Source organism: Collinsella aerofaciens (genome assembly GCF_901212495.1).
In the GTDB taxonomy this organism is placed as follows: Bacteria; Actinomycetota; Coriobacteriia; order Coriobacteriales; family Coriobacteriaceae; genus Collinsella; species Collinsella aerofaciens_H.
Map to the genome: position 1 here is coordinate 1 of NZ_CAAKNY010000086.1, position 57,671 is coordinate 57,671.

Annotated in this window: 48 protein-coding genes and 1 tRNA gene (1 of these 49 running past the window's edge); 34 read left to right on the top strand and 15 right to left on the bottom strand. The window is 58.4% G+C overall.

Features of this window, described 5'->3' with window-relative positions:
- The 8 genes from SFLMC1_RS10745 to SFLMC1_RS10780 all read left to right on the top strand — a co-directional run.
- Positions 1-530, top strand: a 530-nt coding sequence (locus tag SFLMC1_RS10745; protein WP_154063944.1) for a transposase, incomplete at its 5' end; no start/stop codon positions are given.
- 269 nt (positions 531-799) lie between these two features.
- On the top strand, positions 800-1,738 hold the full coding sequence (locus SFLMC1_RS10750) for a phosphate ABC transporter substrate-binding protein (RefSeq protein WP_152073670.1): 939 nt from the start codon (positions 800-802) through the stop codon (positions 1,736-1,738).
- A gap of 25 nt (positions 1,739-1,763) precedes the next feature.
- Positions 1,764-2,672: a phosphate ABC transporter permease subunit PstC gene (gene pstC, locus SFLMC1_RS10755; protein ID WP_152073671.1), complete on the top strand. Its 909-nt coding sequence runs from the start codon at positions 1,764-1,766 to the stop codon at positions 2,670-2,672.
- On the top strand, positions 2,665-3,591 hold the full coding sequence (gene pstA / locus SFLMC1_RS10760) for a phosphate ABC transporter permease PstA (RefSeq protein ID WP_187323962.1): 927 nt from the start codon (positions 2,665-2,667) through the stop codon (positions 3,589-3,591). The genes pstC and pstA overlap by 8 nt, the downstream gene beginning before the upstream one ends.
- Positions 3,588-4,460, top strand: a complete 873-nt coding sequence (gene pstB, locus SFLMC1_RS10765) for a phosphate ABC transporter ATP-binding protein PstB (protein ID WP_187323963.1) — start codon at positions 3,588-3,590, stop codon at positions 4,458-4,460. Before pstA ends, pstB begins: the two co-directional genes overlap by 4 nt.
- Before the next feature lie 296 nt (positions 4,461-4,756).
- The gene (locus SFLMC1_RS10770) at positions 4,757-6,616 is read left to right on the top strand and encodes an ABC-F family ATP-binding cassette domain-containing protein (RefSeq protein ID WP_152073673.1); all 1,860 of its coding nucleotides are present in this window, start codon (positions 4,757-4,759) and stop codon (positions 6,614-6,616) included.
- 6 nt (positions 6,617-6,622) lie between these two features.
- Entirely contained in the window at positions 6,623-7,393 is a 771-nt protein-coding gene (locus tag SFLMC1_RS10775) for a Cof-type HAD-IIB family hydrolase (RefSeq protein ID WP_152073674.1), read from the top strand.
- Between the two features lie 183 nt (positions 7,394-7,576).
- Positions 7,577-7,954, top strand: a complete 378-nt coding sequence (locus SFLMC1_RS10780) for a metal-dependent transcriptional regulator (protein WP_152073675.1) — start codon at positions 7,577-7,579, stop codon at positions 7,952-7,954.
- A gap of 223 nt (positions 7,955-8,177) precedes the next feature.
- On the opposite strand, the gene SFLMC1_RS10785 is transcribed toward SFLMC1_RS10780, so the two are convergent.
- The 5 genes from SFLMC1_RS10785 to SFLMC1_RS10805 form a co-directional block, all read right to left on the bottom strand.
- On the bottom strand, positions 8,178-10,130 hold the full coding sequence (locus SFLMC1_RS10785; protein ID WP_187323964.1) for a heavy metal translocating P-type ATPase: 1,953 nt from the start codon (positions 10,128-10,130) through the stop codon (positions 8,178-8,180).
- Positions 10,131-10,230: 100 nt separating this feature from the next.
- Positions 10,231-10,449, bottom strand: a complete 219-nt coding sequence (locus SFLMC1_RS10790; RefSeq protein WP_152073676.1) for a cation transporter — start codon at positions 10,447-10,449, stop codon at positions 10,231-10,233.
- 63 nt (positions 10,450-10,512) lie between these two features.
- Positions 10,513-10,878, bottom strand: coding sequence for an ArsR/SmtB family transcription factor (locus SFLMC1_RS10795; RefSeq protein ID WP_152073677.1), 366 nt, complete (start codon positions 10,876-10,878; stop codon positions 10,513-10,515).
- Between the two features lie 389 nt (positions 10,879-11,267).
- Positions 11,268-12,389, bottom strand: coding sequence for a hypothetical protein (locus SFLMC1_RS10800; protein WP_152073678.1), 1,122 nt, complete (start codon positions 12,387-12,389; stop codon positions 11,268-11,270).
- Positions 12,390-13,030: 641 nt separating this feature from the next.
- Complete coding sequence (locus tag SFLMC1_RS10805; RefSeq protein ID WP_152073679.1) at positions 13,031-13,999, bottom strand: 3'-5' exonuclease; 969 nt, start codon at positions 13,997-13,999, stop codon at positions 13,031-13,033.
- 171 nt (positions 14,000-14,170) lie between these two features.
- Here SFLMC1_RS10805 and SFLMC1_RS10810 point away from each other — a divergent pair, with 171 nt between their 5' ends.
- Positions 14,171-15,259: a putative manganese transporter gene (locus SFLMC1_RS10810; protein ID WP_152073680.1), complete on the top strand. Its 1,089-nt coding sequence runs from the start codon at positions 14,171-14,173 to the stop codon at positions 15,257-15,259.
- A gap of 106 nt (positions 15,260-15,365) precedes the next feature.
- Here the strand turns inward: SFLMC1_RS10810 and SFLMC1_RS10815 are convergent, their stop codons facing one another.
- Entirely contained in the window at positions 15,366-15,848 is a 483-nt protein-coding gene (locus tag SFLMC1_RS10815) for a DUF188 domain-containing protein (RefSeq protein ID WP_152073681.1), read from the bottom strand.
- Complete coding sequence (locus SFLMC1_RS10820) at positions 15,849-16,451, bottom strand: HdeD family acid-resistance protein (RefSeq protein WP_152073682.1); 603 nt, start codon at positions 16,449-16,451, stop codon at positions 15,849-15,851. It lies immediately after the preceding gene.
- A 233-nt stretch (positions 16,452-16,684) separates the two neighbouring features.
- On the opposite strand from SFLMC1_RS10820, the gene SFLMC1_RS10825 reads away from it, so the two are divergent.
- From SFLMC1_RS10825 to SFLMC1_RS10835, 3 genes are all read left to right on the top strand, one after another.
- Positions 16,685-17,356: a nitroreductase family protein gene (locus tag SFLMC1_RS10825; RefSeq protein ID WP_152073683.1), complete on the top strand. Its 672-nt coding sequence runs from the start codon at positions 16,685-16,687 to the stop codon at positions 17,354-17,356.
- Between the two features lie 83 nt (positions 17,357-17,439).
- Positions 17,440-17,982, top strand: coding sequence for a histidine phosphatase family protein (locus SFLMC1_RS10830; protein WP_152073684.1), 543 nt, complete (start codon positions 17,440-17,442; stop codon positions 17,980-17,982).
- A gap of 18 nt (positions 17,983-18,000) precedes the next feature.
- Positions 18,001-18,636 carry a histidine phosphatase family protein gene (locus SFLMC1_RS10835; protein ID WP_152073685.1) on the top strand — a complete coding sequence of 212 codons (636 nt, stop codon included), beginning with the start codon at positions 18,001-18,003 and terminating at the stop codon, positions 18,634-18,636.
- 2 nt (positions 18,637-18,638) lie between these two features.
- Here SFLMC1_RS10835 and SFLMC1_RS10840 read toward each other — a convergent pair whose 3' ends face one another.
- Positions 18,639-19,322 (bottom strand): DUF1015 family protein, encoded by a 684-nt coding sequence (locus SFLMC1_RS10840; protein WP_152073686.1) that lies wholly within the window; start codon positions 19,320-19,322, stop codon positions 18,639-18,641.
- 39 nt (positions 19,323-19,361) lie between these two features.
- The gene (locus SFLMC1_RS10845) at positions 19,362-20,582 is read right to left on the bottom strand and encodes a M20 family metallopeptidase (protein ID WP_152073687.1); all 1,221 of its coding nucleotides are present in this window, start codon (positions 20,580-20,582) and stop codon (positions 19,362-19,364) included.
- Positions 20,583-20,736: 154 nt separating this feature from the next.
- On the opposite strand from SFLMC1_RS10845, the gene SFLMC1_RS10850 reads away from it, so the two are divergent.
- Positions 20,737-21,786 carry a hypothetical protein gene (locus tag SFLMC1_RS10850; RefSeq protein ID WP_152073688.1) on the top strand — a complete coding sequence of 350 codons (1,050 nt, stop codon included), beginning with the start codon at positions 20,737-20,739 and terminating at the stop codon, positions 21,784-21,786.
- A 348-nt stretch (positions 21,787-22,134) separates the two neighbouring features.
- On the opposite strand, the gene SFLMC1_RS10855 is transcribed toward SFLMC1_RS10850, so the two are convergent.
- Positions 22,135-23,298, bottom strand: a complete 1,164-nt coding sequence (locus tag SFLMC1_RS10855; RefSeq protein WP_152073689.1) for a phosphoglycerate dehydrogenase — start codon at positions 23,296-23,298, stop codon at positions 22,135-22,137.
- 72 nt (positions 23,299-23,370) lie between these two features.
- On the bottom strand, positions 23,371-24,495 hold the full coding sequence (serC, locus tag SFLMC1_RS10860; RefSeq protein ID WP_152073690.1) for a 3-phosphoserine/phosphohydroxythreonine transaminase: 1,125 nt from the start codon (positions 24,493-24,495) through the stop codon (positions 23,371-23,373).
- A gap of 401 nt (positions 24,496-24,896) precedes the next feature.
- Here serC and SFLMC1_RS10865 point away from each other — a divergent pair, with 401 nt between their 5' ends.
- The 11 genes from SFLMC1_RS10865 to SFLMC1_RS10915 all read left to right on the top strand — a co-directional run bounded on the left by SFLMC1_RS10865 (position 24,897) and on the right by SFLMC1_RS10915 (position 41,969).
- Positions 24,897-25,514, top strand: coding sequence for a DUF1819 family protein (locus tag SFLMC1_RS10865; RefSeq protein WP_261981441.1), 618 nt, complete (start codon positions 24,897-24,899; stop codon positions 25,512-25,514).
- A gap of 9 nt (positions 25,515-25,523) precedes the next feature.
- Positions 25,524-26,138 carry a DUF1788 domain-containing protein gene (locus tag SFLMC1_RS10870; RefSeq protein WP_152073692.1) on the top strand — a complete coding sequence of 205 codons (615 nt, stop codon included), beginning with the start codon at positions 25,524-25,526 and terminating at the stop codon, positions 26,136-26,138.
- 45 nt (positions 26,139-26,183) lie between these two features.
- The gene (gene brxC, locus SFLMC1_RS10875; protein ID WP_261981442.1) at positions 26,184-29,759 is read left to right on the top strand and encodes a BREX system P-loop protein BrxC; all 3,576 of its coding nucleotides are present in this window, start codon (positions 26,184-26,186) and stop codon (positions 29,757-29,759) included.
- Positions 29,760-29,768: 9 nt separating this feature from the next.
- Entirely contained in the window at positions 29,769-32,249 is a 2,481-nt protein-coding gene (pglX, locus tag SFLMC1_RS10880) for a BREX-1 system adenine-specific DNA-methyltransferase PglX (protein WP_152073694.1), read from the top strand.
- Between the two features lie 7 nt (positions 32,250-32,256).
- Positions 32,257-32,877 carry a HEPN domain-containing protein gene (locus SFLMC1_RS10885; RefSeq protein WP_152073695.1) on the top strand — a complete coding sequence of 207 codons (621 nt, stop codon included), beginning with the start codon at positions 32,257-32,259 and terminating at the stop codon, positions 32,875-32,877.
- Between the two features lie 140 nt (positions 32,878-33,017).
- Positions 33,018-33,986, top strand: a complete 969-nt coding sequence (locus tag SFLMC1_RS10890; protein ID WP_152073696.1) for a hypothetical protein — start codon at positions 33,018-33,020, stop codon at positions 33,984-33,986.
- Positions 33,987-34,018: 32 nt separating this feature from the next.
- Entirely contained in the window at positions 34,019-35,974 is a 1,956-nt protein-coding gene (locus SFLMC1_RS11465) for a winged helix-turn-helix domain-containing protein (RefSeq protein ID WP_152073697.1), read from the top strand.
- Between the two features lie 4 nt (positions 35,975-35,978).
- Positions 35,979-37,202 carry a hypothetical protein gene (locus SFLMC1_RS10900; RefSeq protein ID WP_152073698.1) on the top strand — a complete coding sequence of 408 codons (1,224 nt, stop codon included), beginning with the start codon at positions 35,979-35,981 and terminating at the stop codon, positions 37,200-37,202.
- A gap of 3 nt (positions 37,203-37,205) precedes the next feature.
- Positions 37,206-39,083 (top strand): DEAD/DEAH box helicase, encoded by a 1,878-nt coding sequence (locus SFLMC1_RS10905; protein WP_152073699.1) that lies wholly within the window; start codon positions 37,206-37,208, stop codon positions 39,081-39,083.
- Positions 39,084-39,098: 15 nt separating this feature from the next.
- Positions 39,099-41,720 (top strand): BREX-1 system phosphatase PglZ type A, encoded by a 2,622-nt coding sequence (gene pglZ, locus SFLMC1_RS10910; protein WP_152073700.1) that lies wholly within the window; start codon positions 39,099-39,101, stop codon positions 41,718-41,720.
- A gap of 27 nt (positions 41,721-41,747) precedes the next feature.
- Positions 41,748-41,969 (top strand): hypothetical protein, encoded by a 222-nt coding sequence (locus tag SFLMC1_RS10915; protein ID WP_152073701.1) that lies wholly within the window; start codon positions 41,748-41,750, stop codon positions 41,967-41,969.
- Positions 41,970-42,084: 115 nt separating this feature from the next.
- On the opposite strand, the gene SFLMC1_RS10920 is transcribed toward SFLMC1_RS10915, so the two are convergent.
- Positions 42,085-43,686 carry a potassium/proton antiporter gene (locus SFLMC1_RS10920; protein ID WP_152073702.1) on the bottom strand — a complete coding sequence of 534 codons (1,602 nt, stop codon included), beginning with the start codon at positions 43,684-43,686 and terminating at the stop codon, positions 42,085-42,087.
- A 325-nt stretch (positions 43,687-44,011) separates the two neighbouring features.
- Here SFLMC1_RS10920 and SFLMC1_RS10925 point away from each other — a divergent pair, with 325 nt between their 5' ends.
- On the top strand, positions 44,012-44,851 hold the full coding sequence (locus SFLMC1_RS10925; RefSeq protein WP_152073703.1) for a metallophosphoesterase family protein: 840 nt from the start codon (positions 44,012-44,014) through the stop codon (positions 44,849-44,851).
- 365 nt (positions 44,852-45,216) lie between these two features.
- Here SFLMC1_RS10925 and SFLMC1_RS10930 read toward each other — a convergent pair whose 3' ends face one another.
- Positions 45,217-46,791, bottom strand: a complete 1,575-nt coding sequence (locus tag SFLMC1_RS10930; protein ID WP_226814218.1) for a lipopolysaccharide biosynthesis protein — start codon at positions 46,789-46,791, stop codon at positions 45,217-45,219.
- Between the two features lie 378 nt (positions 46,792-47,169).
- Here SFLMC1_RS10930 and pckA point away from each other — a divergent pair, with 378 nt between their 5' ends.
- The 5 genes from pckA (at position 47,170) to SFLMC1_RS10955 (ending at position 51,879) form a co-directional block, all read left to right on the top strand.
- A complete protein-coding gene (gene pckA / locus SFLMC1_RS10935) occupies positions 47,170-48,840 on the top strand; it encodes a phosphoenolpyruvate carboxykinase (ATP) (RefSeq protein WP_187323965.1) in 1,671 nt (556 codons plus the stop codon).
- 227 nt (positions 48,841-49,067) lie between these two features.
- Positions 49,068-49,787, top strand: a complete 720-nt coding sequence (locus tag SFLMC1_RS10940) for a B3/4 domain-containing protein (protein WP_152073704.1) — start codon at positions 49,068-49,070, stop codon at positions 49,785-49,787.
- A 153-nt stretch (positions 49,788-49,940) separates the two neighbouring features.
- Positions 49,941-50,390, top strand: a complete 450-nt coding sequence (locus SFLMC1_RS10945) for a MarR family winged helix-turn-helix transcriptional regulator (RefSeq protein WP_152073705.1) — start codon at positions 49,941-49,943, stop codon at positions 50,388-50,390.
- A 119-nt stretch (positions 50,391-50,509) separates the two neighbouring features.
- Entirely contained in the window at positions 50,510-51,364 is an 855-nt protein-coding gene (locus SFLMC1_RS10950; RefSeq protein ID WP_152073706.1) for a DegV family protein, read from the top strand.
- A gap of 194 nt (positions 51,365-51,558) precedes the next feature.
- Entirely contained in the window at positions 51,559-51,879 is a 321-nt protein-coding gene (locus tag SFLMC1_RS10955; protein ID WP_152073707.1) for an MGMT family protein, read from the top strand.
- Positions 51,880-52,264: 385 nt separating this feature from the next.
- On the opposite strand, the gene trpS is transcribed toward SFLMC1_RS10955, so the two are convergent.
- Together trpS and SFLMC1_RS10965 are read right to left on the bottom strand one after the other, a co-directional pair.
- Complete coding sequence (trpS, locus tag SFLMC1_RS10960; protein WP_152073708.1) at positions 52,265-53,314, bottom strand: tryptophan--tRNA ligase; 1,050 nt, start codon at positions 53,312-53,314, stop codon at positions 52,265-52,267.
- Between the two features lie 158 nt (positions 53,315-53,472).
- Positions 53,473-54,672, bottom strand: a complete 1,200-nt coding sequence (locus tag SFLMC1_RS10965; protein ID WP_152073709.1) for a glycosyltransferase family 4 protein — start codon at positions 54,670-54,672, stop codon at positions 53,473-53,475.
- A 535-nt stretch (positions 54,673-55,207) separates the two neighbouring features.
- Here SFLMC1_RS10965 and SFLMC1_RS10970 point away from each other — a divergent pair.
- The 4 genes from SFLMC1_RS10970 to SFLMC1_RS10985 all read left to right on the top strand — a co-directional run.
- Complete coding sequence (locus SFLMC1_RS10970) at positions 55,208-56,146, top strand: radical SAM protein (protein ID WP_152073710.1); 939 nt, start codon at positions 55,208-55,210, stop codon at positions 56,144-56,146.
- Between the two features lie 212 nt (positions 56,147-56,358).
- Positions 56,359-56,431: transfer RNA gene (locus tag SFLMC1_RS10975), tRNA-Ala, on the top strand.
- 63 nt (positions 56,432-56,494) lie between these two features.
- Positions 56,495-56,953 carry a hypothetical protein gene (locus SFLMC1_RS10980; protein ID WP_152073711.1) on the top strand — a complete coding sequence of 153 codons (459 nt, stop codon included), beginning with the start codon at positions 56,495-56,497 and terminating at the stop codon, positions 56,951-56,953.
- Positions 56,954-57,034: 81 nt separating this feature from the next.
- Positions 57,035-57,671: the 5' portion of a nicotinate phosphoribosyltransferase gene (locus tag SFLMC1_RS10985; RefSeq protein WP_152073712.1), read on the top strand. It continues 869 nt past the right edge of the window; 637 of the gene's 1,506 nt are visible here — the first part of the coding sequence; its start codon is at positions 57,035-57,037; its stop codon lies off the right edge, out of view.

Consider the following 57,671-nt stretch of genomic DNA (forward strand, 5'->3'; position numbering starts at 1 on the left):
CCGCCGGGGAGGCCGCGGCCGCCTCCACCGCGCCCCCGCCGGCGCTCGTCGAGGCCGAGAACAGGCAGGTCAGGTTCCTGGCCGCCCGGATATCGGAGGCCCTCGACGAGGCCGGGGCCCTCGAGGCCGAGACGGCGGCGCTGCTCGAGGGCGACGAGACCTACGCGTGCCTGCTCACCGTGCCCGGCATCGGCCCGAGGACCGCGGCGCAGCTCGCGGTGTCGGTCGACATCGGGAGGTTCCCGGACCACGACCACCTGGCCTCGTACTGCGGCATAGCCCCGAGGGTGAGGAGCTCCGGCACGTCGGTGAGGTCGGTCAGGGCGTCCAGGCGCGGCGACGCGAGGCTCAAGTCCCTGCTGATCTTCTCGTGCAACAGCCTGGTGAGGTCCTCGGGGCGCTACGGCGAGTACTACCGGGCCTGCAGGGCGCGGGGCATGGGGCACGGGCGGGCGCTCAAGGCCGTCGCTAGGAAGCGGCTCAGGGCGATATACGCCGTGATGCGCGACCGGGTGCCCTACCGGGAGTAGCCCCGACGGTTGACAAAACTATAGGAACACCCAACGACTAGTCGTTTAAGAGCGTCCCCAATGACTACTTTCCTCTGGTGTAAAAGGTGCGCCATGTTCGGCGCTGGATTGTTATCCGTTTGTAAAGGCTGGGTAGAGCTTGCGGTAAGGGTCTATCAAATACCCGTAAGAAACCGCAGTTGGCGCGGGCGCTGCCCGATCGGGGCCGTATCTTTCCTAACAGCAAAGCGGGCAGGGCGCCCGCGAGTCGCATGTATGAAAGGAAGATCATGCTCGATCAGGCTTATTCTCGTCGTCAGTTCCTCGGCCTCGCTGGTGGTCTTGCCAGCATCGTCGGCCTCGGTCTCGTTGGTTGCGGCGGCTCCGGCGCATCCGACGCCGCCGACAAGGGTAGCGCCGCTGCTGCCAAGTCCGTCTCCGGCGAGGTGACCTACGACGGTGCCTCCTCGTTCCAGGCTCTCGTCGAGGCCGCTGCCGAGAAGTTCATGGATGCCAACCCCGACGTCTCCATCTCCGGTTCGGGCAACGGTTCGGGCAAGGGCCTGACCGCTGTCGCCGCCGGCACCGTCACCATCGGTAACTCCGACGTCTTCGCCGAGAGCAAGCTCGAGGCCGATCAGGTCAAGAACCTCGTCGACCACGAGGTCGCCGTCGTGGGCATGGGCCCCGTCGTCTCCAAGAACGTCAAGGTCGACGACCTGTCCCTCGAACAGCTCAAGGGCATCTTCTCCGGCCAGATCACCAACTGGAAGGAGGTCGGCGGCGACGACGCCACCATCGTCGTCCTCAACCGCAAGGCTGGCTCCGGCACCCGCGCCACCTTCGAGGCTGCCGTCTTTGGCGACGAGGCCGTCGACTTTAAGGGCGACGCCGAGCTCGATAAGTCCGGCGACGTCCAGACTCAGATCGCCAGCACCGACAACGCCATCTCCTACCTCGACTTCTCGCACTTCGATGACTCCAAGTTCAACGCCGTCAAGGTCGAGGGCGTCGAGCCCAAGAGCAAGAACGTCACCGACAACTCCTTCAAGATTTGGGCTACCGAGCACATGTACTGCTCTAAGGACGCCGATGAGGCTACCAAGGCCTTCCTGAAGTTCATGCTCTCCGACGACGTCCAGGGCAAGCTCGTCGAGGAGCAGGGCTTCATCCCCGTCTCTGCCATGAAGGTCGTCAAGGACGCCAGCGGCAAGGTCTCCGCTAAATAAGTAATCGCCCCCGGAAAGGTTTGCAATGGCAAAACAGCTGCCAAAGCGCGACCTTGAGAACGTGGGCCTGGGCGTCACGGGCGCGTGCGTCGCGCTCGTGACGCTTGTCGTTGCCGCGCTCATCTTTATGGTCGCCCAAAAGGGCCTCTCGGCTTTTGTCAAGGACGGCGTCTCGGTCGTCGAGTTTTTTACCGGCACCAAGTGGGACCTGGCCAACACGGCTGATAACGGCCTGCCTTATACCGGTGCCCTGCCCCTGATCATCACCTCGTTTTCGGTCATGGTGCTCTCCACGCTCATCGCGCTGCCCATCGCCATCGGCTCTGCCATCTTTGCGGTCGAGATCCAACCCAAATTTGGTTCCAAGATCTTTCAGCCGCTTATTGAGCTTTTGACCGGTATTCCCTCGGTCGTCTTTGGCCTGATCGGTTTCCATGTGGTCGTCGGCCTTATGAAGAGCGTTTTCCACGTGAGCACGGGCCTGGGCATCCTGCCCGGCGCCATCGTGCTGGCCGTTATGATCCTGCCGACGATGACCACGCTTTCTGTCGACGGCCTGCGCGCCGTGCCCGATAGCTACCGTCAGGGTTCGCTCGCGCTGGGCTACACTCGCTGGCAGACCATCTGGCACGTGGTGCTCAAGTCCGCCATGCCGTCGCTCATGACCGCAGTTATCCTTGGCATGACCCGCGCCTTTGGCGAGACGCTCGCCGTGCGCATGGTCATCGGCGGTATCGAGGCCATGCCGACGTCGCTACTGTCGCCGGCGTCCACCATCACCACCACGCTCACCACGTCCATGGCGGTCTATGCCGAGGGCTCGGCCCAGGACGACGTCCTGTGGGCACTCGGTCTGCTACTGATGGGCATGAGCCTCATCTTCATCCTGATCATCCATCTCATTGGCCGCAAGGGGGCGAAGGCTCGTGGCTAGCACGCGCATCCACATCGACGAGGCGAGACTCGGGCGTGTCCAAAAGCAGGACCGCATCGCCACGGGCGTGCTGACGGCGATCGTTGCCATCGTCATGCTCATCGTCGTCTCCATGGTGGCCTATATCCTGTTCGAGGGCATCTCGACACTGTTTAAGCCGGGCTTCCTCACGGAGCCGTCGCGCGCCAACGGCACCCAGGGTGGCGTGCTCTATCAACTGTTCGATTCGTTCTACCTGCTGCTGATCACCCTGGTCATCTCGGTGCCCATCAGCCTGGGCGGCGCAGTCTTCCTGGTTGAGTACGCACCCGACGGACCCGTCCGCGACATTGCCTCCACCGCCATCGAGACGCTGTCTTCGCTGCCTTCCATCGTCGTCGGCATGTTCGGCTTTCTGGTGTTCTCGGTGCAGCTGGGCTGGAAGTACTCCATCATCTCCGGCGCCGTCGCGCTCACCATGTTCAACATCCCCATCTTGGTGCGCGTGATTCAGCAGGCGCTCGAGGACGTGCCGCAGGCCCAGCGCGATGCGTGCCTGGCCATGGGCCTCACCCGCTGGGAGGCAACGCTGCACATCTTGATTCCCGAGGCCATGCCCGCCATCGTGACCGGCATCGTGCTTTCGGCCGGCCGTGTCTTTGGCGAGGCCGCAGCATTGCTCTTTACCTCGGGCATGAGCTCGCCAGTTCGCCTGAATTTCTTGAGCTTTAACCTGTCGAGCCCCACTTGCGCCTGGAACGTGTTTCGCCCCGGTGAGTCGCTCGCCGTGCATATCTACAAGATTTACGGCGAGGGCAGCCCCGAGGCCCAGCAGATCGTTTGGGGCACCGCCGCACTGCTGATGGTCTGCGTGCTGCTGTTTAACGTAATTGCCCGCATCGTGGGCAAGCAACTGGCAAGGAAGATGACGGCCGAATGAGCGAGATGAATGCAACGCCCGCAACCGAGGCGGCCACGTCCGAGACCCAGGACTTTCTGTCGAGTGTGGGGGAGAGCGAAAAGCGCGTTCGCGTGAGCGGCAAGGCCGTGAGCGACGAGGTCGTGATCTCCACCAAGGACGTCAACGTGTACTATGGCGACCACCATGCGCTGCACAATACGTCGCTCGACTTCCACAAAGGTGAGATCACGGCGCTCATCGGGCCTTCGGGCTGCGGCAAGTCGACCTTCTTGCGTAGCCTCAACCTGATGAATCGCGAGATTCGCGGTTGCCGCGTGGAGGGTGAGATCAACTACCGCGGGCGCAACGTGAACACCAAGACCGAGAACACGTACGAGCTGCGCCGTTCCATTGGCATGGTATTCCAGCAGCCTAATCCGTTCCGCAAGTCCATTCGCGACAACATCACGTTTGCGCCTAAGCGCCACGGCATCACCGACCATGACGAGCTCGACCGCATGGTCGAGGAGAGTCTGCGCGGCGCGGCGCTGTGGGACGAGGTCAAGGACAAGCTCGACAAGAGCGCCTATGCGCTTTCAGGCGGTCAGCAGCAGCGCCTGTGCATCGCGCGCACGCTGGCGCTCAATCCCGACGTGATTCTGTTCGACGAGCCCTGCTCGGCGCTCGACCCCATCTCGACGCTGGCGATCGAGGATCTTATGTCGTCGATTGTGGCTGAGCGCGCCATCGTCATCGTGACGCACAACATGGAACAGGCGTCGCGCGTGTCCAACCGCACGGCGTTCTTCTACATGGGCGATATGGTCGAGTACGACGAGACTGACGAGATTTTCCAACGGCCCAAGGATCAGCGGCTGAATGATTACCTCACCGGCATGTTCTCCTAGTCCGGGACATGCTTGAGGCCCGCGGCGGCCACGGTCGCCACGGGACTGATTGGAGAGGCGGGTCATCTCTTGCGGGAGATGGCCCGCCTTTTTGCGTCGTGTGCGGCCGTCGACCTGCCAAAAAGGGACAGGTTTATTTTGGCAGGTTTAACGTTTTACCATAGTACGCACTTGGGTGTTCCGGCGTTTGACCAGATAAAACCTGCCAAAATAAACCTGTCCCTTTTTAGTAGGTTTTCGGGTGGGGCTCGCTGCTATCATGGACAACGTTGAATTTCTACGAAGGAGCAGGGCATATGGCGATTCTTTTGGGATGCGATTCCGTCAGCCTAGAGTTTCCCACCAAGCATATTTTCGACAGCGTAACGCTCGGTGTGGCCGAGGGCGACCGTATTGGCATCGTCGGTAAAAACGGCGACGGCAAGTCGACGCTGCTGAGCGTGCTCGCGGGCACGCTGGAGCCCGACGACGGCCGCGTGACGCATCGCCGCGGCACCACGATCGGATTGCTCGGTCAAAAAGACCAGCTTGTCGACACCGATACCGTGCATCATGCCGTTGTGGGCGACACGCCCGAGTACGAGTGGGCCTCGAGCCCCCGCACGCGCCAGATTCTGGCCGGCCTCATGAGCGATGTGCCCTGGGAGGGCAAGGTGAGCGAGCTTTCGGGTGGCCAGCGCCGCCGCGTGGACCTCGCGCGCCTGCTGATTGGCGACTACGACGTGCTCATGCTCGACGAGCCCACCAACCACCTGGACATGCGCACCATCAACTGGCTCGCGCGTCACTTAAAGGCCCGTTGGCAGCGCGGTCAGGGCGCGATGCTCGTGGTCACGCACGATCGCTGGTTCTTGGACGAGGTCTGCACCAGCATGTGGGAGGTCCACGACGGCCAGGTCGATCCCTTCGAGGGCGGCTACTCGGCATACATCCTGCAGCGTGTGGAGCGCGACCGCATGGTCGCCGTTACCGAGGAGCGCCGTCGCAACATGGCGCGCAAGGAGCTCGCGTGGCTGAGCCGTGGCGCCCAGGCTCGTTCCACCAAGCCCAAGTTTCGCGTGGATGCCGCCCGCGAGCTGATCGCCGACGTGCCGCCCGTGCGCGACGAGCTGGAGCTCAAGCGCCTCGCCGTGAGCCGCCTGGGCAAGCAGGTCATCGACGTGATCGACGTTGACGCCGGCTATGCGGATGCCGGCGGCGTGCCCAAGCAGGTGCTGACTGATGTGACCTGGCTCATTGGTGCGGGCGACCGCTATGGTCTTTTGGGCGAGAACGGCGCCGGCAAGTCGACGCTGCTCGATGTGATCAGGGGCAAGATTGAGCCCCTGCGTGGCCGCGTGAAGATCGGCCAAACAGTGCGTTTTGGCTTGCTATCGCAGCAGCTCGAAGAGCTCGAGCCCTACATGGGCGACACGATCCGCGAGGTGCTGAGCAACTATAAGAAGTATTACGTCATCGACGGCAAGGAGACCTCGCCCGAGAAGCTTTGCGAGCGCCTGGGCTTTACGACGCAGCAGCTCTGGAGCCGCATCGGCGACCTTTCGGGTGGGCAGCGCCGTCGCCTGTCGCTGCTGCTGACGATCCTGGACGAGCCTAACGTGCTTATCCTGGACGAGCCGGGCAACGACCTGGATACCGACATGTTGGCGATTGTCGAGGACCTGCTCGACGGCTGGCCGGGCACGCTGATCCTGGTGACGCACGACCGCTTTTTGATGGAGCGCGTGACCGACCAGCAGTGGGCGCTGCTTGACGGTCATCTGACGCATATGCCCGGCGGCGTCGACCAGTACCTGCGCCTGTGCAACGCCACGGCCGAGGGCGAGCCCGTGGGCGCGCCGAGCGCCAAGACCGGCACGTTCGACACCGGCGCTGCAGCGGTTGCGGCTGAAAAGCCCAAGACGAGCGGGCAGCCCAACGGTCTTTCCAACGCCGAACGCCAGAAGCTCCGTCGCGAGGTGAGCTCGCTCGAGCGCAAGATGGAGACGCAGCGTGCCCGCGTGGAGGAGGCCGAGGCCGCGATGGCTCAGGTCGATCCCACCAACTACACGGCACTGGGCGAGCAGCAGACAAAGATCGACGAGGCCCACACCGCCATGGACGAGCTGGAGATGGCGTGGCTCGAGGCGAGCGAAAAGCTCGAGGGCGAGGAGTAGACGAGGATGATCAGGGTCGCGTTTTTCGATATCGACGGCACGCTGCTGAGCTTTAAGACCCACCGGATTCCGGCGTCGGCGCAGCAGGTACTCGACAGCTTTCACGAGCAGGGAATCGCATGCGTGATCGCCACGGGCCGTCCGACCTACCAGATGCCCGATTGGCTGTTCGACCTGGGCTGGGATGCGTACATTACGCTTTCGGGCCAGCACTGCTTTGATGCCGGGGGCGTCTACCGTAGCTGCCCGATTGATCCGGACGACGTTGCGGTAATTGTGGACCAGGTGGCGCAGGGGCGCTATGACTCGCTGTGCATGCAGGGCGAGAACTCGTTTGTGAACCGCCTTTCCGAGCGCGTGGTGACGGCCGGCAGCAACGCGGGAATCGTCTACCACGAGGAGCCGTTTGATCACGCCTTCGATGCGCCGGTCTACCAGTTCTGCGCCTTTGTGGATCCGGCCGACGAGCATATCGTGACTGATGTCGTGTCGCATTCGCTCACCACGCGTTGGTGTGATCTGTTCTGCGATATTATTCCGGTCAACGGCGGCAAGGACCTGGGCGTGGCGGCGACGCTCGAGCGGCTGGGTGTCGACGCGAGCGAAGCGATTGCCTTTGGCGACGGCGAGAACGACCTGTCGATGTTCTCGGCCGTGGGCACAAGTGTGGCCATGGGCAACGCGCAGGAGACCGTGAAGACCGCAGCGACCTACGTTACGACCGCCGTAGACGACGACGGCATCTACAACGCCGCCAAGCACTTTGGCCTGCTATAGCTGCGGCTCGGCACTTGGGGACACTCCTTGCGAGCGTGTCACCGCCCCGCTCCTGTGCTGCACATTTTGTGAAACGCGGTTAACTTTTTAGACAACGTAGTAAGACATGGGCAACTTTTGCGGTAAAGTAAATCAAGCAAAAGTATCCAAAGGCTAACTAGAAGCCATTGCGAAAGGCGGCCCATGGCCCTGCGTGAATCCGGAGAAGACTATCTCGAATCGATCTACGTTCTGTCGCAGCGCCAAGGCACGGTGCGCTCGATTGACGTTGCCGAATACCTGGGCGTGACCAAGGCGAGCGTCTCTAAAGCCATGGCGGCCTTGGAGAGCAGCGGCTACGTGGAGATGGGCAAACGCGATGTGCATCTGACGGAACGCGGTCTTGAAGTTGCCCGTCAAATGTGGGAGCGCCACTGCTTTTTTGTGCAGTTGCTCGAGGACGCCGGTGTTTCGGCGGGTGTCGCGTCGCAAGAGGGCTGCCACATGGAGCACTGCCTGAGCGAGGAAAGCTTCGAGAAGTTGAGGGCGATGTTGGACCGGGACAGCGATCGGGACCAGTAACCCCATCAACTAAGTCCAATTCAGACAAGGAACCCCGCCAGCAAGCGATGCCCAAGAACCACCAGCAACGTTACCGCAGGCCGGCACCGGGCTTGGTTTTGAAAACATTCCGCAGACCAGAAGTGTCCCCGTTCGTAGCTCCGAAGGAGCAGAACGGGGACACTTCATTGGTCGAGGACGTTTTCAAAACCAAGCCCGGTGCCGGCCGGACAGCCCACGAACGCTACAGGTTCTTGACCCCCATCGCGCGCATGGCGTTCAGGATGGCGATGATTGCCACGCCTACGTCGCCGAACACGGCAAGCCACATGTTGGCGATACCGAGCGCCGCAAGCACCAAAATCAGCAGCTTAATACCCAGCGCAAAGATGATGTTCTGCCAAACAATCGACATGGTCTTGCGTGCCACGCGAATAGCGCGGGCGATGTTGGACGGCTTGTCATCCATGAGCACGATGTCGGCGGCCTCGATCGCGGCGTCGGACCCCATGGCGCCCATGGCAATGCCCACATCGGCACGGGTGAGCACGGGCGCATCGTTGATGCCGTCGCCGACAAAGGCGAGCTTGCCCTTGCCGCTTTCGGCCGCGAGCAGCGCTTCAACACGCTCGACCTTATCGCCCGGCAGCAGTTGCGCATGGAACTCGTCGAGGCCGAGCTGCTTGGCCACTGCAGCAGCCACTTCCTCGCGGTCGCCCGTGAGCATAACGGTGCGCTTGACGCCGGCGGCGTGCAGGTCGCGGATCGTCTGCTCGGCATCGGCCTTAACGGTGTCTGCAATCACGATGTGGCCGGCGTACACGCCGTCAACGAGCACATGCAGAATCGTTCCGACGACCTCGCAGTCGGGCGCTTCGACTCCGGCCGCGACGAGCATCTTTGCGTTGCCAACGACGACGTGCTTGCCGTCGATGGTTGCCGTCACGCCGTGGCCCGCATCGTTGGCGGAGTCGCTTACGCGCTTGGGGTCGACCTCGCCCTGGTAGGAGACACGCACGGACTGCGCGATGGGGTGATCGGAGAACGACTCCGCAAGGGCTGCGACCTCGAGCAGCGACTGCTCGGTATAGCCAGCCTCGGGGTGCACCGCGACCACCGAGAACGTGCCGTTGGTGAGGGTGCCCGTCTTGTCAAAGACGACGGTGTCAACGTCGGCGAGCGTCTCGAGGTAGTTAGAACCCTTGATGAGAACGCCCAGCTTGGACGCGCCGCCGATGCCGCCAAAGAAGCTCAGCGGCACGCTGATCACGAGCGCGCACGGGCAGCTGACGACCAGGAAGGTCAGACCGCGCAGAATCCAGTCGGACCAGGCGCCGGTGATCAGGCCGCCGCCAAGCGCGAGCACCGCGGCCGCTCCGGTGACGGCGGGCGTGTAGACGCGGGCAAAGCGCGTGATGAAGTTCTCGGTATGCGCCTTCTTCTCGCTGGCATTCTCCACGAGCTCCAGGACGCGCGCGACGGTGGACTCGCCAAACGGCCTGGTGGTGCGCACGTGGATGAGGCCCGTCATGTTGATGCAGCCGCTGATGATATCGTCGCCGGACTTGGCGGGGCGGGGGACTGACTCGCCCGTGAGCGCGGCGGTATCGAGCTGGGTTTCGCCCTCGACGATGACGCCGTCGATAGGCACGCGCTCGCCGGGCTTGACCACGATCACGGTGCCGACGGCGATGTCATCGGGAAAGACCTGTTCGAGTGTGCCGTCGGCTTGCTCGACGTTAGCGTAGTCGGGCGCGATGTCCATCATGGCACTGATCGACTTGCGGCTCTTGCCCACGGCGTATGCCTGGAACAGCTCGCCGACCTGGTAGAACAGCATGACGGCGGCGCCTTCGGCCATGTGCGGGTCGGTATCGGGGAAGAGCACCATGGTAAACGCGCCGATAGTCGCGACGGCCATGAGGAAGCTCTCGTCGAAGGCCTTGCCGCGGCGGATGTTACTGAATGCTTTTTGCAGCACGTCGTAGCCCGCAATCAAAAACGGCACGAGGAACAGTACAAAGCTGGCGTAGATGTCGCCCGTGGTGCCGAATACGGCGGCGAGGGTGCCGAGCTCATCGAGGGCGTACACCACGGCAAAAATGCCCAGCGCTACCAGGATGCGGTTGCGCTTATGCTCGAGTGACTCTTTTTTCTTGCGCTTCTTCTTTTTCTTCTTGGGGTCGGCGGTGGCCATGACTCGTATCCTCCCATTTGAATGTATGAACACTCGCTCATATAATTTCGCGAGCAAAGGCCGCGGCAAGCGCGGCCTTGCAGGTTGGCGTAAACCTGGGCTAGAGAATGATCTCGCAGTCCGGCTCGGCGTCGGCCGTAAACTCTACAACGCGGTTGAGTACCTCGTCGAACTCGGCGTCATCGGCCTCGAGCGTCAACTTCTGGGTCATATAGTTGACGGACACGGATTTGACGCCCTCGAGTTTGGCCAGCTCGTCCTGAAGCTCGCGCGCACAGTTGGCGCAGTCGATCTCGTCGAGCTTAAACTGCTTTTTCATGGTGGGTTCCTTTCCCTGTGTTGGCGACCTGGGTGCCGGCCGCGTTGATACCGTGGTTGGTTGCTATTCGCAGATATGGCTCATGCCCTGGTTGAGCATGGTGTAGACGTGATCGTCGGCAAGTGAGTAGAGGATGTTGCGGCCGTCTCGGCGGAACTTGACCAGGTGCGACTGCTTAAGCGTGCGCAGCTGGTGCGATACTGCCGACTGCGAGGTTGCGGTCGCCTCGGCGATGTCGGCCACGCAGAGCTCGCGGCCCATGAGGGCATAGAGAATCTTGATGCGCGTGGTGTCGCTGAAGACCTTGAACAGGTCGGCGAGGTCGTAGAGAAGTTCCTCGTCGGGAAGGTCCTCGGGCGAGCAGGTGGTGGGGACCACGGGCTCGGTGGCCTCGATGTCGGGTTTTGTTTCATCGACGCGGATGCTCATTGCAATATCCTTTCATATGAACATGCGCTCATATAACTTGCTTCCGATTATATGAGCGCATGTTCATATGTCAATACAATTGGCGATAATTTCGATGACTGCTTGCCGCCTCTGCGACTCTCTGTGGGTTGGGATGCATCGACGTCATGCTCGCCAACATATTTCGAGATGTTCGGCCAACATGCTAAGAAAGCTGCCTCGAGAAGCATTAGAACTGTTCATATTTGTACTTTATCTTGTTAAATACCGTGAGAATCAGTTCTTTCTCTACGGGAGTTCCTGCAGAATCAGTTTTATCTATAGTTATATTGAGCATTGCTGCAGCCAATCAGGCACATTGGTGGCCGAATAAGTCGAAAAATGCAGGTGGACATCCGCATAGACCATCTTTAGAAGAGCGAATTCTCAATTAAATCTATAATCGTGTCGTCTTCCGTGCGGTTTTCATCGATTTTTGCGGACATGTCGCATTCCCAAGGCCCATTGATTTCCTCAGCAAGGGCCCCGACGTGTTGCATGTCGTCGGGTTCGGGCACATCGTTGATGCTCGGGTCATCGGCTTGCGGATATTGGCTTGCAATTTCGCACTTGGTGGCCTCTTCTTCTTTGAGTGCCTCCAGGACGCGGCGACCGTATTCGAAGTAGCGCCGCAAGACAAATTGACGAAGAGTTTCTTGCAGGATGGCGAAGTCATCCGGTAGCCGACCGGGCCAGATCTTCTCGCGAATGCGAATCGCTTCCATGACCCGTCTAAAAGCGGACTGCTTGAAAAACGAATGGCGACTAACTGTGATAACGGCATATCCCATGTTTCGCAGCGTGTTTCGGCGCTCCTCGTCAATTGATTGCTGCTCGGGCTCGTCGTGGTAAAAGCCGTTGTATTCGATATCGGTCATCGAATTTTCGAGCAGCGCGTCGAGGTAGAAAACCGTCCGTCGCGTTAGGGCGGCGTATCTTTTGGGGACTGGGATCGGATAATCCGTTTTGATAGCGCGTATGGCTAAGCCACCCATTGACTTGGGCATTGTCAGCATCATGACAAACGCCGTTTCGAGTGGGGAGCGACAGCCTTCTCGTACATAAGAAAGTGCCTTAAGGGCTTTATTGGATCCGCGATACCCCGATGCCTCTGAAAAGAAGGCTCTGAGCTCTTCAACGCTGGTTAGGGCTGGGCGCTCGCGATATTGAGTGTCATCGGACGTTTCAAGCGCGTAGGAGCCGCAGATTTCAAAGTAATACTCAACGAGCTCCGAAAGGTTGAGGTCGGCTGTTGCTTCTAACGCACACAGCTTGATATCGACGATGTAGACGTTCGGCTCGAGTTTTAGGTAGCTTTCTGCATCAAACGTATAGCGCGTGCAGTGGCAGATGCAGCCCTTGCGGTGCCTTTTGGCATTATTGGAAAACGTCAGCACATGGATGCTTTCAGAATCGACATTCTTTCTGTTGAGCCATGCTCGCGCTGCTTCTAGGTCGGACGTGGTCGGCGCAGACCCTCTGATCTTTTCCATAGGTATGGGATCGATCGCGTAGCTTGCGAGCGAGTTGGCTGTTTGGTATACAGCGCGTGCCGTGGTATGTGACAGAACGATTCCCATACGCGCATGATGGCATAGTGGACGCCACATACGCTCGAAACTTCGGGCAACGGTATTGGGGCGCGGCTTATCTTCTGCGAACGGTGGGCTTTTGAGCAGTCGTATCGACGGAGCAGCTTCGGCTGGGGAGGTTTCTGCCAGGTGCGCCTTTTTTTGGTGAACTTTAGTTGCGAATTCGTAGCTTCTAGGCGTTTTTGCCGACCGCCCAGATGCCTCACCAACATAATTTGAGTTATTCGGCCTTATCCTATGCGAATGGTGCGATCGCAAACGTCCTATTCGAATTGATTCAGGTAGATTAATGAGGCTTTGTTGCGAAAGTAAGGCGACTACAGCGCTCGATTGCGGTTCAAGGGGCCTTGACTAGTGGTTCAGCTGGCCGAACAACTCGAAAAATGTAGGTGGGCCAACCAGTCGGCTGTGTGAAGCACGCTTATTCGCTCGTTTTGATGAAAACTAGGGCGCAGCCATAAGGCTGCGCCCTAGTTTACTGCGTGCCGATGCGCCCAGACGGATTGCGCTGTACCTGACATGCGCTCCCGCAGATGGATCGGTTATTTCGCAAACAGGTTCTTGAGGTTGAACTCGGCCTGGACGGTGCGGAGCATGAGGTCGGTGTCGTCGAGGCCCAGGTGCTGCTCGTTGGCGTCGGCGGCGAGGGTGCCACGGCGGCGCGCCCAGTTCTCGAGCGCAGCGGGCGCGGACTCGCGGGGGAGCGAGCGCACATCGGCGTCCAGGCTGCGGCAGATTTGGCGCGAGTCGATGACGATGATCTTGCCTGCGCGGCGTGCCTCGGCGTAACCGTCCAGATGAATTTTGAACCAGCTGTCCTCGAAGGCGGCATTATGTGCCATATAGGGATACTTCTTCATGAGCTTGAGCAGCTGCTTCTGCAGCTCCTTGTTCTCGCGGAACGGCTTTTTGCCGTCGATGTCGTCCCAGGTAATGTGATGGATGTTCGATAGCGGCACATCCTCGCCGCGGTAGATGTCGGGCAGGCCGCAGTAGTGTGCCTCGGCGTCATGCGGCACGGCGTCGCTGGTGAGATCCATGATCTCCCAGCCCACGTTGATGATGTAGCCGCGTTCGGGCGCGCGACCGGTGGTCTCGATGTCGATGCCCAGCACCGTGCCTTGGATGGGCTTGCGGGCATAGGCCACGCCGAGTGCGTCGCGGTCACCGCGGATCTCGCGCATAACGGACGCGGCGGTACGCTTTTGCATCTTACCGATGGCCGCGCAGGTGTCGGCGTCGGACAGGCCGCGCGAGAGCGTCGCGGGCGTCACGTTGCGCAGGCGCGCCTCGCCAATCTGGTCACACAGGTCGCGGTTGCGGTCGGCCAGGTCGCGCACAGTGGCAAAGTCGAAGCCTGGGTCGCCCTCGGCGGTAAAGTACTCGGTCTCGAGCACCTTGAGGGCCTCCTCGCCCTTCTGGCGCTCGGACTCCATGGCGCCGTGGTCGCCGTAGATAAACATGGGGATAAACGGCTGACGCTCGTATTCGAGTGCTTGCGAAACATTCATATGCTGCTCCTTTGACGGGCCGCGTCGCGCGGCTCGGGCGTACTGAGTTGTGGCGAGATGATAGTTTACCATGGGCAACTATTGGCACCGCGCCCGGGACAACTACAATACCCTAGTTGACCGCTAGGACTTTTACAATGCTGCCGAAAGACACGAAAGGTTCCATCTGTCATGGATTTACTGATTGATATTCTGCTCGACGCCGGCAAGGACACGCTGTCGCTGGTGCCGTTTTTGTTGGTGACGTATCTTGCCCTCGAGACACTTGAGCATGTTGCGGGCGACCGCGTCAACGGCGCTATCAAGCGCGCCGGCGCCGCGGGTCCGGTTGTCGGTTCGTTGTTGGGCATGGTGCCACAGTGCGGGTTTTCGGCCATGGCGGCGACGCTGTACGCCGGCCGCGTCGTGACGCTGGGCACGCTGGTCGCGGTTTTCCTCTCGACCTCAGACGAGATGCTGCCGCTGTTGCTTGCCGAGCAGGTTCCCGTGCAGACCATGGCGATGCTTTTGGCTTCGAAGGCGCTGATCGCGCTGGTCACGGGCTTTATCGTGGACGCCGCCGTTCGCGGGTTGCGCCGCAACGTCCGCGCGCATGCAGCGATTCGCCGTACCGTGCTGGGGACCGCTGCCAATTCAGCTCATGTGAACTGCGCGCACGACGACCATACCGGGGGCGACATCATTGACGAAGTTGCCGAGGCGGGCGTAAGTGCCGATCACATCCATGAGCTGTGCGAGCGCGATCATTGCGGCTGTGACGAGGATGAAGACGAGCACGGGCATGGGCACGGCCACGAGGGCGATTATGCTCACGAGCGTGGCTGTGCTTGCGGCCATGAGCACGGTCACTCCCACGAGGGTGCGCCCCTCCTGTCGATCATCCGCAGCGCGATCTCGCACACCGTGCAAGTATCGGTATTCATTTTCCTGGTGACGCTGATCCTGGTCGCCGTCCTCGAGACCTTTGGCGAGTCCACGATCGAGCAGTTCCTGCGCGGCAATGAGACGCTCGCCGTCCTGGGCTCGGCGATTGTCGGTCTGATCCCCAACTGCTCTGCCAGCGTCGTTATTACGCAGCTGTACCTCGAAGGTGCGCTGCAGCTGGCGCCGATGCTCGCCGGCACCCTCATTTCCGCCGGCGTGGGCTACCTGGTGCTGTTCCGCACCAACCGCAGTGCCCGCGAAAACGCCCTGTTTCTGGCCATGATGTACGTCATCGGCGCCGGCTGGGGACTCGTTCTCTCCGCCTGTGGCTTCTAGGTAGATTCTTGGGACATGTCTTAAATCTACAGTCATGACCTGGGCGTTGAGTGCGCGATAAAACAAAGAGGTAGATTTTTAGGCATGTCCCAAAAATCTACCTTGTTTAGCGTAACAGTTCGGTGAGGTTGCGTTTAAAGCGGGCACGGTCCTCGCTGGTGAAGGCTGCCGGACCGCGGGTGCGACCGCCGGCGCGGCGCACCTTCTTTTCCTCGTGGCGAATGAACAGTTGCATGTCGATGGTCGCCTTATCGTAGATGCGCCCGCGCACGCCGATGGCGGCGGCATCGCGTCCGAGCACCATGCTCGCCAGGCCTATGTCCTGCGTCACGACCACGTCGCCAGCCTGCAGGCGCTCGATAATGGCAAAGTCGGCGCTATCGGCTCCCACGCTCACATCGAGCGTCGTGACCCAAAAGCCCCGACGTGCATGCTCGGCGTCGCGCGGATCGTCGCGGCGAATGTGGCGTTCCAGGTTCTGCGTGCTGTTGCCGGCGATAACGACGGCGACGCCCGCCCTCCGCGCGCAGTCGATCGACTCGCGCGTGACCGGACAGGCGTCGGCATCAATAAAAAGCGTCTTTGGCATCTAGCGCACCAGTTTGCCAAATTGAATGGCGCGAATAATCAGCGTCACGCCAAACACCAGCAGCGCGGCACCGCTAAAGAGGACGAGCATCGTGGCCGACCACAGCGGATAGATAAACACGAACATGCCCGCGATGATGGAGAGTGCGCCGCTCAGGATGGCGAGGGCGCGGTTGGCGGAAAGCTCGGATTCCAGAATCGACATGACGCCCTCGACGATCCAGCCAAAGCCGGCGACGACCACTACAAGCGTGGTGAGCGTCGCGGTCGAGAAGGCCTGGTTGCGCAGGATCACCACGCCACCCAGAATAATGAGCAGGTTAGTGATGATGCTCGTAATGCGCCAACCGGTGGGCAGCAGCGGCTCGAAAACAGCGGTAAACAGCCTGATCGCGGCCGTGACCACAAAGTAGAAGCCCAAGACGGTCGTTAGGAAGACGAGGGACTTGGCGGGCGCAAACAGCAGTGCGATGCCGGCGACGAGCGCCAGGACGCCCGTGATGGCGTAAATCCAGCGCACGGCCTTGACAGCCTTGCCTGCCATGCTGTTCTCGTCAAATCCAAACGCGCTCGATTGCTTGTCATCGTTCTTAAAGATGCCCATGATGTCTCCTTCCCGTGCGGCGTAAGCCGTGGCTCTTGCAACCAGTATCGCCCAAGGGCGCGGCACGTGGGACGAGGAGGGCGAATTGCCGCCCCATCTTCCCGAATCGTTACTTTTGTCCCCGCTTTGGCGAGGAGTATTCAACAGCTGTGGAACATTATGCTGTTGAGCGTAATTGCCTACGTTTTAGGTTAGATTCTCCTAAGAACAATTGCCTGAAATTGGGGGTCCCTATGAACGAAACAGTTCCCATGGCGCCGTTAAGCGTTGAGTCGATGGCAAAGCAGGGTTGCGATAAGCTTGGCTTGGATACGTTTGATGCGTTGGCCCGCCGCGCCCGTACGTGCCGTCGCTTTGACGAGTCCATGCGCGTGCCGCGTGAGTTTTTGCTCGAGCTGGCGGAGCTGGCGCACCTGGCTCCCTGTGGCGCCAATGCTCAACGCCTGCGCTTTCATGTGGTGAGCGGTTCCGAGGGCTGCGCGCACGTATTTGATGAGCTCGCGTGGGCCGGTGCGCTCAAGGACTGGCCGGGCCCTGCCGAGGGCGAGCGGCCGACCGGCTACATCGCGATTCTTGCCGAGCGCGCTGTTCCGGGTAAGCCCGCCGCGCCCATCACCGAGGTCGACACCGGCATTGCCGCCCAGACGATGATGCTCGCCGCTCGCAGCGCCACGCCCGAGGTGGCGGCATGCATGTTCAAGGCCTTTACGCCCCGCGCAATTGACGCCATGGGGCTCGATAACGACAGATACGAGCTCAAACTGATCATGGCTTTTGGCGTGCCAGCCGAGACACAGGTGATCGACGCGATCGACTCCAACCCGGATGGTTCTATCAATTACTGGCGCGATGAGGCGCAGACGCATCACGTGCCCAAGCGTCCGCTTGCCGACGTGCTGCTGTAGTTGCGCGTCGTTGCGGCGCGATCCGGCGGCAAAACCACCACGAAGGTGCCTATCCCCCTTGTGGTGGTGCGAGGGGAGGGCGTGTGGCCGATCTGTATTTGGTGCGGCATGGGCAGACCGAGCTCAATATGCAGAACATTTTGCAGGGCTGGCATGATTCGCCACTTACGGCGCGCGGACGCGAACAGGCGCTGGCGACGCGTGCGGCGTTCGGGGACCGCGGCGTGACCTTTGACCATGTGTATTCCTCCCCGTTGGGCCGGGCGCGGTGTACGGCCGAGCTGATCGTTGGCGAGGGCTGTTCCATAGAGCTGGTCGATGACCTACGCGAGTGGCATTTGGGTTCATTGGAGGGCACATCAAACCGCGAGATGCCGGCACAACCTTGGGGCGATTATCCGGTTGCCTTTGGTGGCGAGTCGGAAAGTGAGCTTCGCGCGCGTATGGTCGCGGTGCTGTCCCGCATCATGGCCCGGTCCCGGCACGACTGCGTGCTGGCCGTCTCCCACGGCTCAGCCTGCCAGGAGTTTCTTAGATGCGTGACTGGCGGGGGAGAGCAACCCGACAACGGCACCGTGCTTCATTTTGGCTATCGCGACGGGGCGTTTTCGCTCTTGGGTTGGTAACAAACGAAAGGACCCCCTATGAATAAAGACCTGTATCTGGTCCGTCATGGACAGACGATATTTAACCTCAAACGCATTATTCAGGGCTGGAGCGACTCGCCGCTCACGCAGCTGGGCTGCGACCAGGCGGCACGCGCCGGCATGTTCTTGCGTGCGCGCGGCATTGAGCCCGACCACGCCTACACCTCAACGCTGCATCGCACCGAGCAGACTATCGCCAACTTGTGGCCGGGCCTTGCCTACGAGCGTCTGGACGGCCTGCGCGAGTGGTTCTTTGGCGACTTTGAGGCCGAGCGCGTGATGCTTATGCCCGAGCGCCCGTGGCGCGATTTCTACCGCCAGTTTGGCGGCGAGGGGCAGATGCAGGTGCGCGAGCGCATGGTGGCGACGCTGACCGATCTTATGCGACGCCCGGACCACTCGTGCGTCCTCGCGGTGAGCCATGCCTCTTCCATTAAGGAGTTTTTGGACCACGTGAGGGGCGCGGCGGCCGACGAGCGCGAGCGCGTGCCGGGCAACTGTTCGGTGCTGCATTTTGCGTTTGACGATGTGACCGATACGTTTGAACTGGTTGAGATCTTTACGCAGGAAGACTACGCGCGCGAGCTGGGGCTTGAGCCACTCGTGGCGGCAGCGGGCCCGCAGCGCGGATAGCGTTAGAACCGTGCGATCTGGTGGGTGAGCAAGCCCGTCGGGACCTGCGGCTCGGCGCCTGCGACCTGCGCGGCAGGGAAGAGTGCGGCCACGGTAAAGTTGAACGGCTCCTTGCCGGTGTACGTTCCGGTGGCACGGGCCTTATCGGCCAGCAGCCGCGACGCCCCGGTCAGAGCGGCGGCGTAGGCGGGGTCGTCGGCCAGTGCCGGCTCCGGTGCCTGGTCGAGCATGGCGCGGATGGCGGCAACGGCGTCCTCGCGCTTGACCTCCCACACACGGTGCGTAATGCCGGCGGGGTCGGTGACGGCATAGAGCGAAGCGCCCTCTTTGGCGGCGCCCAGGATGATATCCATGACGGGCGAGGCCTCGTAGGCGAGCGACACGGGGCGCGGCTGCACCTTGAGCTCGGCGATCGTGTGCGCAGCGGCGGCCACGTCAGCGCTGGTATCGCCCTTGCCGCTCGCAAGTACACTCATCGGGCAAATCGCCACAACGCCTGTCACGCGCCCCGGCTCGCCCGAGCATTCGTACACGTAATACGCCGCGCCTGGATCTTTGAGCATCAGGCCGTCGGCGATGGCGCCGCGCAGGGCGTCGTTACCTCTCAGAATACCGCCCATCTGCGGCAGCGCCTCGAGCACGCGATCCTGAGCTGGGCGGATGCAGGGAAACGGAAGTGCTTTCATGGGCGGTCCTAACGCGCGAGTCGGTTTGTTCGCGGCTTATTATGCCCCAACTTGGCCATCTGCGCCCCAGAGTGTGTTGTCGGCGAGCGCGACGAGCACGTTTTGGCAGCGAACGATATCGGCATGGGGCACATATTCGTTGGGCCTGTGGGCGAGCGCGAGCGAGCCTGGGCCATAGCTCATGCAGTTGCGGTTGCCTGTCTTGCCGGCAATGACGGCGGTGTCGGTGTAGCCGGTAAAGAAGCCGACGGTCGTGTCCGCGTCCGTCACGTCATCGGCGGCACGCTTGAGCGCGGCTAGAAGCGGAGCACCTGGGTCGCGCTCGATGGCGGGGCGGTCGCCTGTCACGGTATAGCTGCCATGGCAGCTGGGGACCGCGGCCTCGGCGCCGGCGATGACCTGCTCTACCATGCGCGTCGCGGCGGCCGTATCAGTCGGCGGGGCCAGGCGCATGTCGACCCAGACCTTGGCGTGGTCGGGCACGACATAGGGACGGTAGCCACCCTCAATCTGACCAAACGTGATGGTCGATGGCCCCAGCTCATCATGCACGGGCAGCGCCGCGAACGCATGGCGCAGTGCGCAGACGACCTCGGCCATGGCGGCGACGGCATCCGCGCCCTTCCAGGGCTGGCTCGCGTGCGCCGTGACGCCGGCCATCTCGATCTCGAACCACGTGCGACCTTTGTGTGCCACCTGAATCTGTCCGTCGGTGGGCTCGGTATCCAGCACCCATTCGCGCGAGCCGACCCAACCGGCGGCAATCGCGGCCTCGGAGCCGCGAATAAAGTCTTCCTCATCGACCGAGCAGATGAGCGAAAAGCCGCGGCGGGGCAGCGCGCCATCCGCCGCCACGCGCTCGAGCGTATTGACCAGTGCGGCAATGGCGCAGGCCAGGCCACCCTTCATATCACAGGCACCGCGGCCATGGAGTTTACCGTCACGCACAACCGCCCCGAGCGGCGGAATGCCTGCGTCCCAGCCGTCACCCAAGGTGACGGTATCCATGTGGCAGATGTAGACGAGCCGTGGCTCGTCGCTCAAACCGGGCACGGTGACCATAAGGTTGCGGCGTCCGGGGAGTACTTCGAGCTCTGCAATCTGTACGGCATCGAGCACAGGACTATCAAGCTGCGCCAGCTGCTGCTCAATGAGCCCCTTAATGAAGTGCTCGATCTCGCCCTCATACGCGCCCGGGTCTGAGCTGTCAATCCGCACAAGCTCCTGCGCAAGCCGCCAGGCAAAGTCCTCATCAACCATATACAACCTGACAATCAGTCTGCTTTCCAAACCAATTGTAAGCCTCCTGAGAGATCCGCGGCGTGCGCGCAGCAGTATTTACCGTTCGCAGGCCGAGCCGGCGCGTTTGCCGTCCAGGCGGGTTTACAAACGACGCGGTGGGTACGTACCTTTCATGGACGACATGCTGTGCGACATATCTGCCTTTCGGTATCACCGCATACCTCCACAGGTCTTGGCAATAATGCCAGACCTGCCCGATTATGCGGACGATCCGCGCAGGAAACGCCTTTGTGAGCATCCGCTCGTTGCGCATTTTCTGGGCACCCCGATACACGTTTTGGCGCAGGGCAGCTGCGGACGTAAAGGCGATCGCATTGTCAGGCATGTTTGGAACGGGGAAAGGCCGTTTGGCTCCGTGCGGCAGACGGAGTTTGGCCTTGATGTCGCGTCCCCGCTCTTTACCCTGCTGACCCTGTCTTCCTCGGTCTCAAACGAGCGTCTAATCATGTGTATGTATGAGATGTGCGGCACCTTTGCCGTATGCAAGATTGCGCCTCAAGTAAAGTTGGCACTTGAGCAGGCATATGGGGGCCGGTGGGGTGACGCACGGTTGGGCTGGGATAACGTAAAGGATGTCTCGGGGAATCCAACGGACTTGTGGAAACGACCGCCCTTGATCGAGCTCTCTGAGCTTACAGAGTACGTCGATAAGATCCGGGGGCTCCGCGGCGCTAAATCGTTCACACGTGCCGCGAAGTGCATTACGGGGGTTGTGGCATCACCGCTTGAGGTTCAAGCTTCGATGTTGTTTGGCCTTTCGAGGCTGCGCGGCGGCGAAGGGCTGCGCCTCACCAATAACGTCGAAATTCGCATGACGCGCAGTGCCCGCCTGATTTCGGAGCTCGATAGGCGCTATGCCGATATTCTGCTGGCAAATAAGGACGGCAGCCGAGAGTGCCTTGTTGAATGCCAGGGTAAAGCCATTCACGGATCCATAGAATCCAAGATCTCGGACTCCGACCGAACGACGGCGCTGCAAGCGATGGGATATCCCGTCGTTCTGATGACCCATGGTCAGCTGGCCGACCCCGATGCCTTCCGCGTGGTGATGGAGCTCATCATGTCCTATCTCGATGTGCCGCTGAAAGACAAGACGCCGCGGCAGCAGGAGCTCGAACGGCGGCTTCGTGAGGAGATTATTATCGATTGGGCGGGAATGTAGCCGCGCGGGTGGAAAGCGGTCGCGAGACTAGCTTTTTGGTCACAAAAAAGGCTTTAATTTCGCCTTGGAGGGGCCTTAAAAATGCTGTCTAGAACAAGTTGTTTCGGAAAATAGACAGTCAACTTGGATGTCGCATATAGAGATCGATTTTTACCTACTAAAGCCCCTGATAAAGTTGTTTATCAAAGCAGGTGCGCTCAGTGATTTGGGTCTTACCGTCGATTATCCGAAAAAACTTGTTCTGGATAGCATTTTCAAAACAATCCGGAGCAACGAAATCGGCCCCCACTTCGTGAAAACGGGGGCCGAATGGGCTTCATGGCCTGCCTGGCAGGCTTGGTGCCGGCGCTATTTGATTACGCGCACGCGATACATCGACGGAATCTGCTTAAGCGCCTCGATCGTGCTGCTGTTCAGGTGCTCGTCGGTGTCGAACATGGTGTAGGCGTTCTCGCCAGCGGACTCGTTGGTCATGCGCTGCACGTTGGCGTTGTCCTTGGCCAGGATGGCCGTGATCTGGCCGATCATGTTGGGCACGTTGGCGTGCAGGCAGGCGATGCGGCTCGCGGCGCGCGCCTTGCCCATGCTGCAGGCGGGGTAGTTGACGCTGTGCGCGATGTTGCCGTTCTCCAGGTAATCCTTGAGCTCGCTGATGGCCATATCGGCGCAGTTGGCCTCGGCCTCGCCAGTGCCGGCGCCCGAGTGCGTGGTGATAAACGTGTTGGGCATCTTGACGGTCTTGGGCGTGGCGAAGTCGCAGCTAAACCAGCTCAGCTTGCCCTCGCGCAGGGCGGCGTCGACGGCGTCCTCGTCAATGATGGTTTCGCGCGCGTAGTTGATGAGCACGGCGCCCGGGGCCAGCAGGTTAATCTGCTCGGTGCTGATCATGCCGATGGTGTCGGCCTTGCTGGGCACGTGCACGGTGAGGTAGTCGCAGCCGCGGCACAGATCCTCGAGCGTGCCCACGCGCTGCACCTCGCGGCTCAGTACCCACGCGTGCTCGACGGAAATGAACGGATCGTAGCCGTAGACGTCCATGCCCAGGTCGACACAGGCGTTGGCGACCTTGGAACCCACGTTGCCCAGGCCGACGACGCCGATGCGCTTGCCCTTGAGCTCGCGGCCCACAAAGGCCTTCTTAGCTTTCTCGGCATCGATCTGGATCTCGGGGTCGTCGGCGTTGTCACGCACCCAGTTCATCGACTGCACTACGCCGCGGCTCGAAAGCACCAGCATGCCCAGGACAAGCTCCTTGACGGCGTTGCTGTTGGCACCGGGGGAGTTAAAGACGACGACACCCTTCTTGGCGTACTCCTCGACGGGGATGTTGTTGACGCCGGCGCCGCAGCGGGCGATGGCACGGATGCCCTCGGGCAGCTCGTAGCCGTGCAGGTCTGTGGAGCGCATCAGGATGGCGTCGGCCTCCTCGGCGGTGCCCACAAACTCGTAGCCCTCGCCAAACTCGACTTTGCCGTCTTTAGTGATGTCGTCGATGGTCTTAATCTTACGCATGGAAAAACTCCTTAGCAGGTTTTGATCTAAACTGGGTGGTCTGAGGTGGCTGGTCGGCCCGCGTGTTGCGGGCTAGTTAGATCGCGGACTCAAACTATGCTGCGCTTCGAAGTCCTTCATGTACGAGGCCAGCGCCTGCACGTCCTCCATGGTGACGGCGTTGTACACGCTGGCGCGCATGCCGCCGACGAGGCGATGGCCCTTGACGTTTTGAATCTGGTGCTCGGCGGCGCCCGCAACAAAGGCCGAGTCGAGGTTGGCGTCGCCGGTGCGGAAGGTGACGTTGGCGATGGAGCGACTGTCTGTCTGCGTGGTGCCGTGGAATAGTTTACTGTTCTCGAGCAGGTCGTAGAGCAGGTTGGCCTTGGCCCAGTTGCGCTCGGCCATGGCGGCAAGTCCGCCGGTCTGCTCAACCCAACGGAACACCTTGCCGCACACGTAGATGCCAAAGGTGTTGGGCGTGTTGAGCATGGAGTCCTTGGCGGCCTGGGTCTTAAGATCCATGTACTGCGGCGTCTGCGCAAAGGCGGGGCCGTCGGCGATGAGATCGTCGCGCACGATAACCACGGTGACGCCCGCGGCGCCGGCGTTTTTCTGAGCGCCGGCGTAGATGAGTCCGTAGCGCTCGACGTCGAGCGGCTGCGACAAAAAGCAGCTCGAGACATCGGCGACCAGCGGCACATCACCGCAGATGGGCAGCTCGTGGAACATGGTGCCAAAGATGGTGTTGTTCTGGCAGATGTAGACGTAGTCGAGCCCGTCGCCCGCGGCCTCGACAGCAATGCGCGCGTTGATATCGGCCATGTCGGGGATGCGGTCGAAGTTGGTGTCCTCGGAGCTCGCGAGCAGCACGGCCTCACCGTACTTGTCGGCCTCTTTGTACGCCTTGTTGGCAAAGTTGCCGGTCACGACGTAGCCGGCGCGGCCGCGGCGCATGAGGTTCATCGGGATGCCCGCAAACTGCAACGTGGCGCCGCCCTGTAAAAACAGGACACGGTAGTTGTCGGGGATACTCAGCAGGCGACGCAGGGTTGCCTCGGCGTCGTCGATGATCTGCTGGTACATGCTAGATCGATGGCTCATCTCGAGCACGGACATGCCGCAACCGCGGTAGTCCATCATCTCGTCGGCGATCTCGGCGAGCACGCTTGTAGGTAGCGCGGCCGGGCCAGCTGAGAAGTTGTGCACACGTGCCATCTTCTAGTTCCCCCTCGTAGTCGTTTGAACGTTCGGGATACTTTAGCACAGTGGAGCGCCGGACGCGACCGCAACACAGCAAAACCCGAGTGTGCCGCTATGATTTACAGGATAGTTACATGGGGGAGAGTTTAGCTCGAGGCTCGTATTCGCTGCCGCCCCCAGCTTCACGGGGTGACATCAAGTCCTCTTGGAGCATATTGTTTGCCTACGGCTTATGCCGTTCGGGAACCGCAATAAACCAGATCCTCTTTTCGCCGTTCACAGAATATTTTTACCGTTCAGAGAGTTTTCGCAGCTAAAATGTTGTGCAACAAAATGTTGCTCAATGGATGTGAAGCGTTTTGTCGTATGAATCAAATGTACCTATTTGATTCGTCGAGAGGCTGAACGACATGAGCATGCCCACCACCTATCGTGGTTCTATGACACGCGAGCAGTGGCTTGTTAATGAGACGCGTGTCGTTGCGCGCCTCATGGTGGACGAGAACTTTTCTGATACGAAAGAGATTATTGAAAAGGTCACCGCCCAAAACCTCTTTCAATATCCTACTGAGCGTGAGCAAAAATCTATCACCCGTGCTTGCTGCCGCCGGTTGTTGGCTCTTAGCGAAGACGAAGACGTGCGCGCGAGCCTGATTAATCTTGCTGCGCATGGTTCGCTCGAGCAGCTTGCGCAGGTCAACCTGTATGCAATGATGTGCGACAACCGGGTTGTCTGGGACTTTATGACGTGCGTGATTGCCCCTAAGTTCAGTCTTTTTGATCTCTCGCTTCGAAAATCAGAGATCGTTACGTTTATCGAAGGGCTTCGCTCGCAGGACGATCGCGTTGCAACGTGGTCGGATGCTACGTGCAATAAAGTGCGCCAAGTTCTCGTCAACTGTATAGAGGGCGCCGGATTGTATAGCCGCAAAACCGAAGCCCTTCGTCCGCCATTGCTCGATTTTGAGCTCGAGCGTTGCGTTCGGGCCAACGACGATGCTGCGGTTCTGCCTGCCTTTGGCATAACGGAATAGAGGTGCGAGATGACAGCAACCGAGTTGCCTTCAATCGATATGAGCTTTGAACTCATTCGTTCCAAATTCCACGACCCCGAGTTTTTGAATTGTCGTGGCTTGGGTGGCGAGGTTCCACTCTACATCTATCCATATGCAGCTAGGCAAGAGGACCAGGTGCGTGCCCTGACTCAGCAGCTGGTGGATGATAGCTCACACGAGCGCCAGACAAAAAACGACTCCCCTAACATTGTTTCGTTTGATCTATGGAGCGTGTTTATCGGCATTTGCGAAAAACGCGGCATCTTAGAAAAAATGAGCGCCCTCGAGGAAAAACGAGGCAGCGATCATTTCTTGCAACGCATGCAGAGCCGAATGGGGCCCGAGAAGTACCTCGAGTTCATTCACGGCAGCTTTATCGAGAGATACGGCGAGCCGAAGCGCGGGCGCGACGTCCTGATTATCACGGGCGTTGGCAAGATTTACCCGTTCATGCGTGCCCACATCATTCTCGAGTCTATTCAGCCGGTATTTTCCGATATCCCCGTCGTTTTGTTTTATCCCGGCACCTATGACGGGCAGCAGTTAAAGCTGTTTGGCACGATTGCCGACGGCAACTACTATCGCGCGTTTAACCAACTCTAAAAACGTTTCCGGTCATCGAAAGGCATTCCCATGAAGATCAAAGATATGTTTGAGCACGACATCGACCGAAACATTAACGGTGTTATTAAGGTTGATCAGGAGGATGACGGCAGTGTCAGGCAAGAGCTGAACGAATACGTTGTGACCGACGAGCTTCGCCGCCATTTCAAGACGCTTTTCGATGCGTATGACCGGGCTCTCGATGATACGACGGATAAAATCGGCGTGTGGATTAGCGGTTCGTTTGGCTCGGGTAAATCTCACTTTCTCAAGATGCTCAGCTACCTGTTCACGAACCGTGAGGCGGCAGGTAAAACTGCGATTGAGTATATTGCTCCGCGTTTTGAAGATGACGAACTTGCCGACAAAGCAAAGCGCGCGGCGGGCGTGACGACCGACGCTATCCTCTTTAATATGGGCATCAAAAGCCCGCTCAATAAGGATGGCAGCGCGGTTGCGCGCATTTTTGCCAAGATGTATTACGAGAGCCGTGGGTTCTACGGTGCAGATTTTAAGCTCGCTCGCCTGGAGCGTCGTATTGACGACGCCGGTAAAACTCAGGAATTCCGTGCCGCATTTGAAGAGATTAATCATAGCCCCTGGGTCGATGGCCGCGAGGACTACGACTTTAACTCCGACGACGTTATCGAGTCACTCAGTCGCACGGGCGTCATGAGCAAGGACGAGGCAGAGCGCTGGTATGAAAAATCGGAAAGCAATGATTTTTCAATCGACCAGCTTACCGACGATATTGCTAAATACACAAAGCGTCGAGAGCAAGAATGCGGCGGCTCATATCGCATGATCTTTATGGCCGATGAGATGAGCCAGTTTATCGCGAGCGATACCGAGCTTATGCTGAACTTGCAGAGCATTGTCGAGGCGCTGGGCACCAAGTGTGGCGGTCGCGTGTGGGTCATGGTCACCGGACAGCAGGCGATTGATCAAATTACCAAGGTTAAGGGCAGCGACTTCTCCAAGATTCAGGATCGCTTTAATACGCGCTTGTCGTTGAGCAGCTCGTGCGCCGATGAAGTTATTCGTCGCCGCATTTTGGCGAAAAATCAGGCTGCGAACGACTTGCTGAAAGCTGAATACCAGGAGCGCTCGGCGGTCCTCAACAACTTGTATAGCTTTAAGGATGCGGCGGCCGATTTAATTGGCTACGAGGGCGCCGAAGACTTCGCCAGCACGTATCCGTTTGCTGATTACCAGTTTAAGCTCATTCAAAAAATCATGGATGAGCTGCGCAATCACGGCGCGTCCGGAAAAAACAGCTCAAGTGCCGAGCGTTCCATGCTGAGCGGCTTTCAAGACTCCGCTCGATGCATAGAGGAAAAGGACCAGAACGCGCTGGTTCCGCTTTGGCGTTTCTACAATACGATCTCGACGTCGCTCGAGGACTATCATCGTCGCGTAGTTCTTCGAGCGGCGGATGCCGCCCAAAAGGGACAGGGTCTTGAGGAATGCGACATTCCGGTACTCAAACTGCTTTTCTTGATCCTGTATGTCGATAAGGACATGCCGGCAAACGTTGAAAACTTGATTACCCTAATGACCGACGACGTCCGCACCGACCGCATTGTCGTTCGCGAGCAGATTTCGCAGTCCCTGGAGCGTTTGGTACGCCAAAACTATGTAGCTCGCAATGGTGAAACGTATAAGTACCTGACCGACGAAGAGCAGGAAATCGCCCAGCAGATTTCGCGCGTGCAGCCGGATGCTGCGAAGATTACGTCCAAGGCCGCACAGATTATGTTTAGGCAGGTCTTCGAAAACGCCAAGGTAACGGTCGGTAAAAACGTTTTTGACGTTGAGGAATATCTGGACGACACCCGTTATAACAGTGCATCGGGGCTGGCGCTGCGTGTGATTACTGGTGTGGATGGCACCCCGATTCCTTCGCGCGAGGACCTGCTCCTTAGCTCTAGCAGGGGAGAAGCCATTGTAGTGCTCGATTCCCAGCAAGATTACTACGACTGCCTGTATCAGTCGGCATGTATTGAGCAATACCTCAATAGCCGTCAGGCAGACAATCGCAGTGAAGTGGTGGCTTCGATTTTGCGTGGCAAGCAGGAAGAGCGCGTCGCTCTGGATAAGCGTGCAGAGGACCTTATGCGCCAGGCGGTGCTGCATGGAACGTTCTGTGTCTACGGCAGTGAGTATTCGCCAGTCAAATCGGCGTCTGCCAAGAATATGATCGAGGACTGCGTACGCCAGCTTGTTTCCGTTACGTACAACAAGCTGTCGCTTATTGATAAAAACTACGACAGCGATATGCAGATCAAGCAAATTCTAACCGCGTACACTCCGGCAATGAATGGGCAAGAGTCCAACGCCGGAGCCATCGAAGCGGTTATGCGCCTGCTGGAAGCTCGCGCTGCCCAGCATATGCAGGTAACAATGAGCGAGCTGCTCGAGACATATCATGCGAAGCCTTATGGTTGGGCGGAGATTGACATTGCCGCCGTGGTTGCAACGCTGCTAGCGCAAAAGCGCGCTCGCCTGCTCTGTGCGGGACAAGCGATTGATCTTAGGGACTCCAAGATCATCGATTATCTGCGAAAAGCTGCTAAGGCACGACAGGCTGTTGTCGAGGCGCGCCAGCAGCTTTCTCGAGCAGCCATATCTAAGGCGCGACAGGCTGTAGAAGAGTTGAGCGGCAATCCTACTCTGTCGCTCGAAGAGGACAGCCTTGCCGAGGCATGTCGCGGGGAGCTTGAAAAGCGCCACGATAGCTTGGCGAGCCTTCTTTCGGTCGAGTACCAGCGTAACCCAGGTTACCCGGGCTATAAGGAGGTCGTGCATGCAAAGAACCTTATCGAAGGCTTATTGCAGAGCGGCCGCGATGCCGTCGATCTAATTATGGCGATCGCCGGAAAAGAGGAAGAGCTGGGAGATGCGGCTGAAGATCTCGAAGATATTGACGAGTTTTTCGGTAGCAAGGTAGCTGTATTCGACAGTGCCTGCGAGATATTCAAGCGAATGGAGAGCGAGCGCGATTACTTTGAGGGCGATTCTGAGACGCTTGATGCGCTTTCCGTTATTGGAGGAGCGGTTAAGCAACCGAGCCTGAGTCTGCAGTTCCAAAAGCTATCAGAGGCAAACTTAAAGGTTAGGACCGCCTACAAGGAGCTGTTAGACCAAAAGCGTATCGCCATGCTCAATTCTGTCGAGGAGCGCTATGGGGATATCGAAGCGTATGCCCAAAATAGGGGCGTCGCTCTGGCGCGCATCGGGGAGACCCACAGTGCTCGAAAAGATGAGGTGCATAATGCGACAACGCTGACCGCCCTGGATGCGGTGCCGGCCAAGCTCGATCGTGCTCAGACGGCACTGTACAGAATGATCGATGAAGCCTATGAAGAGGCGAATCGTCCCAAACCGGCAAATACGAGTGTGACGGTAACGACCGATCATTCGGGGGTCACTGCGCCTGGCCTACCGAATGAGCCCCAATCTGTGCCGGTACCTAGGCGACGCGTCAAATCGGTGAGCCGCAGCATGGTCTTTAGGCCGCTGGAGCTGAGCTCGCAACAGCAGATCGATGACTATTTGGAGGACGCGCGCAAAGAGCTGCTGCGAAGCCTTGAGGGTAATGACGCCATCCGTTTGGGCTAAGGGAGAAACATGGATACGAAAGAGCTCGAAAAGTTTTGCCCTTGGGCGCGCATCCGTTTAATTGACGAAGTGCGTCAGCGTTGCTATGCCTACGGGCTCGACGATGCGGGGCGTGAGGAATTCGATCGCGATGCAACCATCGTTAAGGGCACGGTGCTCTCTGCGCTCGAACGTTCGCAACGTTCTGAGCTATATGGCCGCATAGAGCATGACGGCTATGCGCACTTTTGCGAGGAAATGGCCTACACCTGGTTCAATCGCTTCGCTGCAATACGCTATATGGAAGTGCGAGGCTATCTGCCCTGTGGCGTGCGCATGCTAAGTTCATATTGCGAAACCTCGGAGTACGATAGTTTTTCGCCAGACTGCTTGCGTATGCCGACGGAGCTTGATCTGCCGGGCTTAGAGCGCGATCGCGTGTTTGACCTTGTCGCTGCAGCAGATGATGAGGCGCTGTTTCGCCTTATTGTGGTAGCTCAGATGAACGAGCTCGCCGAGTGCTTGCCCGCCATCTTTGGCCGCGTGGGCACGGCGGATGCGTTGCTGCTTCCGACAAGGCTTTTGGACCGCGGTGAAGAAGGCGTACTGTGCGCTCTAGTCGAACGGGTTAAGCGCAGGACGTGGGAAAACGTCGAGTCCCTGGGCTGGATGTATCAGTTCTACAATTCCGAGGTCAAAGACGCATTTTTTAAATCTAAGGCCAAGGAGACGCCGGACACCATCGGTCCGGCCACACAGCTGTTTACGCCCAACTGGATCGTGCGCTACATGGTGCAGAACTCCTTGGGGCGTTTGTGGATGCTGAACAACTCGGAAAGTCCCCTGCGCGATGAAATGGAGTACTACATCGAGCCCGATGCGGAGCATGAGGACTTCATTAAAATCGAGAGCCCCGAGGATATTTCGCTGTGCGATCCGGCTTGTGGATCTGGGCATATTCTCGTTTACGCCTTTGAACTTTTGGCAAAGATGTATTTAGAGCGCGAATACCGTATGCGCGACATTCCCGGACTCATTCTATCCAAGAACCTCCATGGTATGGAAATTGACCCTCGCGCCGCCCAGATTGCAGGTTTGGCGCTGGCCATTTGCGCTCGAGAGATGGATAGGCGTTTTTTTGGCCGTGGGGTTCAAGCGGATGTTGCTGTGCTCGAGCCGGTTATGCTGGAGGAGGATGACATTCCGCACGGCGCCGTGCTTGCCAAGAAGAAGGATCTCATCGATGCCCTAACGCATTTGGGCGAGGTCGGTTCGCTGCTCGCTCCGAGCGAGGGCGACCTTGCCGCACTGCGTGAGGCGATCGAACTCATCGGCACCGATGGTCTGTTTGACGGTAGCTCTAAAAATAAACTGGTATGTGCCCTTAAGGCCTGCGAGATCCTCGCTCGCCGCCACGACTGCGTGGTGGCCAACCCGCCCTACATGGGCAGCTCCAGCTTCGGCCCCTTCATGTCCAAGTGGGTCAAGAAGAACTACTCCGACGTGAAGAGCGACCTGTGCACATGCTTCATCGAGCGCGGGTTCAACTTGGCGAAGGACCGCGGCTATTCAGCGATGGTTACGATGGCATCTTGGATGTTTCTGAGTAGCTTTGAGGCAATGAGGCGTCGAGTTCTTGACAGCAAATCAATCGTTTCCATGTGCTACATGGGGCATATGGTGATGAGGATTGCATTCAATACTTCTGCAACGGTGTTTGCTAATTGCCGTACAAATAGCCTTGGTTCTTATTGTCGAATCGAAGCTAAAGACTTGGATGCGGCTGGGAACCCTGTTTCGTTCCCTGCTGGGGAGACTGAGTTCTACCGCCGCGACGCCGAGACCTTCAAGCAGATTCCCGGCACTCCCATCGCCTACTGGCTTTCCGAGAAATATGGGCACATGTTTGAGCCAGGAACGATGAAGTCTGCTTATGTGTCAGGTGGCCGTTTAAAAACTCATGACAATGAGAAATATGTCAGGAATTGGTGGGAGGTCCCAGCTTCTTTAATTGGGAGGTTATGGATGCCGTTGTCGAACGGCGGCGGTTTCTCTAGATGGTCTGGAATGAAATATGACGTAGTGAACTGGTCTGATGAAGCTAACGATTTTTATGACCAGCATGGCGGCCTTCCTAAATCTGGGTCCATCGAAAGGAAGGGAATTTGTTGGGGCTTAATCACGTCGGGTCGCTGCTCGTTTCGAGTAAAAGACCAAGGTGAGCTGTTCACTTCTGGTGCCCCGACAGTTTTCATGTCTAATCAAGATAGCGAAAGAGCTTTGTCTATCGATTTGGCGTTCCTGAACTCATCGATTGCTTCAGAGCTACTTGATGCGATTAATCCGACTTTGAATACAACGGTTGGTGATGTCCTCTCGCTTCCGATGCCTCCTTCAAGCGCTCTTGACACTGAAGTTGTTGACTATGCCGACCAATCGGTGTCCATTGCTGATGCCGATTGGGACTCGTTTGAAACCTCCTGGGATTTCAAGCGTCATCCCTTGGTGTAGGTGGCAAATGTCTACGGATCGTTTTAATAGGCTTAAAGACAATTTGTCTCGCGTTGACAGCCTTCTCGCTCTTTATGAAATTTTACAAAAGGAAGAAGCCAGACGTCTGGTTAGCAGCAAGCAAGATGCACGTTCTGCTGACATATTGAGAGCCGCCGTTGTTCTACTTCACGGATCTCAGGAAGATTATGTTCGGGGGATGCTATCCGATTGGTTGTTCGATAGGGCGGATTCAAGAGAACTCGAAGGCATTTCGTTGCGTGGTTCTGCTCAAAAGAGAGCCCAGAAATTTACGCTTAGGGATTTGGCTCAATATAAGAATGAACAGGTTTCAGATTTGATTCAATCGTCAATCGAATCACAGCTTTCATTGGTCTCTTTTAACCAATACTCGGAGATATGCAGCTGGCTTTCCAAAATCGGGATTTCGCTAACTCAGTTTAAGAATCAATCATTAATTGAGAACCTGATTAAACGTCGACACAAAATAGTTCATGAAGTCGATTTAAACAAGAAGTCTGGTAAGACCGAGAGTATTAAGGCTAGTACGGTCAGATCGTGGCGAGAAGCGGTTGAGAACATGCTTCGAATTGTAGATGAACAAATTGAGGGATGGGATGCTTCGTGATACGCGCCCTGAGTTCGTTTGTATTTATCACAAGAGAGAGGCGCATAATACGCGATTTATTCGGCTTCTATCTGCAATTAAGGCTTCAATTCGTTGCCTCTTGAGTGCGGTTTTCGGGTCAACATTAGAGAAGGACTACCATGGCCACTTTACTTCAAGATAAATACGAGGCTCGCAAGGCCGAGGTCAATGCTCGCTTTGAGCAGCTTCGCGCTAACGAAGAGGAGCTCAACCGAATCTTTGCCAAGATCTACAACATGGAGGGCGAGGTGCCCATCGAGGTCGAGGATAAGTACGTTTCGGTGGCGCGCATCTTTGATACCGTCGATGAGATTCCCGAGAGCTATAAGGGCAACAAGTACGTGCGCACCAAGCGTGACGAGATCACGTCGCTCATAAGCTATGCCGTGGGTTGCATGTTTGGCCGCTATTCGCTGGATGTGGACGGACTCGTCTTGGCCGATCAGGGCGCCACGGTTGATGACTATCTGGCTAAGATGCCCGTCCCCGATCACGTGACGTTTATGCCCGATAGCGACAACGTGTTGCCCATTACCGACGATGAGTACTTTGACGACGACATCGTGCGCTACTTTATCGACTTTGTGCGTACCGTGTACGGCGAGGAGACGCTCGAGCAGAACCTGGCCTTTATTGCCGAGGCGCTCGGCGACAAGGGCACCTCGCGCGAGGTCATCCGCACCTACTTTTTGAAGGACTTCTTTAAGGACCACTGCCAGACCTACAAGAAGCGTCCCATCTACTGGCTGTTCGACTCAGGCAAGAAGGGCGGCTTTAGGGCGTTGGTCTACATGCATCGCTATCGCCCTGATTTGTTGGCGCTGGTTCGTACGAGTTATATCCATCCTCAGCAAGAACGTTATCGCAATCGACTGATGTGGATTGCCGACCAGATAGAGGTAAGCGACAGTCGTGATCGTGCTCGTCTTGCTAAGGAGCAAAAGCGCATAAGCGACCAAGCTGCCGAGCTCGTGAGCTACGAGGAGAAGGTCCACCACCTTGCAGACCAAATGATTGAGATTGATTTGGATGACGGCGTTAAGGTCAATTACGCCAAGTTCCAGGACGTTCTCGCCAAAATCAAATAGCCGTCTGTGTGCTAGAAGTTGAAAGAGCCGCTATGGGAGCATTGGTAAACAACAATCAGATCATTCGAATCGATAGCAATCTTCTGCTCGATCCAACCATGAGCGATGCGTACATGGACGGCGCCTACCTATGTTTGACCCCCAATGAGTTCAACATCTTGTTTTGTATGGCTCAAAAACCGGGTCATGCATTTTCTCGCCAAGAGCTGTTTGTTGCGGCATTTGGCCACGATGACCCTAAGTCGCATCGAGTGCTCGATAGCCATATCAAGAACATTCGCAAGAAACTGGAAGAAGATGCCCGCAACGCTCGTTGGCTTAAGGGCGTTCACGGTTATGGCTATCGTCTCGATTTTGCTCCGGGATTTGAGCCTGAGGCGAGTGTTGGTGAGGGCGGGCGTGTATTTCGTTCTGCGCATGGCGACCGTGTGCTTGTCGTTGATTCTGAGAACCGTATTGTTCAGCTCGATGGCGAGGAGCTTGCGCTTACACCAATTGAGCACAGTGTCTTGAATGCACTTACGGCTAGGTCAAACGTTGAGATTTCAAATGAGGAACTCTCTCAGATTTCGATGGGCGTTGGCTTCGCTGAATCGAATAGAGCTCTTGCTTCGCATGTTAAAAACCTCCGTAAGAAGTTGGGAGATGAGGTAAAGAATCCCCTTTGGATTAAAACGGTGCATGGTTTTGGCTATCGGTTCCTGGGTGTCGATGAGACCCCCGCGCCACGCGAAGAACAAATGCTGGATGACTCTCTGGTCGAGCTCTCCGAACAGCTACAAATGGCATTTGATACAACGTCCGGTTCCATTCTTTTATGGCATGACGTTGGCGGTGCATACGCGGATGTTGTTGAGCGGCTATTGTTGCCCGACGATGTGGTTTTGATTCGCGAGGATGTGGCCGGCAAATTCGATACGATTCGAGCTATTAACGAACTCGGCTTCGATGAGCGAGCGCTGTTCTATCGGTCATCACCGTGCGTTGTCGATACGAACGATTGGTTTGCGGACGTTGAAGCGAGTGCTGAGAGCTTTGTCCCCGAGACGCAAGGTGATCCGGTCGAAGCCCGAGAAAACGTTATTGAAGATGATGAATGCGGGCCGGCCGCGGCAGCTCCGCGTGTTGCTGTGGCTGAAGACGTACATCCCCAGTCGTTCCATAGCGAGCGTGTTGATACCGGATCTGAAGGCGTCATGGCCGGTGAGTCAACTCTTCCCAAGCTTGATGGGGATTGGTGCCTGCTTTCCCAGTTTGCGGAGCTGGCGGGATGCTCGCCCGACGAAACGCTCAAGCTGGAATTGTTTGCCTATCAAACGGGGTTCACGCTTTATGCTGACTGCGCCTGTAGAGGCCGGGGCGTAAGCCAGACAGATTTCTATCTGTCTTTGATGCACGGAGCCATCGTCGAGCACGATAGCCTGCCTCAATCCATGTTGAACTGTATGTCCTTTAAAAACATGGTCTATCGAGCCATTAGGTCGGGCGACTTGCTTGACTACGACGAGTCGAGCTGGATTACGCGCGATGGTCTTGATGAGCTTGATATTAGGGATGCCGATTTGCGCAGCTTTGCTTTGGATGCCATCGATCGTGGCGCTGATGACGACACGCCGTACTTTACCGTGCCGTGGCTCAGGCGCTGCGCATCCGATTTGCCCTTACTTGAGTACGGTCTATCCGATGCATTTTACGAAAGCGTGCTCCTGTCGCAGGAGGACCTGCTGGGGCACGGAAACCTTGTGGGCATTAAGCTCTTTGCGCCACGCGGCCACCCCATGAAGGGTCGCGATTTTATCCAAGCGGTGGTGGGTCGCGAGATATCGATCGATATCGACGATCTTGTCGACTTGCTTTCGGAAGAGTACGGCGTAGTGGTTCCGCGCGCGCAGCTCATCCAGATAATTCGTAAGTCGGACTTGTTTTATTCAAGCGCTAGCGAGCGCGTATTTGTTAGCCATGACCAGTTTGTACTAGAAGTGGAGTAAGACAATGGAAATGGAAAAGTTCATCAACACGGGTATTGCTGAGGGCTGGGTTCGCAAAACCGACAATAGCGAGCGCAAGTTTATTAACGGTCAGAACCAGGATTGTCCAATTTACGAGGTACGCGTCGATAAGTTGCATTTCAATGTGCAGAATGGACGAATTGCTACCTTCATTTCGCGCTATCAGGCAGAGCATCCCAAGGGCCTACCTCAGGATCAAACGGAGCTCGATAACCTCATTGCGGGCATGGTCGAGGCGGATAATCCCAAGCATCTTAAGACGACTATGTTGGATATTAAAAACAAGGGCCAACAACAATCTGCGATCATTTTGACCAACGGCGTTGTCATTGACGGTAACCGTCGTTTTACCTGCTTGCGTAAGTTGTCTGCTGCCGAGAACACCCTTCGCATGCTGCGCTGCTGTGTGTTTCCCGATACCTATGACGAAAATGCTATTAAGGGCCTTGAGCTCGAGATTCAGCTGGGCGAGGACACCAAACAGGAATATGATGCCATCTCTCGTCTGGTTGATATCGATAGGTGGGTCAATGAAGGGCGTATGACGGCAGAAGAATATGCCAAGCATGCCAATATGAAGCAGAGCGAAATGAAGAACAGTCTCGCTCAAATCGATATGTTGAAAGATTTTCTTGAGTTCTGCGAGGCTCCCGGCGCATTTCATATTGCCCAGGACCTTAAGTTGCAAGGCCCTATCGAGTCGCTTACGACCAGGCTTGGTAAGGTCAAGAACAAGGACGATCGAGAAGAGATTAAAAATGCCGTGTTTGCAAATTTGTTGTATCAGACGCTCGGTGACCGCACGCGTGAGGTGCGCGAGTTTATCGATAATTTGATTGCTGACGACAAGCTGCGCGAAGAGCAGCTGGATTATACCGTTGAGGTTTTGGAAAGGCTTGAGGAAAAGCCTGACGGCGTGGTTGTCACTACGGAATATCTTCGCGATACGTTTGGCTCTGACACGCGTTTGAAAGAGGGGATGAAGGCGTCTAGAACCGTTGCCCGCACGAAGGCCGGCAATCGTAACATCAAAAACGGACAAGTGCGTGCCGTCCGCAACGCACTCTCGAATGTTGGCGAAGTTGACGTGGAAATACTGCACAAACTGGAGCCCGAACAACTCGCCAATATGCAGGATGGGCTGCAGTCTCTTCTTGAGAAAGCCCAGGAAGTTCTCGATGCCGTCCAAAAAAATCTAGAAGGCTAAGCAATGCGTTTATATCAGCGAGGCGGACAAATCTATCTTGATCCCGAGTCTCTCGATGCCGACTCTCTGCGTCGCAATGCTCGCTTTAAGATGACCTGCAGGGCATACGTTAGGTGTGTAGTCCAGGGCCACATTTTGCTCGAAGAGATCGGCAACTATACGGAGTTCGAAAAGATTGTTGGCAAGCTTTCGAAGGTTGCTGGCCGTCTTGGTGTGGCGCTATCGGTCGATGACGACCTACAGGACAGCTTTGCGCAGATTCGCGAGCTTGCCGAGCAGCGTTCGCGTTTGGGGAATGAGATCAAACGCGGTGATCACAAGCACGATGCCCATCTCGCAGAGTTCTCGGAGGTCGTCGATACCGCCATGGTGCGTCCGCTAAAGGATCGTCAGATGCGCGACGCGTTTTTCTTGGCAACGATGGGACGTGCAGGCAACTTCTCGGTGCCGGGGTCAGGTAAAACGGCGACCGTGCTGGGTGCATTTGCCTTTTTGGCGGCCCGCAGCATGGTCGATCGCATTATGGTCGTGTGCCCAAAAAACGCATTTGATTCCTGGGCGACGGAGTGGAGACTGTGCTTTGGTGATAAACGGCCGCTCAGCTTGTTTACGACGCAAGACAATGCTTACCGAAAGCTTGGTAAGTTTGACCGTCTGAGCTATATTCGCACTCGTGTGGGCGGTTGCAATTTGCTGCTTGTGAATTACGAGGCGGCTATTGGCGTTGCCGAGGAACTCAGTAAGGTTGCTGGAGATCGTACGCTTTTGGTGTTCGACGAAATCCATCGCGTTAAGCGCGTTGGCGGAAAGCAAGCTAACGCGGCTCTCGTGGTTTCCAAGAGTGCTCCCTATACGTTTGCCCTGACGGGCACGCCAATTCCTAACGGATATATCGATATTTACAATATGTTGCACATTCTGTATCCGCGGGAGTATGACAACTTTTTTGGCTTTGAGAAAAGCGAGCTCAAAAATGCCGAGGACTCGGACATTGAGCTCGTGAACAACAAGCTGCAACCGTTTTATTGCCGTACGACCAAGGATGACCTAGGCGTCCCGAGGGCTGAGCCCGACGAGCTTATCAAGGTGTCGTCTGGCGAGCGTACGAATCTACTGCTCGGCGTTATTAAAAACCGTTACCGTCGCAACAAGCTGACCTTGATGCTGCGTGTGCTGCAGATGGAAAACGATCCGATCGACCTGCTCGAAACGCTTAATCCCGAAGACTATCGTTGGATTATCGAAGAAGACGAGGAGACCGGCGAGGTCGATGCCGTCGACTACTCCGATAAGATTGTGGGCATGATTCGATCTGCCGGGGCATCGAGCAAACGTGCTCGTTGCTGCTCTCTGATTGGCGACTTGGTGGCACAGGGGCGCTCGGTTATCGTCTGGTGCATTTTCATCAAGAGCATGTCCGATCTTCAGCGCGGTCTGGCTGGTATGGGGATTGAGGCGCGTACGATTAACGGCCAGAATGACCTTGTCTGTCGTTCGGCAGACCTGGATGACTTTAGGGCTGGCAAGTTTCCCGTACTCATTACCAATCCTCATACGCTTGCCGAGTCTGTCTCGCTGCATTCGATTTGTCACGATGCCGTGTACTACGAGTACAGCTTTAATCTGGTTCATTTGCTGCAGTCCCGCGATCGAATCCACCGTTTGGGCCTGCCGCAAGATCAGCAGACAAGGTACTACTACCTTTCGGAAGATTACGACCTTGGAAAACCCGATCCATGGTCGCTTGACGAGGAAATATATACTCGCCTGCGCGAAAAAGAGAACACCATGCTCAGGTGTATTGATTCCGAAATACTCGAGACGCAGCCTACCTCTCAAGAGGATTTGGATGCTATTTTCGCCGGTTTGTTTGATGACTAGTTTTGAGAGTTTGCCATGAAGCTTGCAGATATTACATCCGAGCTGCTGCATTTGTTTGCAGGTCAGGACGCCGATTGCGGGGGCGCCATTGTTGTATGGCATGATCCGTCCGGTGAATTTGAGGATATGCTTGCAGATTTGGAGTTGCCGGGCGTCAGCGTTCTCGTTGATCGCGAGGGTGGTCGGTTTGCTATCAAGCGTAAGCTCAATGGTGACTTGGGCGGACGTAAGGTGCTTATATATCGTCGCTGCGTAGGGGAGCCGTCTGGCGATTGGCTGGCGGATGTTGAAGCGCGTTGCGTCCCGTTTGCCGCCGACTATGTTTCTGTGCAGCTACGCGAGATCGGCGCAGTTGATTCGTATGAGATGCGCGCGGCGCTTGAATCCCATAAAGCTTTTTTTGCCAAGCGCCGCAACGTTATAAAGCTCAACAAGTTGCTACATTCATCGAGAGAAGTCGCTGTTGAGACCGTCGATGAGCTTGAACTTGGCATTTTGGCTACCTGCTTGGGTGTCAGCGCGCTCGATCCCGCGGCAATCGTATCAGGCTATTTGGCACTCCTGCACGAGGGCAATGCTGATCAGGTGGTTGTCCTACTTGCTGAATATGAGATGAATGGCTATTTCTGCGATCTCATTCGTCATTGGTGTGGTTTTGAGGGGAACGCGCTCGAGCTATCTCGTGTTCCCGAGTTGCTGGTCCACGTGTTGCTCACCGCCTGCTCACGGTCGGTGACGGGTGGATGTCTGGACGCGCTGTCGGGACGCTTCTCTTCCCAGGCTGTTCACGCCGCGTTCTGCCGCGCTTGCGTTGATCATTGGGTTCGTGGCGGTAATCGTCTATTGCTGTTGAGTATGACAACGGCGGTAGAGCGTGAGCTTGAGCTTGGAAAGATACTCGCTGACGTTGGTCTTGACTGTATTGCCGGAGCCGACGTCTTTCCCTGCATCGATGCTGCCATTCTGCGCATGCTGTTTGAGCGGGTACGTCTGTCTGTGGATGCTGCTGATGAGGTTTTGTCGGTCGTCGTCTCTCGTCGCGGATCGCTCTGGTATGAGGAACTTGCCTGCTATTATCGCGGCGTTTCGGCTGCAGCTCATATGCAGCGTTTTTATCGCGACCATGTAGAGGGTTTTGCGGGCATGGGGGCTTTGGCCCTTTGGGGTTCTTATGCCAGCGATTTCTATCGCATGGACGCTTGGTACCGTGAGCTGGTGACAGAGTTCGCCGGTGCCTTTAGAGCGGGGGAGTACGAGCTCGATGAAGACTTCCGCGCCTGCTTTGAGTCGATGGAAGCTTTGTATAAAGGCTGGTTTCTTAAGGAGCTCTCTCGCCGTTGGGCAAGCGCGTCGGGCGACGCATTGGGCTTGCAGGGATATGTGAAAGGTATTCCGCGTCAGGTTGATTTTGATCTGAGCTACGTTGAGCCTGCGAATCGCCGCGGAAAGCGTATTTGGGTCATCGTATCTGATGCTTTGCGCTATGAGGTTGCTGCAGAGCTCGCAGAGCGTCTTGAGCGCGAGACAAAGGGTCGGTGCGAGCTTGGCGCCGTGCAAGGCGTGTTTCCTTCGATAACCAGATGCGGTATGGCTGCCTTGTTGCCTCATGGAACGATGCGTTACGAGGCATGCGGAGAGGGAGGATCGGGCTTTGGCGTGCTTGTTGACGGGGGGCGCGTCGATACCATCGAATCTCGCCAAAAGGTGATTGGCAAGCATTATGAGGGCGCTGTTGCGGTTCGCTATGACCGTTTTGTCGGCGAGATGGACCGTGCCGAACGCAAGAAAGCCGTGGGAGACGCGAACGTTGTCTATATCTATCACGATCTCATTGATGCCATTGGTGACAAGGCCGCAACCGAGCGCAGGGCGTTTCATGCCTGCGATGAAACAATTGACGAGTTATCGGTGCTGGTCAAGCTCATCGTGCGTGAGTTTATGTCGTCTCGAATCGTCATTACGGCAGATCATGGGTTTCTGTATACCGCAGAGCCGCTTGCCGAATATGATCATACGAGTGTTGCGGACGTGGCGGATGACGTCATTGAGGCTGGACGCCGCTGGGCTGTTGCCTCGAGCGATTCTGAGTCCGATACGCTGCTTAAGGTTGCTCTACCCGCATCTGCTGGTAGCCTCGTGGGCTTTTCGCCACGTGAATGCGTGCGTTTGCGACGTCCCGGCGGAGGCGAGAACTTTGTCCATGGCGGCATCTCATTGCAGGAGATGTGTGTGCCGGTTTTGACCTTTAGCAATAAGCGCGCCGGAACGCGTGGCTTTGTCGCATCGAGCCCCGTTGGCTTGTCCCTCGTTACGCAACTTGAATCCATCTCGAATACGTCTTTCTTCCTGGAATTTCTGCAAGATGAGGTGGTGGTTGGCAAGATTCTTCCTGCGAACTATGAAGTGTTTGTTGTCGATCGCAGCGGAAACCCTGTAACCGACATTGCAAGAATCGTAGCCGATTTGACTGAAGTCGATGCGAGGGCGCGCCGCTTTAAGGTAATGCTGACGGTGCGTCCAACCGTTGAACTTGATGAACGCGCGGAGTATGCACTTTGCCTGAAAAACGCGGATAGCGGCGAAGAGCGTGTTCTTCAGACGCTGCACTTCCATGTTTATCTGGGTCGTGAATGGTAAGTAGGGGCTGAATAGGGAGGCTGCATCATGAAGATCGAAGTTGATGTCGGTCAGCTGCGCGAGAGTCTGCTCGATCGTGCGGGGAGCGCGGCGGGCGTGGGCTTTCCGGCTGCCATGCTCGACGTAGTGGATATCGAGGATGAGTCGCCCCAAGATCTCCTAGCCCGAGCCGAACGCGAAGGCCTCGACCTCCGAGACTTTGCCGTCGATGACGATGATGACGACTACGGCGCGGACGAAGGCTGGTAGCCGCGATTGAACTTCAACCCCATCCCCAAAATAAGTTGCGGTGAAATAGGGACCGTTTGGGCCGGTAGAAGGCCTATTCAATCCCTATTTCACCGCAACTTATGGGTGGGGATGGCTACGACGCCAGCGTGGCGATGACGGCTTCGTCGCCGGCGTATATGAGGGTATTGCCGTCGGGGATGATCGTTTGGCCGTCGCGCTTGAGCATCACCACGATAAACGGGTGCTTACCTTGCGGAACGTCGCGCAGGCGCTGGCCGGCCAGGCGACCGTGGGGCGTCACGGTGACCTCGCGCAGCGTAATCTCGGCACGCTCTTCAAACGTTGGAGCGGCCATAACCAGCAGGTCGCCTTCCTCAATCACGGTATCGCCATTGGGCAGCACCGGGTGCGCGCCATCGCGCAGCACCAGGACCACCAGCATGTCCGTGACGCTGCCAATATCGGCGAGCGAGCGCCCGGCAAACGGATGCCCCGCACCCACCTTGAGCTTGACGAACGACATGCCGTCTTCGTCGCGGTAATCGTTAAAGGTACGGCGCACGTCGCCTTCTGCATCGATCATATCGAGTTTCTTCGCCACTGCAGGCAGCAGCGAACCCTGCACTACAATGCTCGACACGGCAATCACAAAGACCAGGTCAAACAGGTCGTGCCCACCGGGAACACCGGCCACAACGGCAAAGAGGCTAAAGACGACCGAAGCTGCGCCGCGCAGACCCGCCCAGCTTACGAGTGCAACCTGGCGAGGGTTCGTCTTAAAGGGCGCCAGCAGCACGCCAACGGCGATGGGACGGCTCACAAAGAGCATAAACGCCATGAGCGCCAGGCCCGGTAGCAGCATTTGCGGCAGGCGCGCGGGCGTCACGAGCAGGCCCAGCAAAAAGAAGATGGTCATCTCGGCCATCTCGGTAAGGGTGTCGAAGAAGTGCGCCATCTCGACCTTGCCGGTGATGTCGCTCGCACCCAGCACAATGCCTGCCAGGTATACGGCCAAAAAGCCGTTGCCGCCCAGATAGCTCGGCAGCGCGTAGGCGACGATGGCCACGGCGAACAAAAAGATGGTCTGCGCACCCTCAGCCGTTGCGTGCGCGCGCTCAATCAGGCGGCTGGATGTCCAGCCGATGACAAGGCCCAGGCCCACACCCAGGATGATTTGCTTGGCCAGCAGTATGGGAATGTTGATGTCGCCGCCAGCTGCGAGGGTGGCGAGTACCGCGGTGAGCATGTAGGCGACGGGATCGTTGGAGCCCGATTCCACCTCGAGCAGCGAGTCGGTGCCGCCCTTTAGCGAAAGACTGTGCTCGCGCAGCACGCTAAAGACGCTTGCCGCGTCGGTGGATGCCACGACCGATCCCAGTAGCAGGCCGCTGATCCAGTCGAAGCCCAGTACAAAGTGCGCGAACACGCCGGTGATGCCAGCGGTGATGACGACGCCGAGCGAGCTTAGCAGCACTGCGGGCACAGCGATGGGCTTGGCACGGTCGATGTTGGTGTTAAAGCCGCCGTAGAACATGATGAACAGCAGCGCCGTGCCGCAGACGGTTTCGGTGAGCGCATAGTCGCTAAAGTCGATGTGCGCCGGACCGTTGACGCCCAGCAGCATGCCGAGTGCGATAAAGATGAGCAGGGTGGGGAAGGGGAGCTTTTTGCCGACGGGTTTGATGGTCAGGCACAGAATGATGACGAGGCCGATAAAGAGAAGGATCTGGTTCATGGATGGTGTCCGCTCCTGGGTGGTTGGCGTGGCACGGTCAGTTGTCTGCGTTTATTTGTACCCAAAGATGGTGGGTTTATGGGGTTGGATTGCGGGCGTGCGCATTTTCGACACGAGGCCGCGAAGCGAGTGTCGCTGGTCGGGGCGCTGGGCCAGACGGCGTGGCGTGAGCGGCGCGGGTTGGCAGGCGCGCGCTGACGACCGTTGACGGTATGCAACCCTTCCCAGCTTTATTGCAACGGAGTACAATGGGTAACGTTTAAGTTCAACTTGAAGTTTTAGTTGCGGCTCCGGGCTTCGGTCGTAATGCAGGGAAAGGCGTTCCATGGCGATCTTTGTGACATCTGATGCTCACGGGCACGTGCGTGCGCTTGACGAGGCCCTGTCCAAGATTTCGCTGGCTTCCGACGATACGCTGTACGTGCTGGGTGACATGATCGATCGCGGGCCCGATCCGGTTGGCGTTATTAAGCTCGTGCGCTCGCTGCCCAACGCGCGCGTGCTCAAGGGCAACCACGAGCAGATCATGCTCGACGCCATCATTGGCCAGGATCCGCTCGATGCCGAGACCTGGGATATCAACGGCGGTTGGACTACCCGTCAGCAGCTCAACGATATGGAATTTGAGGTGTACGAGGAGCTCGTGCGTTGGATGGCGACGCTGCCGCTTTACGCGGTGGCCGAGACTGACGAGCGTCCGTACCTGCTGGTGCATGCCGGTATTGAGACCGAGGCGGCGCGTGCGTTTTTGCTTGAGCATGGTGTCGATTGCGCCGATGGCAGGGGAGCGGTCGATGCCAATAGCGAGTTGCTACAGCAAATGCTTGCCGTGCAGTCTTCCGATGACTTGCTGTGGATTCGCCATGGCTATTGGGATGCTCCGACGGGGTTGCTTTCTGCCGAGGGCAAGGGTCCGATCGTGGTGAGCGGTCACACGCCCACGGTGTCGCTCGGGCGTTATTGCGAGGTAGGGGGGCTGGCGGGGCTTGATGAGGAGTCGGGCCGTGGGCAGATTGTGCGCCTGGGCGGCGAGGATACCGCCGGCGTGCCCGATCGCATCGACATCGACTGCGCCGCCGCCACTGGGTCGGAGTTTGGCCGCGTAGGTATCCTGCGTCTAGACGATGGGGCCGAGTTTTACGCGAACATCAACCCAGGCGAATAACCGGTGCAAGGGGTAGCTAATTTGGGACGGGGCTTTTTTGACTACCCTTGGTGCAATGGGGTCAGAAATGAGGAGCGCCCGCGGCAGCGCGAAAATTCTCGAAAAACCGTCGCAACGGAGTCAAACGACCTCGCGACGGTTCTTTTTTGGGTGCCCGCTGGCTAAGTGAGTAGACTTTTTTGGAAATGCCGAGCAGCCGGCAAATTTGCCTCAACAAAACCGCAGGTCACTGACTTGTGTTTTGCCGGTGTGGTCAGGGATTCGGCAAAAGTCTACTCACTTAGTTTTGCGTGATGCATATTGTCCGCAACGAGGCTCCAGCCGGGGTGATTCCATCGCTAATTCCGGTGACCGGGGGCAGCTAATTAGGCGCCGTAGGGGTTGCGGTCGCGTTCGATGCGTTGGCGGATGTGGGCGTACTCGATAATCAGTAGCACCAGGAGCAGGGCCATGATGGCTAGGTAGCTCACCACAGCGCCCATCAGACCCAGCAGCTTAATCAGGATCACCGGCAGCACCACGCTTACGGCGAAGCAGATCAGGTAGATCTTGGTGACATCGCTGGCGTGGCGCAACACCGTGATAATGGCGTAGATAAAGTCGATTGCCGCGGTGACGCCGCCGGCGACAACCATTAGCAGTGCCAATGTGCGGTAGCGCTCAAAGTTGAGGCCGTACATAAAGCTCATGAGGGGAATGCCTGGGCCTGCCATAAATGCGGCGCACACGCCGGTGATGGCCACGATCAGCGCCATAACGGCAGTAATAATCAAGTCAAAGCGGCGACGCTTACGCGGATTCGCCCAAATGCTCGACAGACGCAGGAGCTGCGGTTTATAGATAAATCCGATGCTCAGCAAAATAGCCTGCGCCGGAAAGAACAGGGCATTAAAGTACAGCTGATACTTATAGGCCAGCGTGCCCTCCATCACAAACTTGGGCATGCTCTCGATAAGGTTGAACAGGAACAGAGCACCAAAAAGCGGGGCGCACTGGACAAACAGGTGACCGACCTCGCGCAGGCTCACGCGGCGCGATTTTTCGGTCTCGAGCAGGGCGAGCGGCGCGGTGACCAGCACGAGCGAGGCGATGGCGGTGACACCCATGGCCATGGCCGCGATGGGCATGCTGCGCGTGAGGAACAGTGCCACGCTAAAGATTGCGATGACACCGGCGGAACGCAGCGTTTGGCTCATGCCGGCCAAATAGAGTTTGTCGGCCTGCTGCAGGCGGCCCTCGTACACGTCGGCGACGCCGTCGATCACCTTATACAGGTAGACGCCCAGGCCGATCATCGCCATCTGCGCGTCATAGCCGCGGGCGCTGCTGTACATGAGGCCGCAGCCTAGGGCGAGCGCTCCGCAGAGCCAGCGGTTGAGCTGGTAGGAGGCGAAGGAGGTTTTTTCGTCGATGTCCGAGACCTGGAAATTGCGTACGCCGTAGTTGCATGCGATCATGATGAGCGTGCCGGTGACAAAGGCGATGGAGAATTTACCGGCCTCCTCGGCGCCTACGAGCTGCGTCGACACAATGGTGAGCAGCGGAAACGCCATGCCCCATACGGCGGTGCCCAGGGTATTCCAGAGGTAGTCGCGACGGGTGGCGTGATCTTCGTACTCGGCTTCTTGCGTGGAGAAGCCGCCGCCGTAGACAGCACCGAGTAGGCGGTTCCACCAGGCATTGACCATGCGGTGGATGGGGCCGGGTTGGCGATTGCGCCCGCGGCGATGGCGCGTGGCCTGGCTGCTGTCGGGGCCGCCGGCGTTGCGCTGGCTCAGCTCCTGGATGTGCGCGAGCTCTTCGGCCGTGTGGGAGGCGGGGAACAGGCCGTTCTCGATGCGTCCGCCTTGCCCGTGCGCCCCGCCCGATACGGTGGGGTCGGTGACGCCGTTGCGGCGGGCGATGGCGCGGCGGATGCTATCGAGGGGCGTGATGCTCAAGGCGGAGTCCTTTCTCTTACTGCGCTCTAGTATAGCCACGGTGGTATCGATTCGTATTTTTGAACAGGTTGTTCAATAATTTCGGCGGCGCCATTCAGTAGTAGGCACTTAGGGACGTTCCTTATGTGCCGGCACTTTAGGAACGTCCCTAAGTGCCGGCATCTGGGGACGCTCCTTGAATGTTGCCTGTTCAAGAGTGCCCCAACGACTAGTCGTTTAAGAACGTCCCCAATGACTAGGCCGCTTGCGTGCGATTTTTGACCGTTGAGCGGGCGCCTTGCCGTTGCCGCAAAAACGTTTTTGCATATCGGGTACAACGGGCTTTACGTGAGTAAAGTGCGCGTCGCTTCCACGTGACGCACTTTTAAAGGAGGCCCCATGCCTGGCGTTACCCCTGCAGAAGTTCTGTCCAACTTTGGTATTACGCTCGTTGAAGATCCCGCCGAGAATCAGCCTCGTCTGCTGGTCGATCTACCCGCCGCGGAGCTCGTCGAGCATGCCATCCGCCGCAATGAAGGCCGCATGGCCTCCAACGGCGCGCTGGTGATCGAGACGGGAGAGCGCACTGGCCGATCGCCCAACGACCGCTTTATCGTCGATACGCCCGACGTGCACGACAAGATTGCCTGGGGTGCCGTCAACCGCTCGCTTTCTGCCGAGAGCTACGAGGCCATCAAGGCCGGCATCGTCGACTATCTCAATGAGCGCGACGTGTTCGTCACGCGCGGTATGGCCGGTGCCGACCGCAACCATACGCGTCGCCTGCTTGTCGCCTGCGAGCGTGCCAGCCAGGCGCTCTTTATTAAGCAGATGCTCGCCCGCCCGCTTGCCCGCGAAATCGCACGCACCGGCGAGCCGGACTTTTGCGTCCTTGCCGCACCCGGCTATCAGTGCGATCCTGCCACCAAGGGCCTCAACTCCAGCGCCGCGGTGGTTATCAATTTCCAGGAGCGCGTGATTCTGGTCGCTGGCACCGGCTACTCCGGCGAGATTAAAAAGTCCATCTTCAGCGTTATGAATTACCTGCTGCCCGTCGAGGACGACGTGCTGCCCATGCATTGCTCGGCCAGTATGGACCCCGTCACGCATGAGACCGCCGTGTTCTTTGGCCTGTCCGGCACCGGCAAGACTACGCTTTCGGCCAACCCCACGCGCCTGCTGATCGGCGACGACGAGCACGGTTGGTCCGACATGGGGATCTTCAACATCGAGGGCGGCTGCTACGCCAAGTGTGAGGGCCTGGACGCGTTCCACGAGCCCGAGATCTTCAACGCCGTCCGCTTTGGCGCCATCTGCGAAAACGTGGTGCTCGACGAGAGCCGCAAGCCCAACTACGACGACGTCTCGATCACGCACAACACGCGCGTGGCCTACCCTGTGGAGCACATTCCCAACGCGTGGACCAAGGGCATGGGCACCACTCCGAGCGTCGTGCTGTTCCTGACCTGTGACGCCTTTGGCGTGTTGCCGCCCATCTCACGCCTGACGGCCGATGCCGCCATGTACCACTTTGTGACGGGCTTTACGGCCAAGATCCCCGGCACGGAGGTCGGCGTCACCGAGCCCACGCCCACGTTTTCCTCGCTGTTTGGCGAGCCGTTTATGCCGCTCGACCCCATGGTCTACGCTAAGATGCTCGGCGAGCGCATCGCCGACGGCCGCACGCACGTCTACCTGGTCAACACCGGCTGGATTGGTGGCGGCTACGGCGTGGGTCATCGCATCGAGCTGGCCTATACGCGCTCACTGGTCGCTCGCGCCCTCGACGGCACCATCGAAGAGAGCGAGTTCGTGCACGACGACATCTTTAACGTCGACATTCCCACCACGTGCCATGGCGTGCCCGACGGCATTCTGGTGCCGCGACAGTACTGGCAGAGCACCGCGCGCTACGACGAGGCAGCGCACAACCTGGCAGTGATGTTCGAGGAGAACTTCGAGAAGAAGTACTCGCACCTGCCCGAGTCCGTCAAGGCCGCCGGTCCGCACGCCCAGGTGCCCGCCGAGGCCCGTCATCGCGGTCGCGGCCTGCTGGGGCTCCGCCACTAGCTTCGCCTTGGACCCAAAACCACCATAAAGGGGGCAGGCATCTTTACGGTGGTTTTGCTTGCGCGGATGACTCGGGTTACAATATATCTGACATATCGTCCCCTTCTCCGGATGGGGGCAGCGTAAGCGCTCTTGTGGCGGCACCGTAGGACTTTGAAGGTGGCCGTCGTAAGGGCGCTTTTTGTTTGGGCGCCCGGGCTCGGGCGCATGCTAGAAAGGGAGCACGTATGAAGAGTTTCGTTGCCGAGGATTCGTTTTGGGAGCTGTTTCCGCAGGCAGCTATCGGCGTTGTGGTCGTAAAGGGCATGAAGCCCGCGGCGCAGATTTCCCAGGAGGACGTGGACGCGATTGCCGCGTTGCTCGACCGCGCCAATATCGATGCGGAGCGTCACCTGACGAGTGATACCATCAGCGAGAATGCGCCGGTTAAGGCATGGCGCGAGGCGTATCGCCTGTTCAAGACCAAGAAGGGCGCGCGTTGCTCAGTTGAGAACCTGCTCAAGCGCGTGCTCAAAGGCAAGCCGGTCGGCCACATCACGCCGGCGGTGGATATCTACAACACGATTTCGTTGACTTATGCGCTGCCCGTTGGCGGTGAGGATTTGCGTGCTATTGAGGGCAATCTGCGCCTGGCGGTGACCGACGGCGGCGATGCGTTCTTGCCGCTTGGCGAGGAGGCGGATGATCCGACACTGCCCGGTGAGCTTGCCTATATCGATGATGTGGGCGCCGTGTGTCGTTGCTGGAACTGGCGCGATTGCGTTCGCACGGCGCTGTCCGACGATTCGGCCGATGCGTTCCTGGCGATTGAGTGTGTAGAGCCCGAGCGGATGGGGGATTGCCAGGCCGCGATCGATCGCTTGGCCGAGCTGCTCGAGCGGTATCTGGGTGCCACCGTTCTGGTTAAGACACTTGTGACCCGCGATAACCCGCGCGTGGAGCTGTAACTCGGCCCAAAACCACCACAAAGGTGTACTGTCTCCTTTGTGGTGGTTTTTATGTTAATGGGTTAACAAATGGGATATTTGGGTATGCGTGTTGCCTAGTGCGGCTAAGATGTTCACCCGTTAGCATCATGTAAGCGAAAGGCGGTCGTCACCATGCAGCAGAACGACGAGACACGTTTTGAGGACTTTGTCGGACTGATCAGCGGCCTCTACAAGGAGATTCAGCGCATCAAGACGTCCGAAGGTGCAAGGCTTGGCCTTAAGGGCTCCGATGTCATGTGCCTGTACTATCTTGAGCGCAGCAAGGACGGCCTGACTGGCGCCGACCTCGCCCGCATGGCCGGTGTTACCCGTGCCGCCGTTTCGCGCACACTGGCGCATCTGGAGGAGGGCGGCTACGTCGAGGTCGACGACTCGGGTGATGCGGCCGTCAAGTACCGTGCCCCGGTGCGCCTGACCGCCCTGGGCGGCGAGAGCATGAGCGAGGCCGATCGCATCATTCGCGATGTGCTCGATGCCACCGGCAAGGCCATGGGCGTGGAGCAGCGCGAGCAGATGTATGCGTCGCTTCGCACGATTCTCAACACCCTGCGCGAGATGTAGAGCCGCGTAGGCGCTAGCTTTCAGCCAACAACTGCATCGTCCCGTTTGAGCGCGCACGCCGTGCTGGGATCTTGTTGTCAAAATTCCCTGCGCGAGACCTGCGCAAGAAAGGATTCGCTATGTCCGTCCGCATTATTACCGATTCCGCCAGTGATATGTCTCCGGCGGAGCATCCCGCTCTGTGTGTTCTGTCGCTGTCCGTCACCTTTGGCACCGATGTGTACATGGATGGCGTCGACATCGATCACCAGCGCTTTTACGAGATGCTCGTGGAGCGTGACGAGCTGCCCAAGACCGGTCAGGTCAACCCGTACGCCTTTTCACAGGCGATTGCCGAAGCACGTGAGGCCGGCGACGAGGCCGTGATTATTACCGTGGGCGCCAAGCTTTCGGGCACCAACCAGAGTGCTCGTACGGCACTTGCCGAGGCGCCGGGCGGCGACGTGTATGTGGTGGATAGCAACAACGTCACCCTGGGCGAGCGCGTGCTGGTCGAGTATGCGCTGCGCTTGGTGGACGAGGGCCGCAGTGCAGCCCAGATCGCGGCTGCGGTCGAGGCCGTCCGCGACCGCGTGGTGGTTATCGGCCTGCTCGAGACGCTGGAGTACCTGGTGCGCGGCGGTCGTCTGTCTGCCGTGGCCGGCGCCGTGGGTACGCTGCTCAACGTGAAGCCTGTGGTGGCTGTCGAGGACGGTCTGATCGTGCAGTTGGGCAAGGCGCGCGGTTCCAAAAACGGTCGAAACCTGTTGAACCAGAAGGTCGAGCAGGCGGGCGGCGTCGACTTTTCCATGCCGCTGGCGCTCGGCTATACGGGCCTTTCGGATGCGGTGCTCAAGAAGTATATCGAGGATAGTGCGGCGCTGTGGGCCGGCCACACCGAGGGTGAGCTGCCCGTCCACATCATCGGCGCCACCATCGGCACCCACGTAGGCCCCGGCGCCGTAGCCGTAGCCTTCTTCCAGCCCGCCAACTAACTTACCTGCCAAAAAGGGACAGGTTTATTTTGGCAGGTTTTATCTGGGCAAACGCTGCCTGCCATGCCGTGTGATCCCTCGGCGACGGCGGGGTTGCAGACCATCGGTCGCACAGAGGCCACAAATGATCTGCAACCCCGCCGTCGCCGAGGGATCATTTGCTTTATGCTGTTGCGGGCGGAAAGGGGTAGGCGATGGCGTCTGAGGGCTTTTTTGAGCGGGTGTACGAGGTGGTCGAGCAGATTCCCGAGGGGATGGTCGCCACGTATGGTCAGGTGGCGCTGCTTGCCGGTCGTCCAAGGAGTGCACGCTATGTGGGCTATGCGCTGCATAGCAACCCACGCCCTGGCCAAATTCCCTGTCATCGCGTGGTGTTTGCCGACGGCCGCATTTGCGAGGGATTTGCGTTTGGCGGCCCCGATGCTCAGCGTGAGCTTCTGCTGGGGGAGGGCGTGACGTTTACCGACCCCATGCACGTCGACCTGGCCGCCTGTCGTTGGCCTGCCGGGCTTTAGCGGCTTGCTCGCGCCAAAACCACCAAAAAGGTGCCCGTCATTTGTGGCGAACGCCGGCACTGGTGTCATTTCCCCAGATAAAACCTGCCAAAATAAACCTGTCCCTTTTTAGTAGGTTTACCGGGGTTAACTTATGGAGACGATGTGGTGGCGTATATTCTCGCCAGAAAGTAAACCACGGTGAACTATATTGTATTCAGCAACGGAGCAGGCAATAGGCGATGAAAAAGCCTGCCCTGTTGAGTTTGATTCGCATTCCTCCCCTCTGTGCGATTCAACGGTGTACTTCGGGAACAGGCCCGCTGGCAACTAACTGCCAGCGGGCCTGTTCCTGTTTCGGGGAGAATTCTAATCTTACCGTCTATGTTGTGCGAAAGCGCTTTGCCTAGTACACCATACCCATGGCGTCCTGAACCTCGGCCAGGGTCTGCTCGGCGATCTCGTTGGCGCGGCGATTGCCCTCGTGCAGTACGTCTTTGACGTAATTCAGGTCGTTCTCGTAGCGCTGGCGACGCTCACGGATCGGGGCGAAGTACTCGTTGACGGCCTCGGTCACGTACTTCTTGAGCTGGCCGGAGCCGCCCATGCCAATCTCCTCGGCAATCTCGACCTCGGAGCGACCGGTGCAGATGGCAGCCGTGGAAAGCAGGCCGGACACGCCGGGGCGGTTTTCGGGATCAAACGTGATCATGCGCTCGGAGTCGGTCTGGCTTTTCTTGATGCGCTTGGCCGTCTCCTCGGCGGTCATCGAGATATTGATGGCGTTGCCGTAGCTCTTGCTCATCTTACGACCGTCCAGGCCCGGCAGCAGCGGGGTCTCGGACAGCAGCGCGTCGACCTCAGGGAACACCTTGCCATAGCGGTTGTTAAAGCGGCGGGCGATGGTGCGGGTGAGCTCGATATGCGGCAGCTGGTCGCGACCGACGGGCACCACGTTGCCCTTGCAGAACAGGATGTCGCAGGCCTGATGCACCGGGTAGGTGAGCAGAAGGCCCGTGAGCTCGTGGCCCGAGGCCTCCATCTCGGCCTTGACCGTGGGGTTGCGCGCCAGCTCGGCCTCGGACACCAGCGACAGGAACGGCAGCATAAGCTGGTTTGCGGCGGGCACGGCGGAGTGCGCGTAGATCATGGTCTTGTCGGGGTCGATGCCGCAGGCAAGGTAGTCCATGACCATGTTGTACACGTTGTCCTGGATATGCTCGGTGGTGTCGCGGTCGGTGATGACCTGGTAGTCGGCGATGAGCACATTGGTCTTGGCACCCATGTTCTGCAGCTCAACACGGCCCTTGAGGGTGCCGAAGTAATGACCCAGGTGCAAGCGTCCGGTCGGGCGGTCGCCGGTGAGCATGGTGAACTTCTCGGGCGTCTTTGCCAGGCCCTCGCGAATGGCGTTGCTCGTTTGCAGCGCGACTTCGTAGCTGTTCTCGTTTGGCATGATTGCTCCTAACGTATGCGTATTGGTCAAAATGATAACGCGTTATTGAAAGGGGTGGGGCGTAAGTGGGTGAGGTGCCGGTAGGGCGAGGGCTATGCGGCGCTCACGACGCGGTCGCGAGCAGCCAGCAGCAATGAGTCACTTCCTCGGCAATAAACCTAGCGCCTGTGGTGGCGCTCATCCTTGCGCTCCTCGGCTGCCTGCTCCTCCTGTTTAAAGGCGGGGTCGTCGGGGGTTACCAGCTCGTCCTCGTGCGTGCGCTTATTGTAATGGTGGCGCAGGACGGGCTCAAACAGGTGCAGGTGCTTGGCGAAGGCGGCCGAGCCAATGGCGAGCACGACAAAGATGAGCACGCGCGTGGGCACCTCGACCTGATTGATCGTGGCAGCGCCGGCCGAAAGCATGATGCACCAGGCGTAGATGAGCAGCACGGCCTGCTTTTGGTTGTAGCCCTCTTGGATCAGGCGGTGGTGGATGTGGCCCTTGTCGGCCTGTCCGATGCTAATGTGGGCCCGCTTGCGGCGCACGATGGCGCTGAACGTGTCGATGATGGGTACGCCTGCCACGATGAGCGGGATGATGAGTGAGGTGAGCGCGGCGGTGCGGCTCACGTTGAGTAGCGAGATGGATCCCAAAGCGAAGCCCAACAGCAGCGACCCCGAGTCGCCCAAGAAGATGCTCGCGGGGTTGAAGTTGTAATGCAGAAAAGCCACGCACGAGCCAAAGAGCGCGATCGAGAGCGCGGCGGCGTCGATACGGCCCGAAAGCATGGCCATCGTGAACATGGTGAACGATGCGATGCCGCAAATGCCCGTGGCCAGACCGTCGAGGCCGTCGATGAGGTTGATGATATTGGTGAACGCCACTAAGTAGATCACGGTGATGGGGTAGGCAAGCCAGCCGAGCATAATCTCGCCAGGGGCAAACGGGTTGACGATGACGCCGATCCGCAGGCCGCCCATGCAGGCGATGAGCGCAGCAAGCACCTGGCCGGCCAATTTTTGCTTGGGCTTGAGCTGGAAGACATCATCGATCGCGCCGGTCGCAAAGATCACGGTAAAGGAGAGTGCCAGCACGGGGTAGCTGATGTGCAGGCGCGGGTGCGGCACCAAAACGGGTGGCCAGCCCAGATACCAGGTGCCCATGATCTGCACAATACAGGCGACGACGAGGCCCAAAAAGACCGCGGTGCCGCCCATGCGCGGGATGGGTTTGGTGTTAATGCGGCGCTTTGAGGGATAGTCGACGGCGTCGAGCTTGATTGCCAGGCGCTTGACCAGGGGTACCGTGAGAAAGGTCGTGACAAAAGCCGCGACCGCCACGCATAAGTACGGTATGAAGCTCGTGGAGGAAGCCATGAATCGAAAACCGCCAAGCGTCGAAGGAAAAGGTCAAAAGATGCCATGCCGCAAAGGGTATAGCTGACCCATGATACTCGACCAAGGGGGGTGTAAGGAATTGCATGGGGCGATAATCACGTGCTTACCAGATATTGGGATGTTAGCGGGGGTTCTGCCAAGTGCCGTTGGGTGTCATATGGGATCTGCGATGGCAATTATTGGCAAAATCGGCAAAAGAAAACCACCCCCCACGTTACGAAAATGAACCCACCTAAAACAGGTGGGTGCCCTCATCGACTGTTCCAGCGTCCTTAACAACGAAGGATACCTGTACTAAGTACGACTGTGTGGGCTCCCTAAATAAACGCGACGGTTCACCCAGTTGCTCCGCGGGGGGCGGAATACTTACATCATAAAGCGGCACTTTGTTGATTCCAGTCTTGACATTACAAAAATCGTGTCGGACGATTACGGCGGCTTAGGGACGGAGCCGCCTGTGCGGTCCGGGCCTTAACGTTTGAGCTGCTGAATCATTGTTTTGGAGCATGTTTTTATGCCGACGTCGTTGACCGAACTTTTTTCGCCCGCCTGCCATTTGTGTCCACGCCGTTGCGGCGCGGCACGCGACGAGGGCGCGCACGGCGTATGCGGCGCCGACGACACGCTTAAGGTCGCCCGCGCGGCGCTCCATATGTGGGAGGAGCCGCCCATTTCGGGCGAGGCCGGCTCGGGCACGATTTTCTTTAGCGGCTGTTCGCTCAAATGCGTCTACTGTCAAAACCACGAGATCTCGACGGGCAATTTCGGTCTTGAGATTACGATCGAGCGCTTGGTCGAGATTATGTTGGAGCTGCAGGACCAGGGCGCCAACAATATCAACTTGGTGACTGCGACGCATTATGCTCACCTGCTGCCTGCCGCGATTGCCGCGGCACGGGAGCGTGGGTTGGACATCCCGATCGTCTACAACACGAGTGGTTATGAGCGCGCGAGTGCCGTGGCTGCCCTGGGTGACCTGGTTGATGTGTGGCTTACCGACTTTAAATATGCTGATGCGGCGCTTGCGCAGTCGCTCTCTCATATAAAGGACTACCCACGTGTGGCTGTGTCAGGCCTGGCGCAAATGGCGCGCGAGATCGAGCGCCGCGGGGGAGAGCTGGTAGACGAGGACGGGCTCATGAAGCGCGGCATGATCGTGCGTCATCTGGTGCTGCCGGGACATGCGGACGATTCGTGCCGCGTTCTGGACCTGGTGTGGCAGACGGTGGGCGATGTGCCGATCTCGGTCATGAACCAGTACACGCCCAATGCGCTCATGCGCGAGCAAGGCGGCGACCTGGCACGCGCCGTGACGCGCGAGGAGTACGAGCAGGTGCTCGATCATGCCGATGATCTGGGCTTTACGACGATGTTCTGGCAAGAGGGCGGCGCGGTAGACGAGAGCTTTACCCCGGCGTTTGACACCACCGGCGTCCTCACCAGCGCAAAGTAGCGCGTTCGCCGATGATTTTTCTGGGACGGGGATTAAAAAATCATCCGGTACATGATGATTTTTTAATCCCCGTCCCAGAAAAATCATCGGGTGGCTCGGACATACGAAAGGTAGCCAAAACAGGAAAGGTAGCCAAAACAGCTCCGTCCCAAAAAGACTGGGTATTGGGCGTTGACAGTTGGCGAGCCGTAGGTAAAATATCAACTTGTCTTGGGGACGTAGCTCAGTTGGGAGAGCGCTGCCGTCGCATGGCAGAGGCCGAGGGTTCGACTCCCTTCGTCTCCACCCTTGGATTTGATAAGCCGCTGACATTGTGTCGGCGGCTTTTTTAAAAGAAAGGGCTATACCATGGCCGAGCTTGAGTCCCAACCACTGTCTGCCGAGGAGCGTGCCGAGTTGGAAGAGCTCCGCGCCGAGAAGGCTCGTCGCGAGGCCCAGGAAGAGGCACGCCGCGAGCGTGAGGAGCTGGCCGCCCTGCGTGCCGAGCGCAAGGAGGCCGAGGAGGCCGCTGCGAAGGGCACAGCCGTACCGGCACCTGCGCCCGCACCCAAGCCCGCCGCCGCGAAGCCCGCGCCCACCGCACCCAAACCTCAGCCTAAAAAGGCCGCTCACCCCAAGCCCGTCGAGCCCAAACCGAGCCGTGACGAGATGACCTTTGCCCAGCGCATGGTTACCTCCAAGGAGCCTACGGGCGAGAATGAGATCCCCGGCATGGCTCCAGCTCAAAAAATCATCATCGTGCTCGCCCTCATCGCGTTTATCGTCTTTATGGTCTACACGATCACGGGTAGCATGGGCCTGCACTAACCTGTTCGCGCCGGGCTCCATGCCCGCAGGTCTGTCTCGCCCAACCTCAGCCTCTGCATAACGCATCCGAAAGGTCGCCCCATGGCTTTGACCGACATCTCGCATCCTGCCGACATCGCAATGCTCACCGACCTGTACGAACTCACTATGGCCCAGGGCCTGTGGGAGAGCGGTAAGGCCAATGAGCAGGGTTGTTTTACGGCGTTTTACCGCGACCATCCGTTTGGCAGCGCGTACGCCGTCATGTGCGGCACCGCCGAGCTGCCCGAGCTGGTCGAGAACCTTCGCTTTACGGCCGAGGATATCGACTACCTCGCCTCGCTTCAGGCCCCGGCCGGTGGCGCGATGTTCAAGCCCGGATTCCTCGACTACCTGCACGATTTTCGTGCACACGTGAATATCGACGCCGTCCCCGAGGGCGAGCTTGTCTTTCCGCGCGAGCCCATGGTGCGCGTCACCGGCCCGGCGCTGGAGTGCCAGCTGCTCGAGACCGCGCTGCTCAACATCGTCGGCTTCCAGACACTTGTCGCCACCAAGACGGCGCGCGTGGTGTTGGCGGCGGACGGCCACCCCGTGGCCGAGTTTGGCCTGCGCCGCGCCCAGGGTCCCGATGGCGGCCTGGCCGTCGCGCGCGCGAGCTACGTTGCCGGCTGCTCCTCTACGTCCAACGTGCTTGCCGGGCGCCGCTACGGTATTCCCGTCTTTGGCACGCATGCGC

Excerpts from the sequence above, each read along its gene's own strand:
- SFLMC1_RS10850 (WP_152073688.1), top strand. The coding sequence starts at position 20,737 with ATGGACGACATGCTGTGCGACATATCTGCCTTTCGGTATCACCGCATA.
- SFLMC1_RS10950 (WP_152073706.1), top strand. The coding sequence starts at position 50,510 with ATGTCCGTCCGCATTATTACCGATTCCGCCAGTGATATGTCTCCGGCG.
- SFLMC1_RS10750 (WP_152073670.1), top strand. The coding sequence starts at position 800 with ATGCTCGATCAGGCTTATTCTCGTCGTCAGTTCCTCGGCCTCGCTGGT.
- SFLMC1_RS10955 (WP_152073707.1), top strand. The coding sequence starts at position 51,559 with ATGGCGTCTGAGGGCTTTTTTGAGCGGGTGTACGAGGTGGTCGAGCAG.
- SFLMC1_RS10890 (WP_152073696.1), top strand. The coding sequence starts at position 33,018 with ATGGCCACTTTACTTCAAGATAAATACGAGGCTCGCAAGGCCGAGGTC.
- pckA (WP_187323965.1), top strand. The coding sequence starts at position 47,170 with ATGCCTGGCGTTACCCCTGCAGAAGTTCTGTCCAACTTTGGTATTACG.
- SFLMC1_RS10920 (WP_152073702.1), bottom strand. The coding sequence starts at position 43,686 with ATGAACCAGATCCTTCTCTTTATCGGCCTCGTCATCATTCTGTGCCTG.
- SFLMC1_RS10795 (WP_152073677.1), bottom strand. The coding sequence starts at position 10,878 with ATGAGCATCCGCGTCGATGAAACAAAACCCGACATCGAGGCCACCGAG.
- SFLMC1_RS10820 (WP_152073682.1), bottom strand. The coding sequence starts at position 16,451 with ATGGGCATCTTTAAGAACGATGACAAGCAATCGAGCGCGTTTGGATTT.
- pglX (WP_152073694.1), top strand. The coding sequence starts at position 29,769 with ATGGATACGAAAGAGCTCGAAAAGTTTTGCCCTTGGGCGCGCATCCGT.
- SFLMC1_RS10865 (WP_261981441.1), top strand. The coding sequence starts at position 24,897 with ATGCCCACCACCTATCGTGGTTCTATGACACGCGAGCAGTGGCTTGTT.
- SFLMC1_RS10980 (WP_152073711.1), top strand. The coding sequence starts at position 56,495 with ATGGCCGAGCTTGAGTCCCAACCACTGTCTGCCGAGGAGCGTGCCGAG.
- SFLMC1_RS10810 (WP_152073680.1), top strand. The coding sequence starts at position 14,171 with ATGGATTTACTGATTGATATTCTGCTCGACGCCGGCAAGGACACGCTG.
- SFLMC1_RS11465 (WP_152073697.1), top strand. The coding sequence starts at position 34,019 with ATGGGAGCATTGGTAAACAACAATCAGATCATTCGAATCGATAGCAAT.
- SFLMC1_RS10855 (WP_152073689.1), bottom strand. The coding sequence starts at position 23,298 with ATGCGTAAGATTAAGACCATCGACGACATCACTAAAGACGGCAAAGTC.
- SFLMC1_RS10900 (WP_152073698.1), top strand. The coding sequence starts at position 35,979 with ATGGAAATGGAAAAGTTCATCAACACGGGTATTGCTGAGGGCTGGGTT.
- SFLMC1_RS10790 (WP_152073676.1), bottom strand. The coding sequence starts at position 10,449 with ATGAAAAAGCAGTTTAAGCTCGACGAGATCGACTGCGCCAACTGTGCG.
- SFLMC1_RS10970 (WP_152073710.1), top strand. The coding sequence starts at position 55,208 with ATGCCGACGTCGTTGACCGAACTTTTTTCGCCCGCCTGCCATTTGTGT.
- SFLMC1_RS10815 (WP_152073681.1), bottom strand. The coding sequence starts at position 15,848 with ATGCCAAAGACGCTTTTTATTGATGCCGACGCCTGTCCGGTCACGCGC.
- SFLMC1_RS10785 (WP_187323964.1), bottom strand. The coding sequence starts at position 10,130 with ATGGCCACCGCCGACCCCAAGAAGAAAAAGAAGAAGCGCAAGAAAAAA.
- pstB (WP_187323963.1), top strand. The coding sequence starts at position 3,588 with ATGAGCGAGATGAATGCAACGCCCGCAACCGAGGCGGCCACGTCCGAG.
- SFLMC1_RS10845 (WP_152073687.1), bottom strand. The coding sequence starts at position 20,582 with ATGGTTGATGAGGACTTTGCCTGGCGGCTTGCGCAGGAGCTTGTGCGG.
- SFLMC1_RS10905 (WP_152073699.1), top strand. The coding sequence starts at position 37,206 with ATGCGTTTATATCAGCGAGGCGGACAAATCTATCTTGATCCCGAGTCT.
- SFLMC1_RS10885 (WP_152073695.1), top strand. The coding sequence starts at position 32,257 with ATGTCTACGGATCGTTTTAATAGGCTTAAAGACAATTTGTCTCGCGTT.
- SFLMC1_RS10780 (WP_152073675.1), top strand. The coding sequence starts at position 7,577 with ATGGCCCTGCGTGAATCCGGAGAAGACTATCTCGAATCGATCTACGTT.
- SFLMC1_RS10825 (WP_152073683.1), top strand. The coding sequence starts at position 16,685 with ATGAACGAAACAGTTCCCATGGCGCCGTTAAGCGTTGAGTCGATGGCA.
- pstC (WP_152073671.1), top strand. The coding sequence starts at position 1,764 with ATGGCAAAACAGCTGCCAAAGCGCGACCTTGAGAACGTGGGCCTGGGC.
- SFLMC1_RS10940 (WP_152073704.1), top strand. The coding sequence starts at position 49,068 with ATGAAGAGTTTCGTTGCCGAGGATTCGTTTTGGGAGCTGTTTCCGCAG.
- SFLMC1_RS10840 (WP_152073686.1), bottom strand. The coding sequence starts at position 19,322 with ATGAAAGCACTTCCGTTTCCCTGCATCCGCCCAGCTCAGGATCGCGTG.
- SFLMC1_RS10945 (WP_152073705.1), top strand. The coding sequence starts at position 49,941 with ATGCAGCAGAACGACGAGACACGTTTTGAGGACTTTGTCGGACTGATC.
- SFLMC1_RS10770 (WP_152073673.1), top strand. The coding sequence starts at position 4,757 with ATGGCGATTCTTTTGGGATGCGATTCCGTCAGCCTAGAGTTTCCCACC.
- serC (WP_152073690.1), bottom strand. The coding sequence starts at position 24,495 with ATGGCACGTGTGCACAACTTCTCAGCTGGCCCGGCCGCGCTACCTACA.
- SFLMC1_RS10870 (WP_152073692.1), top strand. The coding sequence starts at position 25,524 with ATGACAGCAACCGAGTTGCCTTCAATCGATATGAGCTTTGAACTCATT.
- brxC (WP_261981442.1), top strand. The coding sequence starts at position 26,184 with ATGTTTGAGCACGACATCGACCGAAACATTAACGGTGTTATTAAGGTT.
- pglZ (WP_152073700.1), top strand. The coding sequence starts at position 39,099 with ATGAAGCTTGCAGATATTACATCCGAGCTGCTGCATTTGTTTGCAGGT.
- SFLMC1_RS10805 (WP_152073679.1), bottom strand. The coding sequence starts at position 13,999 with ATGAATGTTTCGCAAGCACTCGAATACGAGCGTCAGCCGTTTATCCCC.
- SFLMC1_RS10835 (WP_152073685.1), top strand. The coding sequence starts at position 18,001 with ATGAATAAAGACCTGTATCTGGTCCGTCATGGACAGACGATATTTAAC.
- SFLMC1_RS10965 (WP_152073709.1), bottom strand. The coding sequence starts at position 54,672 with ATGGCTTCCTCCACGAGCTTCATACCGTACTTATGCGTGGCGGTCGCG.
- SFLMC1_RS10775 (WP_152073674.1), top strand. The coding sequence starts at position 6,623 with ATGATCAGGGTCGCGTTTTTCGATATCGACGGCACGCTGCTGAGCTTT.
- SFLMC1_RS10800 (WP_152073678.1), bottom strand. The coding sequence starts at position 12,389 with ATGGAAAAGATCAGAGGGTCTGCGCCGACCACGTCCGACCTAGAAGCA.
- SFLMC1_RS10925 (WP_152073703.1), top strand. The coding sequence starts at position 44,012 with ATGGCGATCTTTGTGACATCTGATGCTCACGGGCACGTGCGTGCGCTT.
- SFLMC1_RS10915 (WP_152073701.1), top strand. The coding sequence starts at position 41,748 with ATGAAGATCGAAGTTGATGTCGGTCAGCTGCGCGAGAGTCTGCTCGAT.
- trpS (WP_152073708.1), bottom strand. The coding sequence starts at position 53,314 with ATGCCAAACGAGAACAGCTACGAAGTCGCGCTGCAAACGAGCAACGCC.